This window comes from Acinetobacter chinensis, from assembly GCF_002165375.2.
GTDB classification, from domain to species: Bacteria; Pseudomonadota; Gammaproteobacteria; order Pseudomonadales; family Moraxellaceae; genus Acinetobacter; species Acinetobacter chinensis.
This window is the reverse complement of record NZ_CP032134.1, coordinates 346,030-403,700: the sequence shown is the minus strand read 5'-3', so window position 1 is coordinate 403,700 and position 57,671 is coordinate 346,030. Positions and strand designations below refer to the sequence as shown.

General features: G+C 45.4%; 45 protein-coding genes and 4 tRNA genes. 27 read left to right on the top strand and 22 right to left on the bottom strand.

Annotated elements, in window-relative coordinates:
* Nucleotides 1-130: 130 nt before the first annotated feature.
* The gene (gene rpsO, locus CDG60_RS02670; protein WP_010111798.1) at nucleotides 131-400 is read right to left on the bottom strand and encodes a 30S ribosomal protein S15; all 270 of its coding nucleotides are present in this window, start codon (nucleotides 398-400) and stop codon (nucleotides 131-133) included.
* A 237-nt stretch (nucleotides 401-637) separates the two neighbouring features.
* Here rpsO and CDG60_RS02665 point away from each other — a divergent pair, with 237 nt between their 5' ends.
* A complete protein-coding gene (locus CDG60_RS02665) occupies nucleotides 638-1,936 on the top strand; it encodes a serine hydrolase domain-containing protein (protein ID WP_087512727.1) in 1,299 nt (432 codons plus the stop codon).
* A 506-nt stretch (nucleotides 1,937-2,442) separates the two neighbouring features.
* Here the strand turns inward: CDG60_RS02665 and recD are convergent.
* Genes recD through CDG60_RS02650 form a run of 3 tightly spaced genes read right to left on the bottom strand, consistent with a single transcriptional unit; the run spans nucleotide 2,443 to nucleotide 11,664 of the window.
* Nucleotides 2,443-4,218 carry an exodeoxyribonuclease V subunit alpha gene (gene recD, locus CDG60_RS02660; protein WP_406565294.1) on the bottom strand — a complete coding sequence of 592 codons (1,776 nt, stop codon included), beginning with the start codon at nucleotides 4,216-4,218 and terminating at the stop codon, nucleotides 2,443-2,445.
* A 28-nt stretch (nucleotides 4,219-4,246) separates the two neighbouring features.
* Nucleotides 4,247-7,981, bottom strand: coding sequence for a UvrD-helicase domain-containing protein (locus CDG60_RS02655; protein WP_087512651.1), 3,735 nt, complete (start codon nucleotides 7,979-7,981; stop codon nucleotides 4,247-4,249).
* Nucleotides 7,982-7,983: 2 nt separating this feature from the next.
* Nucleotides 7,984-11,664 (bottom strand): exodeoxyribonuclease V subunit gamma, encoded by a 3,681-nt coding sequence (locus tag CDG60_RS02650; protein WP_087512650.1) that lies wholly within the window; start codon nucleotides 11,662-11,664, stop codon nucleotides 7,984-7,986.
* 179 nt (nucleotides 11,665-11,843) lie between these two features.
* On the opposite strand from CDG60_RS02650, the gene CDG60_RS02645 reads away from it, so the two are divergent.
* A complete protein-coding gene (locus tag CDG60_RS02645) occupies nucleotides 11,844-12,356 on the top strand; it encodes a hypothetical protein (RefSeq protein WP_087512649.1) in 513 nt (170 codons plus the stop codon).
* A gap of 279 nt (nucleotides 12,357-12,635) precedes the next feature.
* Here the strand turns inward: CDG60_RS02645 and pap are convergent, their stop codons facing one another.
* Entirely contained in the window at nucleotides 12,636-14,054 is a 1,419-nt protein-coding gene (gene pap, locus CDG60_RS02640; protein ID WP_087512726.1) for a polyphosphate:AMP phosphotransferase, read from the bottom strand.
* 199 nt (nucleotides 14,055-14,253) lie between these two features.
* Between pap and CDG60_RS02635 the strand changes: the two genes are divergently transcribed.
* The 17 genes from CDG60_RS02635 (at nucleotide 14,254) to CDG60_RS02555 (ending at nucleotide 34,881) form a co-directional block, all read left to right on the top strand.
* Entirely contained in the window at nucleotides 14,254-14,961 is a 708-nt protein-coding gene (locus CDG60_RS02635; protein ID WP_087512648.1) for a DUF8198 family protein, read from the top strand.
* A gap of 151 nt (nucleotides 14,962-15,112) precedes the next feature.
* Nucleotides 15,113-16,057, top strand: a complete 945-nt coding sequence (gene ubiE / locus CDG60_RS02630) for a bifunctional demethylmenaquinone methyltransferase/2-methoxy-6-polyprenyl-1,4-benzoquinol methylase UbiE (RefSeq protein ID WP_087512647.1) — start codon at nucleotides 15,113-15,115, stop codon at nucleotides 16,055-16,057.
* A 43-nt stretch (nucleotides 16,058-16,100) separates the two neighbouring features.
* Nucleotides 16,101-16,766, top strand: a complete 666-nt coding sequence (locus CDG60_RS02625) for a ubiquinone biosynthesis accessory factor UbiJ (RefSeq protein WP_087512646.1) — start codon at nucleotides 16,101-16,103, stop codon at nucleotides 16,764-16,766.
* Between the two features lie 8 nt (nucleotides 16,767-16,774).
* A complete protein-coding gene (locus CDG60_RS02620; protein ID WP_087512645.1) occupies nucleotides 16,775-18,394 on the top strand; it encodes an ABC1 kinase family protein in 1,620 nt (539 codons plus the stop codon).
* A gap of 561 nt (nucleotides 18,395-18,955) precedes the next feature.
* Entirely contained in the window at nucleotides 18,956-20,464 is a 1,509-nt protein-coding gene (locus CDG60_RS02615) for a hypothetical protein (protein ID WP_087512644.1), read from the top strand.
* Nucleotides 20,465-20,529: 65 nt separating this feature from the next.
* The gene (locus tag CDG60_RS02610; protein ID WP_087512643.1) at nucleotides 20,530-21,630 is read left to right on the top strand and encodes a hypothetical protein; all 1,101 of its coding nucleotides are present in this window, start codon (nucleotides 20,530-20,532) and stop codon (nucleotides 21,628-21,630) included.
* 114 nt (nucleotides 21,631-21,744) lie between these two features.
* Nucleotides 21,745-22,827 (top strand): patatin-like phospholipase domain-containing protein, encoded by a 1,083-nt coding sequence (locus tag CDG60_RS02605; protein WP_087512642.1) that lies wholly within the window; start codon nucleotides 21,745-21,747, stop codon nucleotides 22,825-22,827.
* Nucleotides 22,828-23,170: 343 nt separating this feature from the next.
* Nucleotides 23,171-24,490, top strand: a complete 1,320-nt coding sequence (locus CDG60_RS02600) for an FAD-dependent oxidoreductase (protein WP_087512641.1) — start codon at nucleotides 23,171-23,173, stop codon at nucleotides 24,488-24,490.
* Between the two features lie 93 nt (nucleotides 24,491-24,583).
* Nucleotides 24,584-25,378 (top strand): bifunctional phosphoribosyl-AMP cyclohydrolase/phosphoribosyl-ATP diphosphatase HisIE, encoded by a 795-nt coding sequence (hisIE, locus tag CDG60_RS02595; RefSeq protein ID WP_087512640.1) that lies wholly within the window; start codon nucleotides 24,584-24,586, stop codon nucleotides 25,376-25,378.
* 17 nt (nucleotides 25,379-25,395) lie between these two features.
* On the top strand, nucleotides 25,396-26,898 hold the full coding sequence (locus CDG60_RS02590; RefSeq protein ID WP_087512639.1) for a UvrD-helicase domain-containing protein: 1,503 nt from the start codon (nucleotides 25,396-25,398) through the stop codon (nucleotides 26,896-26,898).
* A 24-nt stretch (nucleotides 26,899-26,922) separates the two neighbouring features.
* Nucleotides 26,923-28,281, top strand: coding sequence for an ATP-binding protein (locus CDG60_RS02585; protein WP_087512638.1), 1,359 nt, complete (start codon nucleotides 26,923-26,925; stop codon nucleotides 28,279-28,281).
* Nucleotides 28,282-28,668: 387 nt separating this feature from the next.
* Complete coding sequence (locus CDG60_RS02580; protein ID WP_087512637.1) at nucleotides 28,669-31,509, top strand: monovalent cation/H+ antiporter subunit A; 2,841 nt, start codon at nucleotides 28,669-28,671, stop codon at nucleotides 31,507-31,509.
* Between the two features lies 1 nt (nucleotide 31,510).
* Nucleotides 31,511-31,876 (top strand): Na+/H+ antiporter subunit C, encoded by a 366-nt coding sequence (locus tag CDG60_RS02575; RefSeq protein WP_087512636.1) that lies wholly within the window; start codon nucleotides 31,511-31,513, stop codon nucleotides 31,874-31,876.
* Nucleotides 31,876-33,684, top strand: a complete 1,809-nt coding sequence (locus CDG60_RS02570) for a monovalent cation/H+ antiporter subunit D (protein WP_087512725.1) — start codon at nucleotides 31,876-31,878, stop codon at nucleotides 33,682-33,684. Before CDG60_RS02575 ends, CDG60_RS02570 begins: the two co-directional genes overlap by 1 nt.
* Nucleotides 33,685-33,686: 2 nt before the next feature.
* On the top strand, nucleotides 33,687-34,208 hold the full coding sequence (locus tag CDG60_RS02565; RefSeq protein ID WP_087512635.1) for a Na+/H+ antiporter subunit E: 522 nt from the start codon (nucleotides 33,687-33,689) through the stop codon (nucleotides 34,206-34,208).
* Entirely contained in the window at nucleotides 34,205-34,480 is a 276-nt protein-coding gene (locus CDG60_RS02560) for a monovalent cation/H+ antiporter subunit F (protein ID WP_087512634.1), read from the top strand. The genes CDG60_RS02565 and CDG60_RS02560 overlap by 4 nt, the downstream gene beginning before the upstream one ends.
* A gap of 11 nt (nucleotides 34,481-34,491) precedes the next feature.
* Nucleotides 34,492-34,881, top strand: a complete 390-nt coding sequence (locus CDG60_RS02555) for a Na+/H+ antiporter subunit G (protein WP_087512633.1) — start codon at nucleotides 34,492-34,494, stop codon at nucleotides 34,879-34,881.
* Between the two features lie 90 nt (nucleotides 34,882-34,971).
* On the opposite strand, the gene CDG60_RS02550 is transcribed toward CDG60_RS02555, so the two are convergent.
* The 10 genes from CDG60_RS02550 to tpiA all read right to left on the bottom strand — a co-directional run bounded on the left by CDG60_RS02550 (nucleotide 34,972) and on the right by tpiA (nucleotide 42,054).
* A complete protein-coding gene (locus CDG60_RS02550) occupies nucleotides 34,972-35,379 on the bottom strand; it encodes a ribosome-binding factor A (protein ID WP_087512632.1) in 408 nt (135 codons plus the stop codon).
* Entirely contained in the window at nucleotides 35,379-38,066 is a 2,688-nt protein-coding gene (gene infB / locus CDG60_RS02545) for a translation initiation factor IF-2 (RefSeq protein ID WP_087512631.1), read from the bottom strand. Before infB ends, CDG60_RS02550 begins: the two co-directional genes overlap by 1 nt.
* A gap of 10 nt (nucleotides 38,067-38,076) precedes the next feature.
* Nucleotides 38,077-39,561, bottom strand: coding sequence for a transcription termination factor NusA (gene nusA, locus CDG60_RS02540; protein ID WP_087512630.1), 1,485 nt, complete (start codon nucleotides 39,559-39,561; stop codon nucleotides 38,077-38,079).
* Between the two features lie 36 nt (nucleotides 39,562-39,597).
* Nucleotides 39,598-40,122 (bottom strand): ribosome maturation factor RimP, encoded by a 525-nt coding sequence (gene rimP, locus CDG60_RS02535; RefSeq protein WP_087512629.1) that lies wholly within the window; start codon nucleotides 40,120-40,122, stop codon nucleotides 39,598-39,600.
* A gap of 214 nt (nucleotides 40,123-40,336) precedes the next feature.
* Nucleotides 40,337-40,413: transfer RNA gene (locus CDG60_RS02530), tRNA-Met, on the bottom strand.
* Nucleotides 40,414-40,507: 94 nt separating this feature from the next.
* Nucleotides 40,508-40,584 (bottom strand) — tRNA-Met (locus CDG60_RS02525).
* 70 nt (nucleotides 40,585-40,654) lie between these two features.
* Nucleotides 40,655-40,731 (bottom strand) — tRNA-Met (locus CDG60_RS02520).
* A 47-nt stretch (nucleotides 40,732-40,778) separates the two neighbouring features.
* Nucleotides 40,779-40,863, bottom strand: a tRNA-Leu gene (locus CDG60_RS02515).
* Nucleotides 40,864-40,916: 53 nt separating this feature from the next.
* On the bottom strand, nucleotides 40,917-41,249 hold the full coding sequence (gene secG / locus CDG60_RS02510) for a preprotein translocase subunit SecG (RefSeq protein ID WP_087512628.1): 333 nt from the start codon (nucleotides 41,247-41,249) through the stop codon (nucleotides 40,917-40,919).
* A gap of 13 nt (nucleotides 41,250-41,262) precedes the next feature.
* Nucleotides 41,263-42,054 (bottom strand): triose-phosphate isomerase, encoded by a 792-nt coding sequence (gene tpiA / locus CDG60_RS02505; protein WP_087512627.1) that lies wholly within the window; start codon nucleotides 42,052-42,054, stop codon nucleotides 41,263-41,265.
* A gap of 285 nt (nucleotides 42,055-42,339) precedes the next feature.
* Between tpiA and pilB the strand changes: the two genes are divergently transcribed.
* From pilB to coaE, 4 genes are read left to right on the top strand one after another with little or no spacing between them, the layout of a single operon-like run.
* Entirely contained in the window at nucleotides 42,340-44,052 is a 1,713-nt protein-coding gene (gene pilB / locus CDG60_RS02500; RefSeq protein ID WP_087512626.1) for a type IV-A pilus assembly ATPase PilB, read from the top strand.
* A 28-nt stretch (nucleotides 44,053-44,080) separates the two neighbouring features.
* Nucleotides 44,081-45,307, top strand: a complete 1,227-nt coding sequence (locus CDG60_RS02495; protein WP_087512625.1) for a type II secretion system F family protein — start codon at nucleotides 44,081-44,083, stop codon at nucleotides 45,305-45,307.
* Complete coding sequence (locus CDG60_RS02490; protein WP_087512624.1) at nucleotides 45,307-46,167, top strand: prepilin peptidase; 861 nt, start codon at nucleotides 45,307-45,309, stop codon at nucleotides 46,165-46,167. The genes CDG60_RS02495 and CDG60_RS02490 overlap by 1 nt, the downstream gene beginning before the upstream one ends.
* A 14-nt stretch (nucleotides 46,168-46,181) precedes the next feature.
* Nucleotides 46,182-46,781 (top strand): dephospho-CoA kinase, encoded by a 600-nt coding sequence (gene coaE, locus CDG60_RS02485; protein WP_087512623.1) that lies wholly within the window; start codon nucleotides 46,182-46,184, stop codon nucleotides 46,779-46,781.
* Nucleotide 46,782: 1 nt separating this feature from the next.
* Here the strand turns inward: coaE and CDG60_RS02480 are convergent, their stop codons facing one another.
* The 4 genes from CDG60_RS02480 to CDG60_RS02465 all read right to left on the bottom strand — a co-directional run bounded on the left by CDG60_RS02480 (nucleotide 46,783) and on the right by CDG60_RS02465 (nucleotide 50,316).
* Nucleotides 46,783-47,697, bottom strand: coding sequence for a DMT family transporter (locus CDG60_RS02480; RefSeq protein WP_087512622.1), 915 nt, complete (start codon nucleotides 47,695-47,697; stop codon nucleotides 46,783-46,785).
* Between the two features lie 34 nt (nucleotides 47,698-47,731).
* The gene (gene rlmB / locus CDG60_RS02475) at nucleotides 47,732-48,481 is read right to left on the bottom strand and encodes a 23S rRNA (guanosine(2251)-2'-O)-methyltransferase RlmB (protein ID WP_087512621.1); all 750 of its coding nucleotides are present in this window, start codon (nucleotides 48,479-48,481) and stop codon (nucleotides 47,732-47,734) included.
* Nucleotides 48,482-48,612: 131 nt separating this feature from the next.
* On the bottom strand, nucleotides 48,613-48,936 hold the full coding sequence (gene ppnP, locus CDG60_RS02470; RefSeq protein ID WP_087512620.1) for a pyrimidine/purine nucleoside phosphorylase: 324 nt from the start codon (nucleotides 48,934-48,936) through the stop codon (nucleotides 48,613-48,615).
* A gap of 81 nt (nucleotides 48,937-49,017) precedes the next feature.
* Complete coding sequence (locus CDG60_RS02465; protein ID WP_087512619.1) at nucleotides 49,018-50,316, bottom strand: tetratricopeptide repeat protein; 1,299 nt, start codon at nucleotides 50,314-50,316, stop codon at nucleotides 49,018-49,020.
* Between the two features lie 115 nt (nucleotides 50,317-50,431).
* Here CDG60_RS02465 and recN point away from each other — a divergent pair, with 115 nt between their 5' ends.
* The 4 genes from recN (at nucleotide 50,432) to CDG60_RS02445 (ending at nucleotide 53,942) form a co-directional block, all read left to right on the top strand.
* A complete protein-coding gene (gene recN, locus CDG60_RS02460) occupies nucleotides 50,432-52,093 on the top strand; it encodes a DNA repair protein RecN (protein WP_087512618.1) in 1,662 nt (553 codons plus the stop codon).
* A gap of 129 nt (nucleotides 52,094-52,222) precedes the next feature.
* Nucleotides 52,223-52,777 carry a YqgE/AlgH family protein gene (locus CDG60_RS02455; protein WP_087512617.1) on the top strand — a complete coding sequence of 185 codons (555 nt, stop codon included), beginning with the start codon at nucleotides 52,223-52,225 and terminating at the stop codon, nucleotides 52,775-52,777.
* A complete protein-coding gene (gene ruvX, locus CDG60_RS02450) occupies nucleotides 52,770-53,213 on the top strand; it encodes a Holliday junction resolvase RuvX (protein ID WP_087512616.1) in 444 nt (147 codons plus the stop codon). Before CDG60_RS02455 ends, ruvX begins: the two co-directional genes overlap by 8 nt.
* A gap of 15 nt (nucleotides 53,214-53,228) precedes the next feature.
* Nucleotides 53,229-53,942: an SDR family NAD(P)-dependent oxidoreductase gene (locus tag CDG60_RS02445; protein ID WP_087512615.1), complete on the top strand. Its 714-nt coding sequence runs from the start codon at nucleotides 53,229-53,231 to the stop codon at nucleotides 53,940-53,942.
* 24 nt (nucleotides 53,943-53,966) lie between these two features.
* Here the strand turns inward: CDG60_RS02445 and CDG60_RS02440 are convergent, their stop codons facing one another.
* From CDG60_RS02440 to CDG60_RS02430, 3 genes are read right to left on the bottom strand one after another with little or no spacing between them, the layout of a single operon-like run.
* Nucleotides 53,967-54,977 (bottom strand): HlyD family secretion protein, encoded by a 1,011-nt coding sequence (locus CDG60_RS02440; protein ID WP_087512724.1) that lies wholly within the window; start codon nucleotides 54,975-54,977, stop codon nucleotides 53,967-53,969.
* A 40-nt stretch (nucleotides 54,978-55,017) separates the two neighbouring features.
* The gene (locus tag CDG60_RS02435) at nucleotides 55,018-55,221 is read right to left on the bottom strand and encodes a DUF1656 domain-containing protein (RefSeq protein WP_087512614.1); all 204 of its coding nucleotides are present in this window, start codon (nucleotides 55,219-55,221) and stop codon (nucleotides 55,018-55,020) included.
* 2 nt (nucleotides 55,222-55,223) lie between these two features.
* Nucleotides 55,224-57,305, bottom strand: a complete 2,082-nt coding sequence (locus CDG60_RS02430; RefSeq protein WP_087512613.1) for an FUSC family protein — start codon at nucleotides 57,303-57,305, stop codon at nucleotides 55,224-55,226.
* Between the last annotated feature and the right edge of the window lie 366 nt (nucleotides 57,306-57,671).

The following is a 57,671-nucleotide window of genomic DNA, read 5'->3' as shown; positions in this document are numbered from 1 at the left end:
CTTATTTAAGACACAAAGAAGGAGCGAACAATCGCCCCTTCCAGTTACCCGATTTTACTCAGGTGTACTTTAGTTTTCATCAGTACAGCATTAATCATGCAATCTTCCGAAAATAAAAGTTTAAATCGAATTAACGACGTAAACCTAAAGCAGCGATCAGATCGCTATAACGAGTCGCATCTTTACCTTTCAGGTAATCAAGAAGCTTACGACGCTGGTTAACCATACGGATCAGACCGCGACGGCTATGGTGGTCGTGTTTGTGCTCTTTGAAGTGACCCTGTAAGTCATTGATTTGAGCTGTTAAAAGTGCTACCTGAACTTCTGGTGAACCAGTGTCATTTTCAGCACGAGCGAATTTAGCAACGATCTCTGCGCGATCTGTGTTAGTTAAAGCCATTCGATTTCTCCGAGATGCTTATGTAAATATTTGATACAAATCAGCTTAACTCTTCAAAATTAAGCTGACTGCCGTGCATCACTACAGCAAGCCGCTATTTTAAGGGAAATTGCTGCTGAATGCAAAAGATCACTTGCATAATCGGCAACCATTTTCAGTCAGATGAGACACTGACAGCGCGTCATGAAACTGCAATATTTGTTCTTCTATAAAAAAAATGAATCATGGATGCCTGTTGTGAAACTTTTTTCCACCAATACCTGCTATGTACCCAAAGACCTGTCACAGGTGACCCGTAGCCTTGATGAGGTTGCACCCGAGCTTGGGGGTATGACTGATCAGCAGGTTTCAAAAATCTGGCAGAGCATTGAAAACCTGTACAAAACAGGAAATTATCCTCTGATCAGCTTCTGTCTGCGGCGTAAAGGACAGATTATGCTGAACCGCAGTATTGGCTATGCGCAGGGAAATTCAGCCTCCGGTCTGTCTGATCAGGCAATTGTTGCCACACCTGATACACCCGTCTGTCTGTTTTCTGCCTCCAAAATGATTACAGCGATGCTCATTCACATGCTGGATGAAACTGGTGAAATCAATCTGCTTGATCCTGTCAGTTATTACATTCCTGAATATGCTCAGAACGGGAAACGTCGGGCAACCATATTCCATCTGCTGTCACACCGTGGCGGTATTCCCCGTGTTGAAACCGAAGTCACACCTGAACTGTTATTTGATAAAGAACAGATTTTACAACAGTTATATGCCTCTAAACCGATCTCTCCTGCGGGTGCACACCTTGCCTATCATGCTGTCACCGCAGGGTATATTTTAGGAGAGCTGATTGAACGGGTCACAGGTCAGGATCTGCGTCAGTTTTTACATGAGCATATTGAGAAACCGATGGACATGCCCTTTTTCAATTATGGTCTGAAACCTGAATTCCGTGACCAGGTGGCATTGAACTATCCGACAGGAATGCACCCTAAACTGGGTACCGATCATTATCTGAATCATGTACTCGGGGGTGGATTACAGCTTGCTGTCGATGTCACCAATGATCACCGTTTTATGGATACCATCTGCCCGGCAGGTAATATTTATACCAGTGCAGAACAGTCCAACCGTTTTTTTGAAATGTTATTGAATGGCGGCAGTTACAACGGAAAACAGATCATGAGCCCTGAAACTGTCTTCCGCGCAACGCTGCCAACGTCCACGACAAGTATTGACCGGACTCTGCTTGCTCCGATGCGTTATGCACTGGGCCCAATGCTGGGCAGTAATCCTCTAGGGGTCTTTGGTCCAATGACAGGACAGGCATTTGGTCACTTAGGATTTTCCAATATTTTATGCTGGGCAGATCCTGAGCGGGATATCAGTGTCTCTTTCATCAATACCGGAAAATCTGTGCTTGGAACACATATTCCAGCACTGGCTGCCTCTCTTTACCAGATCTCTACTCAGTGCCCGAAGGTTCCCAAAGAACAGCGCCGCTCTCTGTTTGGAACAGACCGGACTGAAACCAACCTGGTCTGAAATGAAAAAGCCCCGGACCAAGTCTGGGGCTTTTTCTGCGCTGTAGTTTCTTTTATTTTAATTATCATTGTTTTATTTATTGTCATAGTATCCGCTTCACGCGGTTTTTATTAAACATTCCATGTTTAACTTTTACTTCCCTATGTGTAATATTTTGCCATATTCACTGAATGAAAAAAGTCCACTTTTACGTATCTGTTTGTAAGTATTTTCGTACAATAAGTAAACATTATATTATTGTGTAATTTCTGATGAAAAATAAAAAGCCCTGTAGTCTCTCCCAAAACTACAAGGCTTAGCGGCTGTAAGTTTCCTCTTTTCGCTTACGTCTCTGTAAGCTCGCTGTCTAAACGACTTTATTATTATAGTTTTGCGATTATTCTCAACATTCCTTGTTGAGCAATTTGTACGGTCATCTTCTCAAAAAGTCCCCGTAAGCTCTATGCGCAAATCTCTTGAATTAATGTAAGCCATTTCGTACAAAGCCCAGTATTGTTAATAATTCTTTAACAATTCAGTTTTTGATTAACTTTTGCTAATAATCCACTATTCCTGCAAGTCTGAACACTCAATGCCTGTACAAATGAATCTGCATTCACCAATAGTGTGACTGTATTTTTTGCCCGTGTAATCGCGGTATACAACAACTCTCTGCTCAGCAGTTTTGTTGCATTTCCATCCAGTACCACCGCGGTGTGCCTGAATTCAGAACCCTGTGACTTATGAATTGTCAGTGCAAATGCCGTTTCAATATTTTTAGGTAACCGCGTAACTGCAACCCATTTATCCAGACTTGGGAAATACACCTCAAACTGTGCACTGCCATTTCTGATTCTGTTCAGACAGATACCAATATCACCATTGGACAGCCCCAGCTGATAATCATTGTAGGTCATCATGACCGGACGTCCGGTAAACCAGTCACCTTGCACTGATGCCGCGATGACCGGTCTCTCCAGCAGTCTTTTTGTTATCTGTAGATTCAGCTGATGTACGCCCGACTCACCATGGCGGATGGCTGTCAGAATCCGGTAGTCATCAAAAACGGTCACTATCTGCTGTAACATGCTTTCATCATGATCCGCTTTCACATAGCTGCTGAGTATGTCTGCATAAGTACTGTAACCATACATCAGACGATCATAGCATTCAGACCACTCTGCGGGTGTCTGTCTGTGCGAAGGAAGATATTCAAGCTGTACAACATCCTGCATATCCTTCGACAATGCGACGGGCTGTATGATGCCTGGCTGGGCGATCTGCTCAGAAAATGCTTTCAGTACATCTGCATCCGGCTGTTCTGCCTGCTGCTGAATAAAGGCAGCCATTTTTCCAATCAAGGCATCCTGCCCAAACCGACGGCTGTTGACCAGATGCACTCTGTTCTCAGCCAGTGCCGTCACCTGCTGCAAATCTGCCAGTACAGATCCAACATCAACAGATGCCAGCTGATTGGCATCACCCAACAGAATTAGCCGTGCCTGACTGGAGACAGCGGCCAGCAGCATCTGCGCCAGACTCAGATCCAGCATGGAGGCTTCATCAACCACAATAACATCATAAGGCAGAGGTTGTCGGGCGTGATATCTCGGCTTCTGTCCTGTTCCCAGTCCAAGCAACCGGTGAATCGTGACTGGTGTCAGCTGTTTCAGTTCATCTGATGCCAGTTCTGTCAGCTTCGGATCATTCAATGAGTTCTGCAGTGCTTCTTTCATACGCTGAGCGGCTTTACCTGTCGGTGCTGCCAGCGCAATTCTCAGTCCAGGTTGTGTCTGATTAAGCACGGCAATAATACGGGCAAGTGTATAGGTTTTACCTGTACCTGGTCCTCCCGTAATGATATTCAGTGACTGCGTTACACTCATCTGCAAAGCCTGTCGCTGAAATGGATCTGTCAGCAGTTCCTGATAGGCTTCAATATTCACCGCTTCAAGTGTCTGTTGTTTTAAGCGTAAAACCTGATCTGAAAGCTGCTGCTCCAGAGACCAGTAACGGTATAGATACAGTCGCTCACCGTCATGCACAAACGGAATCACACTGTTTTCTGCATAAGCACTGTTCTGCACCATCTGTCCCAGTGTCATGACCTGGTGTTGATTGACCAGAAGACAGCTGTCCCCCTGCTGTGCAGCCAGCAACAGCTGCTGAACCAGCTGTTTTGCACTGTCTGAAACGGGTTCAGTATTATAGGGTGCGCCCAGAATATAACTGCTCCATTGCTGAATCCATTCATCCACCTGGTTTTCTGTATCGGGCTGTGAAGTTATGCTCAAAGTTTCCACATGGTTATCCTCAAAGTTATCCACAGTTTTATACGGTTTCGTGCAGCAGAACTGTGTCCGCCTGAACCGTCAGGTGCCCCAGCATTGCATCCAGTCTTAAAATAAACTCAGAAGATGGACGCCAGTAAACATATCCCTGCTGAGCCTGCCCGTTCATCCCCCTGAGATACAGATAGCTGGCTCCGCCCAGGTCACGGTCAATCTCATAATCATCCAGCTGAACCTTCAGATAACGATGCAGTGCAACCAGATAAACCGCTGCCTGCAGCCAGTAACTGGCAAAACTCATACTTTCCTGAATCGCTTCTGTCCGGTACTGCTGCTGATCTTTTCCTAAAAAATTACTTTTATAATCGGCAATGTGATACTGCTGTCCATCATGAAAAACAAGGTCAATTGAACCCTGTAAATAACGTGCAGCATTTGCAGCATTAAATTCAGGCATCACAATACCTTCATCTGCAAATAACTGGTGAATCCGTTTCACAGCTGGGACACGGTCTGCCAGTGCCATCTGAAATGGAAATTCTGACAGATATTGATCCGGCTTCAACTGCCCCAGATGAAAACTGCCCTGTAAAGGTGTATCCAGCACCTGCTGTAACCATTCAGCAATCCAGCTCAACAGAATATTTTCTGACTGTTCCTGCTCTGGAAAATCAGTCTGATAACGCGCAGTCACTTCTTTCAGTAAAATGGAATAATCATTTTTAAAGCGCCTGTGAATTTCAAGCAGCCACTCGCTGCTGTCTGCAAATTGAATATGTTCAAAAATTTCATGCAGAAAGTTTCCTGCAACCGTACCCATTGGAAAATTTGCCTTGATCCATGAAACAGGTTGATCCTGTTCCAGAACAGTATCTTCCGTTTCAGGCACATAAACCGGCTCGTCTTCAGCCCCACCGATGGATAACTCTGCAACTGCCAGTGCATCCTGAATCTGCTGTCGGGTCAGGTGCTGTGCCAGAGCACTGAAGCTGGTTTTCGCTTTGGTATAAAAACGCTGGTCAGGAAAGACCTGTGCCTGAAGATCACGCTGAACCGGACTTTCCTGCGCCATTTTACGGACTGGACGCTCCATCATCAGAGGCTCCATCACACTGCCCTGATGCTGAAAAATCTGTTCGCCCTGTCCCCGCCAGTAGGCCAGTCCACCTGTCGATTTTCCTTTGTCATCGCTCAGCATGGCATAAACCCGATAACTGGCTCGGGTCAGTGCGACATACCAGATCCGATGATGTTCTGCCAGTGCCCGTTCTTCATGCTGAGTCACTGCTGCCTGTTCAACCAGATGTTTGTCATTGACAGCCACAACCCGCTGCTGTTCCATCTTTCCAGTCCGCTCATTGAACTGTTCAACGGTAGAAAAATTCAAGGGTTTATCACGCTCTCTGAACGCTTTGTCTGCCTCAAGCAGAAAGACAATTCTGAACTCAAGCCCTTTGGACTGATGAATCGTCATCAGCTGAACTCCGGCTTCACTGGACAGACGACGCTCCATTTCCCATTCACGTTCCATCGGAGAAGTCAGCTGTTTTAAATACCAATGATAAAGATTCTGTGCCCCCTGATACTGTTCGCTGTGCTGACTGAGCACTTCATTCAGATGTCTTAAATTGACCACCGCACGTTCATTATCCCGACTGAAACTGCTGACGAGGTTCTGCCAGACACTGAACTGATCCAGACAGTAGTGCCATGCGGTCAGAAAACCCTGGTTCAGCCACATTTCCCTGATCAGATCAAACTGTTCCATATAACGGCTCAGTCCGTCCGGAAGTGCTTCAAGTTCCATTAAAGTCTGAAGATTAAATCCACACAAACGGCTTAATAACGCCCGTTTCACCTTTGGCTCATCATAAGGGAACATAATGGCAGTCAGCACAGCACCTGTATCTTTTGCCACCATACTGCTGAACACACTTTTCCTGGATGGTCGGGAGGTACGTATACCCATATATTCCAGTGCAGACTGCGCATGATCCAACCCTCGATGTCCTTTACACAGGACAGCAATATCATTTTCACAGACAGGTCGCTGGATGCCATTCTCTGAAAAAAACAGACTGCCACCCACACCCTGATTCAACAGCTGACAGACTTTCCACGCCACCTGTTCGGCTTCTTTGCTTTTATCTTCCAGCTGTATCCAGCGAAGCGGCGATGGGTTGATCTGCTGTTCATCGACCAGATCTGGATGTGGTCTGCTGCCCGCCTGCACAGGGCTGTAGATCACCTGCTCACCAAAGTCCGGTTGCTGCTGGAACAGTGCATCGACCACTTCAACCAGCGGTTTGACTGAACGATGGTTATAGATCAGGTTATACGTCCGACCACTCTGCCCTGATACGTCCATCTGGGCTTTCAGAAAGGTCAGCATGTCTCCACCACGGAAACCATAAATAGCCTGTTTACGGTCTCCAACCATGATCATGCAGCCCAGCTTAACCCTTGCAGGATTCCGCCAGACCTGTGCCAGTAAGTTATCCTGATCCTGATTGGTGTCCTGAAATTCATCGACCAAAATCAGGGGATATCGAGCATGGATATGTGCTGCAAAACGTTGACCACCTTCCTCCTGCAAAGCATCTGCCAGTGTCCTGATCTGCTGAGCAAAAGTGGTTTCACCTTTCTGCTGAAGTACCTGTGGCAAACGCTTTCTGACCTCAGTCGCCAGATGAAACTTCAGATAGCTGTCCAGCAGTTCAAGGTCAATCGTCAGTCTGTTCAGTTCCTCTATAAACACTCGCACAGCCTGAATCACAGGATGCTGTTCAAAGTCTGCCAGAACATTTTCAGGACATTTGTTCAGTGGTTTTTTCAGCAGATCAGCCAGCTGCTTCAGCGTTTCTGCATATTCGGACGCATACAGTGCATAAGCTCCCTGCTGTTGAATACCTGAGATAAAGGCAGGGAGTTTTTCAGTCAGTAAACGCTGCAGTTTTGCATGATCACGCCATTTTTTTGCCACAATGGCATGATATTCACCTTCTGCCAGATAATATGCTGACAGTGAAGTAAGCTGTGCCAGGTCAAGCTGGCTGAATGCCGTCATCTGTGCTGAAAATGCTTCCAGCTGAATATCAGGCTGCGCCACTTCCTGAAATTTTGCTGAGGAAAAATTCAGGCTGCTTTCCACAACAGAGACATAAGCCTCCTGAGATTTCAGCTTTTTATTCAACAGCAGATAATCAATAACAGGCTGTGGCTGCTGCTGTATCCATTCACGTAAGACATCATGAATCAGCAGAAAGCTGCAACGACGGGCATCATCCGTTATTTCTGCACGTTCAATTTTCCCGCTTTCAAAAGCAAATTCCCGCAGCAGTTTCTGACTGAAGCTGTCCAGTGTTCCTACAAACAGTTCATCCAGCTGATCAATCACCAGTTTCAGACGTTCACAGGCATAGGCAATACGACCTGAAAAGCCTTTTAAAACTGTTGCAAATAACGGATCTTTTTCATTTTCCGCTTTGCGCTGAATGTCCTGTTCAGTCAACTCCCTGCACTGATTCAGATACGCCAGTGTGTCCACTGCCCTGGCACGGATACGGCTTTTCAACTCTGCTGCCGCTTTACGTGTAAATGTCGTTGCAATGACCTGAGCAGGCAGATATTTTTCCAGTAAAATACGCACCATCAGGCTTGAAAGCGTATACGTCTTTCCAGAGCCTGCCGATGCTTCAATCCAGTGCAGTCCGGTAAAGTACATATCTTCAATAGGCTGTGTGGAAACCTGCGATGAGGAAAGTTTCTGAGTCATGCTTATGCTTCCTCTACAGACTGATACTGGTAAATCGGTTGATACAGCTCATGAGCAAACAGATCACAGCAATGTTCCAGCAAAGCTGTTGTATCCTGTTCCTGTAAAATAAACTGCCAGTCACGATGAAATTTTGTCGCTTCGTTGTCTTCAATTGAAAATGCACTGCTGAAACGGGCAGCATCTCCATTCCACTCTTTCAGCAGATCCCCCTGAAGCTCAGGAACTGCGTGTCCGAATTCATCCACCAGCCATTCCAGTTCTTTTGCTTTTTCTGCAGGTTTCATTAATAAAGCAGCAGGCAGAACCAGGGGCTGAGTCTGTCCATACACAAAGGCTTTGAACCAGCCCTGCAGACAGTCGCGTGCCTGAGCTGAACTCAGTCCTGTATTGATCAGAGTGACATCACTGAATACCGCGATCCGCTTCAGGTGGACAGATTCCTCATCATTTAGACCTGCATAAGCCAGCCAGAGCAGATATTCAAGCCAGACTTTTGCCCGCCGTTTCGCCCGACCACTGGAAGCATCCAGACTGACCCACTGCTCTGTTTTCTGTTCAGGGACGGTCAGGCTGATGATCAGATCAGATTGAATCCGCCACTGTTTCTGCGTGACAGGCGTCTCTTCTTCTGCATATCGGGACAGTCTTTTTTTCAGACTGTCCTGTTCCGCCAGACTGATCTGCCAGGCACTGTGCTGAACTTTTCCAACAGGTAAACGATCCATCAGCAGATCAGGATGCACTGGCTGTTCACCCTGCTTTTTTAAATAATCCCGAATGATATAACGCCCCAGTCCATCCAGCACCAGTGGTTCATTATCTTCAGGAATATCTTCAGGCTGCAGATTGGCAACGCCGAGGGTCTTTAAGTACAGGCGAGCAGGGAAAATCATATCCTTAATCCACTGACCGGCATCCAGTACAACGATCGAATCCTGTTCCAGCGGATATGAACTGTTTACCCATCCCTGACGGCTGTTCTGTACATTCTGCTGATGCAGGCGTGTTGCCACCTGAAACCACTGATCCTGATAACGAGTGTTTTCAGATAACTCATAACCGACAGGATCGAAAGGCTGCAAGGTATGCACATGGTACAGAGACTTTAACTGAGCAGGGATTTCTATCTCATGCAGCCTGATCATTGCGGCAGTTTCTGCAACTTCAGCTGAGCTGTCACAGGTGCTGGAAATCAGTGCCATGTGAGTGATCAGTTCCTGCACCACACTTGAAGGTTCTCTGACTTCGCCATCACTGACATCAAAACCATTATAGAACATCCAGAAACTCTGCTTTGCCAGCAGGAGTGCATCCAGAAATGCGCCCTGATCATCTTCAAGACGGGAGCGGTCACCCAGCTGTGGTTTCAGCAGTGCCATCAGATCAAAAGGCAGATTCTGATTGCGGTCAGGAAACTTACCGCTGTCCATATTCAACAGCACCACCAGTGAATAAGGAACCGGACGGATCTGACCAATCTGACTGAAAGTGATCTGTCCGGTAGGCACCGCCTGATCAAACTGATTGTCCAGGGTATTCTGAATTTCTGTGAGCAGATATGGCAATGGTAAATTGAGCCGTCTCAGCTCACTGGATCTGTCTGCATCCTGTTCATTCCGATAAGCCAGTGACAGCATGGTGTCATGCTTTTTCAGAATCTTTTTCACCACAGTCAGTGATTCGACTCCATACTGTTCAAATTCTTCAATTTCACGGGTCAGAATCACCAGCCACTTTTCCACACCGATCTCTGAGCCTGCAGATTTTTTCTCATGTGCAGTCATCCAGTGGCGACGCAAAGCAAAATCCTGATAAATCTGAATCAGTTTACTGACCAGCTCAAAGTCCCCAGGCAGTACCTGCGAAAAACTTAAGGTGGTTCCAAACATGGCATGTTCAGGCACGGCGACACCCAGCACCAGCCGATCCAGTGCAAATTTCAGACTGAAACGATAGTCCCTGTCATTTTCACTGAGCTGCTCTGCCAGATGCCGTTCATCCAGTCCGCGTTTAAATCCTGCCTGAATCAGCAGTTCCATTATTCTGGCGGTACTGTTCAGATCGAGTTCATAACGCAATAAAACTGCATTCAGATTCAGCCAGTCGGCAAAATCCTCAGTACTGAATCGTCCCTGCACCAGCTGAATTCTGCCGAGTACCGCACGCCAGGCATTACTGGCATCCAGCTGCGTCACGCCCGCTATTTTAATTGGCAGATAAATGCTGTTCTGTTTCGGCACATGTGGAAAGACACTGCGGATTAAGGATTCAACCTGCTTGATATCCGGTACCAGCACCAGTACATCTGACGGGCGGCGGGGCTGTTCTGCGGTACTTTGGGACAACCACTGAATCAGCTGATCACGCAGTACTTCCAGCTGCCTTAGTGCCGAATGACAGACATGAATCTGCACCGAATCATCATCCTGTTCGAGCAGATACGCATGCGGTTCAGGTTCAGCCAGATACAGAATATCGGACTGAATTTTTGTCAGTAAGCTCTTTGGTTCTTCATCCACAAAGGCATCAACCCACTGCCCCTCATCCCCCGATGACAGGCTGGACAGCAAGGAAAAGTGATCCCGTGCCTGCTTGCCGAAACGGGTCAGTAAAGGGTGTCTGGACTCACGGATTTCTGCATTAAAATTTAAGGTAAATTCATCAAAGAATTTCTGGATATCTTCATCTGTGGCTTTTGGATGCTTAGCAATAAACCGCTCTTTGACTCTCAGATCGTACTGCTTCTTCCAGTTGGGATCGACACTGTCTGCCCAGTACTCCTGTGAAGGGTTATAGTGCAGAATCACAATATCAATATGCTGTCCCAGTCTACGCAGAAAATTCAGCTGTGCAGGAGGCAGATCAAGCAGTGTAAATACGGTTACCTGTGCAGGCAGTTTTGACAATGCTTCTTCCCGAAGAACAGCATTGTCCATGATCTGCCAGAAATCTGCATCAATACTCTGCATTTCCACAAAGTCTTCATGAAAGGTATGCTGCCACAGCCAGCGTTGCCATTCTTCCAGCTGTTGTGCCTGACTGAACGTAAAAGCAGAGACTTCATCCCGGGTTTTAAAAAACTGCTGTTCCAGATTCAGCGCTTTTCCCTGTCCCCACTGCACCAGCCAGTTACCACTGCATTTACAGCCCTGCTGGCAGTTCTGCTGACATTCTCCCCGATACAGCATGTAATTACTGAAAAGAACCGAAACCCGTTCAGCCACCCAGTACAGCATGCTCTGTTTTTTCAGTTGCTTCTGCACGGGATCTGTCAGCTCAGCAGCGGCATCATAAATCCGTTGCACGATAGAAAATAAGGGATGATTTTCTGCCAGCAGATTATGTTCAGTTTCAATAAATGCTTTCAGTGTCTGATAAATCCGCCACTTCATCACCAGACGGGGAATATTGGCTTTACGGACTTTGTCTTTATTACTTAATACCTGCTGATAGGCATACCACTGAAAACCACGGATGCGCTGATGAAACAGTGTATTGGCACTGACCCCCTGCTGCTCTGAAATCTTCAGCGTCAGCCACTCCTGCACCGCAGGACCGGGCACAATAAAATGCTGTGCCTTTAATACAGAAAATGCATGTCTGGATGGTTTAATACGACTCTTAAACACACCCTCCAGCAACACATCTAGTCGCTGACTCTGAATGACATGAATTCCCATTCTTCTGTTCCTACCTTTTTATTTCATCAACCGTGCACAAAACATAAACTTTGGCTACTGTACATCTTAATGGGACTGTGGCATTTTTACAGCAACATTTCGAACAACTTACCAGGTCTGGGCATAAAAAATAATTTCAGCAATTTCCTGCCCAGAACCTGAAATCAGGTAGCGCTTCTATGAAAATTGATAAGATTCCAGACAACATTGACCCAAATTTAAACCTGGAACAGATCCGTCAGGAATGTCTGGCACTGGTAAAAAAACGCTCCTATGTCTCTGCGGGTGCTGCAGTGATTCCTGTACCGTTTTTTGATGTTGTGATTGATGTCGGAATGCTGTCTTTCTTAATTCCAGAAATTAATGCCCGCTTTGGTCTGGCACCGGATCAGATCAGTGTGTATGACCCTGCAACCAAAAAAATCCACTGGAATGAACTGCGCAAACGTGGCTTTGAATTCTCAGGTCTGGTGGTGGCACGTACTGCGGTGAAATCATCTTTAAATAATGTTGCTGCTAAAGTCATTACCAAACAGGTAACCAAATTCATTCCACTCGGTGGTTCAATCATTGCAGCCAGTCTGGGCTATATTGTGATGAAAAAAGTCGCTGAAGCGCATGTGGAAGAATGCTATAAACTGGCGAAAAACATTCAGCAGAAGCAGAATGCGAGTGTAGTGAAGTATTCCTGATCTGTTGATTCAAAAAAATGCGACTAACTCCCGTTCACACAAGGTGATGTACTGTGCCTGGCGGTATGAATGTCGCCTTTGGATGTGAGGAATAACACTCCACAAGAAAATGTGCCTCTCATCCAGCAAAGGGGTTTGTTAATTTTTCCCGGTCAAAATAAGGCATCGCCTTCACAGATCAAGTTCAACTTAGAACAATATTTTGTGGCAATATGACAGATAGAATCCCTCCCCACCTCCCTTTTCAAAGGGAGGGGTATTACTCGGACTCAAATACCATCAATCCGCATTCAACTGCTTCAATATCGCCTTAAGCACCTGAATACGCGCCGAGTATTTGTCATTGGTTGCAATCACATGCCACGGTGCATACTCAGTACTGGTCCGTTCAAACATATCTGCAGCTGCATTTAAATAATCATCCCAGCGCCCACGGTTACGCCAGTCATCAGGGGTGATTTTAAAACGCTTATGTGGCGTTTCTTCACGGGCTTTAAAACGCGCTTCCTGCTCATCCTTACTGATCGCAAGCCATAATTTGATCACCACCGTCTGATTATCCGTCAGGTGTTTTTCAAAACGGTTAATTTCATCATAAGCCCTTTGCCATTCAGCAGGTTTCGCAAAACCCTCAATCCGCTCAACCAGAACACGACCATACCAGCTGCGGTCAAAGATCGTAATTTCATTAGTTTCAGTCAGTTTCGTCCAGAAACGCCACAGATACGGACGACGTAACTCATACTGCTCAGGCGCAGCAATGGTATGGATTTCGTATTCACGGGGATCCAGTTTTTTCACAATCCGTTTGATTGCACCCCCCTTTCCTGCGGCATCCATACCCTCAAAAGCAACCACTACATTGCGTGAATCATTACGCAGTGCATCCGATACCTTACGGGTCAGTTTTTTCAGTTCTGCCTTATAATCATCCTCTGCCAGAACTTCGGTAGATGGATGAAGTAAAGTTTCAGGAACAGTCGCCTGTTTCCATCGGGTTCTTACACTCGCTTTATGTTTTGGCAACTGTTTCAAGGCTTGCAGAATATACTGTGCAAACTGCTGATCACGTACAGTTTCATCCTCACAGTCAATCACAAACCAGTCTTCGGTAAAACGCTGTCTGAGTTTCTGCACGGTGTCGTACTGTTTTTTAGTGCGCCAGTCCAGTCCAAAAAGTTTATGCCATTTCTGTTCTGAGCCATCCATATCATCCAGACGCTTCTGCAGGCTCTTCCACGGCAGATCAAACCAGATTTTTATTACATCAACATGGTTATTTTTTAGATCCTGTTCAAAAGCTCTCATATTTTCAATATAGGCATCAAACATACTGTCATCCAGCGGTCTGGACACATGCATCGCGGTTGCCATCAGATCACTGTACCAGTTGCCAAAAAATACCTGTATCTGACCTTCAGCGGGTATAAAACGCGTATAAGGCTGCCAGAATGTCTGTTTGTTTGTAAATAAATGAGCAGGGTCTGCTTTCACTCTTAAATAACGCGGGTCAACCCATTCCCTTAACTGCTTGACAGCTTCTCCCTTACCGGCAAGCTCAATGCCACTGACCAGTATGACCAGGCTTTTTGCATTATTCTTATCCCGGGTATTTTTAAGTGCATACTGTGCTTCTATCAGATCAACCGAAAGTTCATCTTCTTCACGGACTGAAAACTGTAATTGTTGTTCGAGCATGCCCATCACTTCTCTTATGTTATCTGATCAGTTCAGTATAGTGATTTCCGCCGTACCCGCCATATCAATTATGTACATCATTCTGTAATAATCCTCCCCCAGGACTGACCATATTTCAGTATGGTTTCAGTTCTACTGTCATAGCAGTGCCGTTAAACTGCCATTATGCTTTTCAAAAGATGAATCATCGGGTTTAAATATGTCCAAACTTGCAGCACTGGATCAACTGCTGGAACAATACCAGCAACTCAGCTATCACTCAGATCCTGTCCTGGAAAAACGTCTGCATGAAGCCCAGGACTGGCTGAAACAGCGCATTCAGAAAACCCATCAGGAAATGTTCAGTAAACCTGAATACCAGCTGATGGCAAAATACTTTATTAACCGCCTGTACGGTGGTCCCGAGTTCGATGAGCTTTCCCTTCAGATTGAGCGCTTACTGAAATATGCCCACAAAGCTGAAAAAATCATTCCTGAAAATGCCATTAAAACCGGACTGAAATCGGTCGGACTGGCTGTACTTGCCATGCGGTTGGATGAACAGGTTGCTGCCCAGCTGTTAAAAAACTATCCGACAGATCAACCCATTGACGATGAAATGATGCTCCAGACCCTGATTCAGCTGGATCAGAAAGATGCCCGCCTGGAACAGCTGAATCTGCTAGATGACCTCGGCACAGCGTTAGATAAATACATGCGCTCATTCATCATGCACACTGCATTTAAAATGTGTAAAGGGACTGCAGCAAAATATAAGTTTGAGCTGATGTATGACTTTATTGGTGAAGGCTTTGTGGCAATGAAACCGATGAAATCGGCAGCAAAGTTTATTCAGGAATTTACAGCCAAAGAACGTACAATTGTAGAAAATGTACATGCAGGAAAAACAAATCCTTTTGAAATATGATAAGGTCGGTGGCAGATCCGCATGATGTCCCAGCATATTTTCGGTATATTTTTCATCACAACTGCATGATGATGACTGTAAAAATCCGTAGAATCTGTCATCATGCAAAACACTGCAAGATTGACTATTTTTGTGTTCAGGAGTGACTCGAATGTCGAATGAAAACCAGCAGCCAGATGCAACAGCAGCAACGGCAGAAAAAACAGACAAAGTGAGTCCATTTCTGACTGAGCCATTACCGCAGGGTGTTGCTCAGGGTCAACAGCAGACATTACAGCAGCAGCTGACAGATACACCAATATCAGGCACTGTTCCGAAATATAACCTTCCTCGTGGTGCAAATACCGGTAATGTCGGCGCAACTACACATTTCGGTTATCAGACAGTCAGCAGTGAGGATAAAGCCCAGAAAGTGGCAGAAGTTTTCCACTCTGTTGCAGCCAAATACGACATCATGAATGACCTGATGTCTTTCGGTATTCACCGTTTATGGAAGCGTTTTGCGATCAATATGTCCGGTGTACGCCGTGGTCAGCGTGTCCTCGATATTGCAGGCGGTACGGGCGACTTAGCCAAAGTATTCAGCCGTGAAGTCGGTCCTACTGGTCATGTGGTTCTGTCTGATATTAATGAATCCATGCTCAATGTCGGTCGTGACCGTCTGATTGATGCAGGCTGTACCAATGTCGATTTTGTACTGGCAAATGCTGAAACTTTAGAACCATTTGAAGACAACAGCTTTGATCTTCTGACCATCAGTTTTGGTCTGCGTAACGTGACTGACAAAGATGCAGCACTGGCTGCCATGTACCGTGTCCTTAAGCCAGGTGGTCGCTTACTGGTTCTTGAGTTTTCAAAACCGGTCTTCGAGCCATTCTCCAAACTGTACGATCTGTACTCATTCACAGCATTACCAATCATGGGTAAAATTATTGCCAATGACGCTGAAAGTTATAAATACTTAGCAGAATCTATCCGTATGCACCCGGATCAGCGCACCTTAAAAGGCATGATGGAAAATGCAGGTTTTAAAAACTGCGATTACCACAACCTCACCGGTGGCATCGTAGCAGTACACCGCGGTTTTAAACTGTAATTGCTACAGTCCACTGAACAATATGAACAGTAAAGGTTGAATTATGTGGTCCATTCTGGCACTTGGTGCAGTTGAACGACTCATCAATCAATTTATCAATCTGGATGCGATCACCCGTATCCAGTTCAATCAGTTACAGGGCAAACTGCTGCGTGTGGTGATTGACTCACCACAATTGTCTGTTGATGTGTTTTTTGATGAACATAAAGTTCGTCTTGAACCGACTGTGACAGGCAAAAGTAATACACCATCTGTTTTTGAACAGCGCCCTTTTGATCAGACCACTGCAGTTTCGGAAGCAACTGCGACTTTACATGTCAAAAGTGTGGTTGAACTTGCCAAACTGTTTGTTGCCGATGATATTGGCAATATTCCCCTGCAAGGTGATTATCATCTGTTACAGGATATCCAGCGGATTATCCAGCAGGCTGAACCTGATTTAGCCTCGCATTTAAGTCCATGGATCGGCCCAGCGCTTGCACATGAAATCGGTAAAATTCAGCTTGCACCTAAACTGATCAAACGCTCATTACAAAGTCATTTATTTTTTGCCGAAGATTTTCTAAAAGAAGATACAGGTTTATTTGCACCGCGCTGGCAAATGGATGATTTACAGCACGATACACGTTCTCTTAACCAGAATATTGATCGGCTTGAAGCAAAAATTCTACAGCTTCAAAGTCAACTCAGTTCTGAACAACCCAGGTAAGACCATTTATGATTCCGCATATTTCCCGATTACTCGAACTGTGGCGCATTGCTGCTCACTATAGACTCGATACATTGGTTCCTGCGGAAGAATTACCTGAAAAAGCCCGCCATGCTTTATCTATTATCCGTATGCACCCTGCGGCATGGTCAAGCAAAGAGCGTAAAAACCCACTGAAGCTGAAAGAAGCTTTAGAAGAAATGGGACCTTTGGCAATCAAACTGGGGCAATTGCTTTCAACACGCCGTGATCTGATTCCACCTGAAATGTTACAGCAACTGGTTCTACTTCAGGATCGTGTTAAACCTTTCGGTTCAGATGTTGCCAAAACCCGTATTGAAGAATCGCTTAAAGCCAGCATCAACACATTATTCACACGTTTTGATGATGCACCTCTGGCTGCAGCTTCAATTGCTCAGGTTCATACAGCAGCCTTGCATGATGGTCGTGAAGTGGTGGTGAAAGTCACCCGACCTGATATCCGCAATCAGATTCTGCAGGATTTTGAAATTCTAAGATGGCTGGGCGCAAGTTTAGAGAAGCGTCTTGAAGCGGCACGTGCTGTGCATATTTCCGAAATCATTGAGAACTATCGCCAGGTCATTTTAAATGAACTGGATCTGACCTTAGAAGCGGATAATACCCGTCGTATGCGCCATTACTTCACAGGCTCAAGCATGATGTATGTGCCTGAAGTGTATATGGACAGCAAAGATGTGATGGTGGCTGAACGCATCACAGGTGTGCCGATTTCAGACATTGAAACCTTTGAAAAACTGGGCATGGATCGCAAAGATCTGGCTGAAAAAGGTTTAACGATTTTCTTTACCCAGGTGTTTCGTGACAACTTTTTCCATGCAGACATGCATCCAGGAAATGTCTTTGTTGAAACGCTGAATCCAAGCAAACCTCGTTATATTGCCCTTGACTGTGCAATTATGGGTGAGTTGTCCAAGTCAGATCAGATGACCGTTGCCCGTATGTTGCTTGCGGTAATGAACAGCGACTTTATGCAGCTGATTCAGATTGTGCATCAGGCAGGTTGGATTCCACCAGGCACAGATCAGGATGCCCTCGCCCGTGAAATGCGTCGTACGGTTGGACCGATGGTGTCTAAACCGATGCACGAACTGGATTTCGCAGGCATCCTAATTCAAGTTATGGATATTGCCCGTCGTTTCCATCTGGAAATTCCGCCACAGCTGATGTTATTACTCAAAACACTGGTACATGTGGAAGGTTTAGGCACAGACCTTTATCCTGATCTGGATATCTGGAGCCTGGCAAAGCCGATTCTGACCGAATGGGTCAAAGCACAGATGAATCCGCAGAAGAACTTAAAAGAATTAGGACAAAAAATTCCTGACCTGCTTTTAGGTGCTCAGGATTTACCAATGTTAATGATTGACAGTTTAAATGGTCTGAAAAATCAGTCTGCATGGCATTCAAAGCAACTGCATGAATTACAGATGATGCGCCTGGAGGTTGAACATCAGCAGAAACGCAGCTGGATGTTCGGTTCTATCATGGCGATTTTATTATCCATTGCCATTATTGCGCCGTGGTATATCTCAATTGTGCTGATTGTACTGGCAAGTGTTTTAGCCGTCTGGCGGGTTGCAAAGTAAAGCCACATATTCAAATTAAAAAGAGAGCTCAGGCTCTCTTTTTTTAACTCACAGTAAAATAAATGATACTGAAATCACTTTAGCCAGATATTTTGTTATCCTCATAAAAATAAAATTCACATAAATATTAAAAAAATTATTATTCAACTCAAATAAAAACCTTTAACACAATAAATAAAAAATACATATCCCTGGTTCTGGTTATATTTCAGTTAAATATAAGACAAGCAACACAAAGATAAATAAAAACCATTATTTATTTTAAAATTTAAATACCTGGTTTTTGGTATTTATTGTTTAATTTCAACAACTAACAACCCACTATTTACTATAATATTCATGTTTATTGATATTTTTAAAAAATCAAATCGAACAATAAATCCTTTTTAAAAACAATATAATAATTATAACAAAAATTTAAAATAAAAAAATTAATCAAATGCAATAAAACAAAAAATTCATTTTTTTAAAATAAAAATAAACCTTACTTTAATAATAATTTTTTTTTGATATAAGTGATTAAAATTATTTAATTACTTTTTTATTGGGGAATAAATCAATATGTCTCGCTATCAAACAATCAAACATTCTGTATTAGCAATCGCTATAGGCTCATTAATCACTGCTTGTGGTGGCGGCGGTGGTGGTGGCAGCTCAAATCCATCAACACCGTTTACACCTAAAACAGTATCCGGGGTCGCTGTTGACTTTTATCTGAATGGTTCAACCGTTACCTTTGATGACTGTAATGGCGTAAGTACTACTACAGGCGCTCAAGGTACTTTCTCTTTCACAACTCTTGCAAACTGTACCAGTTCAGCACTGACAATACGTGGCGGCACAGATATTGTTACTGGTCAGGCTTTTACTGGAACGCTGAAAGTTAAAAAAACAGATCTTCAGAATTTCGCATCAGGCAAACTTGTTGCAAGTCCTCTGACTTCACTTGAATACTACCTGGGCTCAGCAGATTTACAGACGATACTGAACAACCTTGGCATCACCTCTGTCACAGCAGCAAATATCAGCACATTTGATCCAGTAACAGCGGGTACTGCAAAAGAAATGGCTGCCGTTTTTGTATTACAGCAGCTGGCAACCCAGATTGAAGACAGTTTACAGGCTGTCAGCAAAGGTGATGGCTCTACAGCACTGACACAGGATGCCGCAACTAAAATTGCATTTGAATCCATTGTCAGTATTCTGAAAAACCAGAATACAGCTCTGTTTAATGCCAACGGTGATCTTCAGACGACTGTCCTTGCAAATATTGTCGACAGTGCAGTCAGCACTGCTGAAACCGTGATTGCAGATCCATCTACAGCAATTGATACCTCTGTAACAGATCAGATTCAGACAAATATCACCACTGTCTCCGATATTGTACAAAGTGTTACTGCCAATGGTACAGGTGCAGACCTTCAGTCCGCTTTAGTTGCTGATCAGGCCAAACTCAATGAAATTAAAGAAAACCTGAAAACCCCTGTTTACAGTGATTTTTCCTTAGGTCATTACTCTTTGGCTGACATTAAGGCTTCAACTGCTGCGGCACCACTCAACATTGATCTTGGTGGTCTGCAGGCTGCTCTGTCTGCTAAATTCAAACTGGACAACACCAAGTCAGAATTAACCGACACCATTAAACTTGGCTTTAAAGTTGTTGCAACACGTGGCTCCCTGACTGAAAACATCGATATCAGTATCAGTAATCTACGTATCACCTTCAATACTGCTGGTGACATTATCAGTGCAACAGTACCTAAGGATGCGGTCATCACACTTCAGTCCAGCCTTAAAGGTATACAGCAAACTGAATTTGTCATGCTGAACGATAAGCCTCTTGAAATTCAGGCAGGTGCAGTTTCCCTGTACAGCATCATCAGCAATACCCCAACACTGCAAGGTTATTACAACCAGTACTTTAACCAGCTGGCTGTTGGCGATGTGATTGCAACAACAGCTTATGTACTTCCTATCACCTATGTAATTGATCCGTCACTGGGGCTTGGCACTGGAACATTTGGTGGCTTTACAGGTGCAAGTGTAACGGGTTACTTAAAACTGAACTGATTGTTCTCCAGAGTCAGCCTTCGGGCTGACTTTCCCTCTCCCTCTCCAATTCCCACGCCTTTCTTATGAAACGTTTTGTATTGACTCTGCTGGCAGGTTATACCTGCATGTCTGTATTACAGGCAGCTCCTTCTGATCCATTTCTTTCATCCAGCTTCACTACCGACCAGCAACCCAGACTGCATCTGACAGCCAGTTTTGATGCTGTGAACGACACGATTGATTTTGCGGACTTCAGGCAAAGTGAGGGACTGAGTGACAGCAGTACTGGTGACTATCAGGGCTTCCACCTTGCGGCAAATTATCAGTTCCATCCACAATGGTCTGTAGATGCTGAATACTGGAAAAGAAAAATAGATTTTGCTTCTGACACCAACAATATTGACAGTATGCTGCTCGCTGTTCGCTATAAACCTGAACTGAATCTGAGTAAAAAAAGCAGTCTTTCTTTACGTGCAGGTATATGGGGAAATCAGGCAAATGAGCTGAACAAATCAACGCCAACCCGTATCAATCAGCGTAATTATGAACAGGTTCAGGTCAGTCAGCCTGAAGATATTCAGTTCCAGCTGGATGGTATATTTTCACACAAAATTGATCACATGAACCAACTGAATCTGTTTACCGGAAGTGGTTACAGTAAAGTAAAAGTGAACCGTCTCGATATACAGACTCAGTCCCGTGGCTGCCTGATGAATATCGCCATTCACTCAGATAACCGCTATTACGGACAGCTTGCCCGCCCCTGCCAGATCGATAACATGCTGATGACCAAAATGAATATTTCTGGTAATGCCGCTGAATATGGTATTGATATCCAGAAAGACCTCAACTATGAAGCCTGGTTTGCTCATTTTGGAGGATCATGGAGCTGGCGCTACAGAGCATTTGAATCTCAGCTAGCTTATCAGTATCAGCACCTGTGGCGCAAAGATATAGATGATCGGGTCAGTTCTTTCGGCAGCAGCCCAATCAGCAACAATCATACTTTTGCAGCAAAAATGAGTTATGACTTCAGCCCACAGCTGACCGGATTTTTCCAGGGTGAACTGTACCAACATAATTTCACAGGGAATATTCCATTTCTATATAATGGCGTCACAGCTTCACGTCTGGACCGCAGATATGGACTGGCATCCCTGGGGATCACTTTCCACGGTTTCTAAACATCTCCTGCTCAGCATCCAGGGTGACTCTCAAGTCACCCACTGACACCTCTCGCCATTGTTCATCACTCCCTCACCACTAAAATAGCCCTATCCGTTTGAGTGAGTGAACCCATGACCCAGATTCTACAAAAACGCCCGGCTGCATTAAATATCCAGACAGGCACACTTGCCAGACAACTCATTCAGAACGAAGGACTGCAAGCACATCATGTTGACATCATTCCTGGTGCGGCAGGTGGTCCAAAAGGCATTGGTTTAATGGGTCTTGACCAAGCCATTTTCGGTGACTTTCTGCAACGTGAAAAACAGCGCCGTTACCTGATCGGTTCATCAGTAGGCGCATGGCGTTTTGCAAGTCTCATTGCACAAGGTGAAAAAAAAGGCGCGGAACAACTGGCAGAACTGTATATTAATCTACCCTTTCATAAAGGCATGAAAATCGCTGATATTGAGAAAATATCACGTGATATGTTGCATGGGATATTAGGCGATCAATCTGAAAAACTGGTCACTCACCCTGATTATCACCTTGCGATTATCGCTGCTAAGGCAGAGCATATTTTCCAGAGTGATCAGAAGCTTGCCTTATACAGCTCACTTTTGGGCATCATTGGCAGTAATGCTGTTTCACGTAATCACCTCAATAAATTTATGCAACGGGTGATCTGTCAGCCTGGACATTTCCCACAGTTTAAAATTCAGGACGATGCCTTTAAAACCCATTATGTCAATTTTAATACCAACAATGTTGCCGACTGGCTCATGGCTTCAGGTTCAATTCCAGGTGTCACCCCGGCAGTGAAAAATATTGCCGATGCACCACAAGGCGCATACCGTGATGGCGGTCTGATTGACTATCACATCGACTTGCCTTTCGACAGTAAAGGGATTGTGCTGTACCCACATTTCACCGACAGCATCACCCCTGGCTGGTTCGATAAAATGTTCAAATCCCGCAAAGCCAATCCTGAAAATCAAGCACGGACTTTACTCGTTTCACCGTCTGCGGAATATCTGGAATCATTGCCTTTAGGACGTCTCCCTGACCGTAAAGACTTTGTCATGAAAGGTTTGTCGGACAGTGAGCGTAAGAAATTATGGCGACAGTCTGTAGCTGAAAGTCAGCGTATGGGTGATGAGTTTCTGGAACTGGTAGAAAAACAGAGTTTTGCAGATGTGATGGTGGATTTATAAATCGCTGAAAAGTTCCCTGTGAAGAAGAGATCCATCAGTTAAGCAAAATGACTGGAAAATCCCTAAAACCTCTCCCAACTCTGAGCCATGTATAGTGCAAGGAGAAAGAGAGGAACCTCCTGTAAGAAAATGATTTTTATTAATCTTGCGTAGCTGAGTTACTCATCCCTCCTTTAAAAAGGTGAGAAACAGTTCCACAGGGAAGATTCAAAAAATATTAACTGATCAGCATGACTCTGTAACATTGGGCTGAGCGAGAATTAAAATTTTTCCATACATTTATAACTTGCTTAAGCTGTTTAATTTGCTAAATTTAAAACAATTAAAAATACACATCTGAATAATGATTCAAACAGGAAATCTAAATTGTGCCATCATCGGAGCAGGAACTGCAGGGCTTGCCACGGCAATCCTGTTTGCTCAACAAGACATTCACATCACCTTATTTGAAAAAGCTGAAAAACTCGAACCTGTCGGTGCAGGCTTACTGCTACAGCCTTCAGGACTTGCGGTATTTGAACACTTAGGTGTATTGGACGATGCTGTAAAATTGGGTGCAATCGTGACAGGTTTAGAAGGACAACTACCCAATGGATCTAAACTGGTGGATAGCCATTATGCTCAGGCACATCCTGATTTTTATGGTCTGGGTATTCACCGAGCGACCCTCTGTCATGTCCTTGAAAATAAATGCCGTGAATACCCTGAACTCATCACATGGCACATGAATGCTGATATTCAAAGACTTAAAGAGTCTACAGATGAAATTCGTGTGTATGGCACTATCAATGGTGAAAAATTCGATCAGGCTTTTGACTGTGTGATTATTGCCAATGGCGCAAGAAGTGAACTCAGACCCAAATCGTGGGTCAAAGTCGATCAAGCTTATCCATGGGGTGCAAAATGGACGATTGTTCCTGAATGTTTAGACTTCAACCCCCAGATCCTGCATCAGTTTTATGATAAATCCAAAATCATGATGGGAATACTGCCAACAGGTGCTGTACCGACTGCCCCAGAGCAACGGCTTTCAAGCATATTCTGGAGTTTACCGACAGATCAACTGGGTCATTTTTTACAGACCAATCAAGCACGTTCAGAATGGTTAAAGGAAGTCTCAAAACGTTGGTCACCCGTTGCAGACTGGTTGGAACAGGTCATTGCCAATCCAGAAGAAAAGCAACAATGGCTTTCGGCAAATTACCGTGATGTGGTGATGTCTAAATTTGGCGAGGGACGCATTGGTGTGATTGGCGATGCTGCACATGCGATGAGTCCGCAACTTGGACAAGGTGCAAATATGGCACTTTTGGATGCATGGGCACTGGGGCAAGCGGTACAGCATGCGAGGCAGAATGAATCAGTAGATTATCCACAACTTTGGAAAACTTATCACCAGCATCGTCAAAGTTCGACGGCGTTCTATCAGTTTTTAAGTCGTTTACTCACACCACTCTATCAATCGGAACATTGGTGGGCGGGTGGGTTCCGTGATCTGACCTTTTCATGGATGTACCGAATCCCCTACTTCCGTAAAGAAATGGCGATTACCGTTTCAGGACTAAAATCGGGGATGTTCAGTCAGATGAAGCATGAGGATATTGCTGAATCATCGCGTCAAAATAAAAACAGTGAATTATTCTCAAAACAAAAAGTTGGATAAACATTTCCCTAATTCAGATTCAAATCACGTAGACTATAGAGCGCTACGATGTCAACGTAGCGCTCTTAAAACTTATTAACCTGGTGAAATCCTATGAACAATCTGCAATGGCTCGATGAAGTAAAATTTAACGAACAAGGACTTATTCCTGCTATTGCACAGCATCATCAGACTGGACGCATTCTGATGGTGGCATGGATGAACCGTGAAGCCTTACAGCTGACTGCTGAGAAAATGCGTGGCGTGTACTTTTCACGTTCTCGCAATAAGCTGTGGTTCAAAGGCGAAGAGTCCGGACATTTCCAGACCGTTTATGAAATCCGTTTAGACTGCGATGCAGATGTAATCGTACTGCAGATTGAACAGGAAGGTGGCATCGCCTGCCATACAGGTCGTGAATCCTGTTTCTACCGTAAACTCACTGCAAATGGCTGGGAAACTGTCGATGCGCAACTGAAAGACCCAGATTCCATTTATGGCGCAAAAGGCGAGCAGTCCACAAACCCACATACACTGGCAATGAATGCTTCAAATGCCCAGTCTGAACAGGTTGAAGTGCTGGATTACTTAGGCAAAATGATGGCTGAGCGCAAAAAAGCTGATCCTGAATCGTCTTATGTTGCCAAGCTATATCACAAAGGCTTAAACAAAATTTTAGAAAAAATCGGCGAAGAAAGCTTTGAAACCGTGATTGCAGCGAAAGAATACCAGGCACATGCCAGTGAAGACAATAAAAACGACTTAATCTATGAAGTGGCTGATGTATGGTTCCATACTGTTGTCATGCTGGGTTATTTTGATCTGGATGTTCAGCTTGTACTGAATGAACTGGCACGTCGTCAGGGTCTTTCTGGTCTGGTTGAAAAAGCCAGCCGCAGCCATTCATAAACAGACTGATCAGTTCCATGTCCGGGCAGAATAAACCTAAAGCAACGTATGAGCAGGCAACCGCCATAGACAACGCTCGGCTTGGGAAATCATTCAAAGTCATTGCGTATGCAGGTACCGGTAAAACCACGACTTTACAGATGATCAGTGATGCCATGCCTGAGCGGCGTGGCATGTATCTGGCATTCAACAAAGCCATTGCATCTGAAGCTCAGAATAAATTTCATCGGGGTGTGGACTGCCGTACATTTCACTCCCTGGCATTCCGCAGTGTTCCCCGTGGCGTCACAGATAAACTGCGTTTACCCCGTTTAAGCCCTGGCTTTATGGCAAAGGAATACCGGCTTGAACCTGTAACTTTGCGTCGTATGATGGGCGGACGCTATGAAAAATATGTGCTGATGCCCTCGCGTCTTGCCAGTCTGGTCTCCAATGCTGTCAGTTATTTCTGCTCAACCAGTTCACAGTATCCTGCGCCACGGCATTTACAGACACCGAGTTGGTTACATCCCGATGATGTCGAAGCCTTACAGAAACATTTATATCCTGCGATAGAACGTCGCTGGCTTGAATCCATTGACCCAGCTCATCAGGCAGGTATCGGTCATGATATCTATCTGAAATTATGGGCACTGTCGAGTCCGAACATTCCAGCAGACTATGTTCTGTTTGATGAAGCCCAGGATGCTGATCCGCTGATGCTGGGAATTTTATTAAGACAGAAAAATACGCAGGTCATTTATGTCGGAGACGCACATCAGCAGATCTATGCCTGGCGTGGTGCTGTCAATGCCATGCAGCAGATGCCCCTGCCTGAGTCCCGTCTGACCACATCATTCCGTTTTGGTGAAGAAATTGCACACAATGCCAATGCCATTCTGGGAGCACTCAACGAAACTGTTCCTCTGATGGGAAATTCCCTGCTGAATTCAAAGGTCGTGAACAAACCACATACCCGCCTGCATGATGCGATTTTATGCAGAACCAATGCCCGCGCTATGGAGCTGTTGCTGGCGGGACTGGTGCATGGAGATAAAGTCAGCCTTCAGGCAGATCATGCCCGTCTGAACCGTTTTGTTGATGCTGCAAGTATGCTGAAACAGGGACGCAGAGTGACTGATGTACCTGAACTGGCCTGGTTCAATTCCTGGCATGATGTTCATGAATACTGCGAAACCAATGACGGCAGTGACATTAAGCCATTGGTCAAACTGGTGGATGACCATGGAACTGACCCGCTGAAACGGGCACTTGCCAAAATCACTCCGATTGATCAGGCAGATTATATTATTTCCACAGCACATAAAGCGAAAGGACTGGAATGGAACCGTGTCCATATCGAGGACGATTACCAGTTCAAGGTCAATGAACATGACCATAAAATTACAGATGAAGAATTACGGTTACTGTACGTCGCCTGTACTCGTGCTAAAGTAAGCTTAAATATTCACCATATCTACGATCTGATTCAACAATTAAAAAAACAGATGCCTGTTTCCCTGCGGACTAAAGCAGGATAACGGTCACTCATCCGCAGGTGCACCATGAAAGTCAAATCCATACAGCTTAAACATATTGGTCACTTTACAGATATACAGATTACTTTCCGTCTACAGGATACTGCCATTACGGTCATCAGTGGACCGCAAGGCAGTGGGAAATCACTGATCCTGAAACATCTGTATCAGTCACTGACCTGGTTTTCTGCCCGTTACAGAGATCCACGTAATGCAGGTGTTGTGATTTCAGATCAGGATATTCTGCTGAACCGTCTACAGGCAAAAGTGGATATCCAGGTGAAGATTCCTGCCGAAGTTGGACAGCTTCCCGAATCATCAGATAAAACTTCCGTACTGACTGCCGAATGTCAGTGGCAACTGTATAAAACACTGAACAGTAACGGAACTGGTATCAGCAAAGTTGAAACTCAGCAGCTCGAAGCACTGACTGTGCTGTACCAGCATGCCGTAAAACAGGATCCCTTACAGGGACTCCCCTTGATTGCCTACTATCCTGCGGACAGGTTCATACACGAAATCAATCTGCTCAGTAAAAACAATCCCGCGGTTTTTCAGCTCAGTCATGCCTACGACAATGCCATCATCCCATTCACCACCTTTTCCCGCTTTTTTGAATGGCTACGTGAAGTCAGTGACTGTGAAAATGCACAGACTGCACAGTTACTGCAACAATGGCTCGATGAACAGTCTCAGGCACCGTCCAGTCATTCACAGACCCTGTGGCAGACTCATGCACAGTTACACGCGCCTGGACTTAAAGCACTGCGCGATGCTTTACAGACTGTATTGCCTGAAATAGAGCAGCTTTATATCCAGTATCATCCAGCTTTACAACTGATGGTCCGCTATCAGGGAAAAACCATGCTGTATCAGCAACTGCCAGGCAGTCTGAAAAACTGGATTGCACTGACAGGAGATATCGTCCGTCGGATGTGCCTACTCAATCCGCTCAGCCTGTATCCGTGTCTGGAGGGTGAAGGTGTGCTGATGATTGATGCTGTAGATAATGGACTGGATGAAACCCACAGCATGGAAATACTGGACAGACTGCATCGGGCATTTCCGCAGTTACAGATTATTGTTTCCTGTTGCCGTCATGAAGTGATCGAGTCTGCCGAGCAGTATCAGTGTTTCCGTATCGAACAGCAGCAGTTACATGAAGTAAACTTCCATCAGTTTTCCACTGAATTTCAGCATCTTTATCAGGAAATCATGCAGTCAGCAGAAGTCCCTCTGAGTCTGAATGATCCATCATCCACAGAATCTGACCGGATACAGCAGATTCTTGAACAGATTCAGACTCTGAATCCAGCAGAACAGAAACAGCTGCTGATGCTGATTCAGTCTGACGATGACACATCTTCCCATGAGCATCTGCAATAATTCTGCTGACGGATAAATGCTGGAAATACCTATTCTGTAAATCCAGCATTTTCAGAGATAAAATGTATGATTGCTTTTTAATCACACTATGCGTTGATCAGTCAATCCATGCCCAGTCAGACACATGAACCACTGAACAGTGGCGTAGAATAGAACAATGCGCAAAAAAGATTGATGTTGTTTTATTCATGTAATAATATCGAATTAGATTAGCTTTTTCATAGTAAAATCCGATTTACTATGACCTTTTTCAGGTTGCGCAACACAATCTGTATATTTTTAACAAACTCAATGCGGCTTTCAGGATTGAGAAATTTGGATCGTTCCTTGCGGCCCTGTAATCCCTGAAAGATAAGATTCATCCAGGTTTCTGACCTGCTCAAGACAATGGATACGAGCGTGCTGCCAATTATTGTATTGTTACCCTTAGTACTCGGCACAACCCTTGTCTCGTGGCTGAAGCAATTCTCTCGCGGGGTAACGGCTTTCGGAGCGATCGGAGTCAGTCTGACAGTCTTTGCACTGTTACTGACTCAAGCCAACAGTGTTTTCAATGGTGCTGTCATCAGCCAGAGCTGGGAATGGCTCCCTCAGGCAGGTATAAATCTCAGCTTTCGCCTGGATGCCCTTGGACTGCTGTTCGCCCTACTGATCAGCGGCATAGGGACGCTGATCTATATTTATGCTTACTATTACCTTAGCCCTAAAAACTCACTCAGCAAATTATACTTTCTGCTCATGCTGTTCATGTCAGCCATGCTGGGAATTTCGCTGTCCAATAATTTAATTATTTTACTTGTGTTCTGGGAGCTGACCAGTATTTCTTCTTTTCTGCTGGTCGGATACTGGAGCAATTATGAAGCAGCTCAGCGTGGTTCACGTATAGCGCTGACCATTACAGGTATGGGTGGTCTGGCCATGCTGGGGGGCTTTGTTCTGCTGGGGCAGATCACGGGAACCTATGAAATTGATCAGCTGTTCAGCATGAGCTCGCAGATTCAGCAGCATGCACTGTTTGTGCCTGCACTGTTGCTGATTTTACTGGGTGCTTTTACCAAAAGTGCGCAGTTCCCGTTCCATTTCTGGTTACCCAATGCAATGGCAGCACCAACACCGGTTTCTGCCTATCTGCATTCTGCCACCATGGTCAAAGCAGGGATTTTCCTGCTGGCACGCTTACTGCCTATCTTTGCCGGTGCTGCGCTCTATCATAACATTGTGACTTTTACAGGTTTATTTACCCTGTGTATGGCTGCATTTTTTGCCATTTTCAAAGAAGATCTGAAGGGTCTGCTTGCCTATTCCACCATCAGTCATCTGGGGCTGATTGTCTGTCTGCTTGGAATCGGCTCACCGCTGGCCGTTGCAGCCGCTGTTTTCCATATTATCAATCACGCGACATTTAAAGCCGCCCTGTTCATGATTGCAGGTATTGTAGACCATGAATCAGGTACACGGGATCTGCGTAAACTCAGCGGTTTATGGCAGTTACTGCCGTTCACAGCAACACTGACCATGATCACTGCGGCATCCATGGCAGGTGTTCCACTGACCAATGGCTTCCTGTCCAAAGAAATGTTCTTTACTGAACTGCTGGCAAATCTGAGCGGTCCGGTCATGGTGGTTTCTGCCATTACAGCAACCCTGGCAGGTGTTTTTGCGGTCGCCTATTCTGTCCGACTGGTTCACGGTGTGTTTTTTGATGGTCCTGTCGGCAAAGATGTTCCAAATAAAAATGCACATGAACCTGCTTTCGGCATGCGCGCACCTGCAACTCTGCTGGCTGTTCTGTGTATCCTGGTCGGTATACTGCCTGCCCTGCTGGTGGAAAAAATTGTCAACAGCACCACGCAGGCAAGTACTCAGTCTGCTGTGTTTGAGGGAACTCACCTTGCCATCTGGCACGGTTTTAATCTGCCTTTGCTCATGAGCCTGATTGCACTGTTGGGTGGTCTGATTTTCTATTTTTCATTAGCCAAAGGTGGAAAAATCAGAGAGATAGATCTTGATCCTGCTTTAGGTAAATTACAGGGCAAAATCCTTTTTGAACTGTTCCTGAAACATCTGCTTCTGACGTCCAGAAAAATCAAACGTGCAACCGAAAATGGTTCTCTGCAAAGCTATCTGGTATGGATTGTTGCTTTCAGCATTGTGATTGTAGCCATGCCGCTGTTATCACAGGGACTGACAACAGGAACCCGTGAGCTGACGCATGCCTCAGCCATTGCAATTGTTTTATGGCTGCTGCTGTTCTCTGCCTGCTGGATGATGCTGTGGTTCCACCATGAACGTATTAAAGCAGTACTGATCAGTGGTGCAGTCGGACTGGTGGTTACGATGATTTTCGTGACCATGTCAGCACCGGATCTGGCACTGACTCAGATCACAGTTGATGTGGTTACAACGGTTCTTCTGCTGATGAGCCTGTCATTGCTGCCACAGTTAACCCCCTATGAATCCAGCCGTTCAAGACGCTGGCGCGATGCCATCATTGCCATCTCAGCTGGACTCGGTATTGGCTGGATTTCATGGCTGATTATGACCCGTGATCACAGCTCCATTTCATGGTTCTTCATGCAGCAGTCCATTCCTTTGGGCGGTGGTACAAATGTCGTAAACGTGATTCTGGTCGATTTCCGTGGATTCGATACCTTTGGTGAAATTACAGTCCTGGGTATTGCCGCTGTGGGCATACTGTGCCTGATGGATGGTATGCGTTCACATGGTACGGTCATGACTCAGGGACTGACGTTCCGTTTCAATCCATCTCCACTGATGTTCCGCATGACAGCTTCTTGGGTTCTGCCGCTGGCACTGGTGGTCAGTCTGTATATTTTCCTGCGTGGACACAACCTGCCAGGCGGTGGATTTATTGCAGGGCTGATTACTGCACTGGCATTGATCATTCAGTATATTGCGCTGGGTCAGGATAAAGCAGAACAGTTACTCAAAGCAAAATCCGGACGGCTCTATGAAACCTGGATTGGAACGGGTCTGGTGATTGCAGGTCTGACAGGTCTGGGTTCCTGGTTCTGGGGACGGCCGTTCCTGACCAGTGCTCATGTGTACGTCTCACCTCCTGTGATTGGTGAAATGCATCTTGCTTCAGCCGCACTGTTTGACCTGGGGGTCTACATTACTGTGGTCGGTGCAACCATGCTGATGATTTCAATACTGGGCGACTCCCGTCACTCCAGCATGTCTGGCCCATTGCCGAAGGGAGAATAAGATGATCAGTCTTGAATTTTTAGTCGCCTCTGCGATTGGCTTACTGGTGGCTACAGGGATTTACCTTGTCTTGAGGGCACGTACTTTCCCTGTGGTACTGGGGCTTGCCATGATTGGTTATGCCGTCAATATTTTCCTGTTCAGCATGGGACGTTTACAGATCAATGCGCCTGCTGTACTGACTTCTGCCACCAAAGCAACAGATCCTTTGCCACAGGCACTGGTACTGACTGCAATTGTGATTGGCTTTGCCACGACTGCGTTTATTGTTCAGCTGGCATTGCGAAGCCGTTATGAGTCAGGTACAGATCATGTGGACTCCAAAGAAGAGCCCGTTATTACCGATTTACGTGAGGATGAGCCATGATGAATGATCTCCTCAGTTTCCTGAATCAGCACACCCCGGTTTTCAGTATTCTGATTCCTGCATTTACAGCATTCATTCTGTTATTACTGGGCAATCCAGGTTCTGGCTCACTCGCTCATGACTGGCGTCAACCCTGGAGGCGCAGCATCAGCTGTATTTCCTCCCTGCTCGGACTCAGCACAGCTGTTTTTTATCTGGTTCAGGCGAGTCACGGTCAGATCATTATTTATAATCTGAGTGAATGGGCAGCTCCTTTTGGCATTATTTTAGTGCTCGATCAGCTGTCTGCATTGATGTTGGTTCTGACCTATGCCCTGTCCGTACCGATCTTATGGTTTGCCAGTAAGCAGTGGGATACCCGTGGACGTTATTTCCATGCCATGTTCCATTTCCTGCTGATGGGGCTGAGTGGTGCATTCCTGACAGGCGATCTGTTCAACCTGTTCGTATTCTTTGAAATCCTGCTGATGGCGTCCTACGTCCTGTTACTGCATGGTCAGGGGAAAGCCCGTTTTCATCTCGGCATTCATTATGTCACCATTAACCTGCTTGCTTCTGCTCTGTTCCTGATTGGACTGGGAATAATCTACGGCAGTGTCGGCAGTTTAAATATGACCGATGTTGCCCGACTGATGCCATTGCTTGAAGCAGATCAGCACCGTCTGGCTGTTGCAGGTGGTTTGCTGCTGTTCGTTGTTTTTGGTATCAAGGCAGCAATGCTCCCTGTCGGTTTCTGGTTACCTAAAACCTATGCTGTTGCCGCTACACCCGTGGCTGCCATATTTACCATTATGACCAAAGTCGGTGTTTATGCGATTTTACGGGTCAACGGTACGGTCTTTGATGATCCAGTCAGTCAGAAGATTCTGAGCAGCTGGCTGTTGCCTATCGGACTGATCACTTCCCTTTATGGCGTGATCGGAGCTATTGGTGCTGAACGTCTGCGCCGTTTTGTCGGCTTCATGATTCTGTCTTCAATCGGTACCATTCTGGTGGCACTGTCTCTGTTCAATACTCAGGCCTGGTCAGCAGCACTTTATTATCTGGTACACAGTACCATTATTGCAGCAGCTTTTTATCTGCTCAGTGGATGGATCACGTCTCAGCGTGGTGAATTCAAAGATCATTTCAGAATTGCACCGCAGATGAAACAGCAGAAAGCTGTCTCTATCAGCTTCTTTATTATTGCCATGATGATGGCAGGACTGCCGCCTTTCAGCGGTTTTCTCGGTAAAGTTTTTATCCTGCAGGCAACCGCAGGTCATGCATGGCAAGGCATTATTATTGCCGTTGTACTGATTGTCAGTCTACTCAGTATTATTGCATTTACCCGTGTCGGCTTCATTCTGTTCTGGCGGGCAAGCCGTCCTGAAGAAAACACCGAACAGGCTGCGTTCAGGGAATACCAGGCTTTACCGGATAAAGCACCTTTGCGGAATGATGTCACGATCTATGCCCTGCTGACCGGACTGATTTTATACGTTGTCTTTGCCTCACCTGTTCAGCAGTATACTTTCAAGGCAGCTGCTCAGATTCAGAACAATGCGCTGTATGAAGCAACCATCCTGAAACAGGATCATAACCGAGAGACTATCAGTGTTCAGCCATTTGATCCTGAAAACCTGCCTGAGACCAAATATAACGGTGAATCAGTCGATCCAAATGCTCATCTGATTCCTTATACCATCAGTGAAGATACACTGGAAGGCGAGCATATTTCAGAATTCAAGCGACGTCAGATTCTGAATCAGGACTCACAGATCAGCCCTGATAATGAACATGATCAGCTCAAACCTATGGAGCCATGAGTATGCAAGAAAAAACTTTCTGGAATCGCTGGCTGCCACATCCATTTGTTTCTGTGATTGTCGCACTCAGCTGGATTATGCTGGCTCACAGCCTTGAAGCAGGCACCATTCTGATGGCGCTGATTCTTGCTGTTGCCGTGCCCCGTATGGTCAGCCCGTTTATTGAAAGCACGCCCAACATCAACTGGATTGAGGCTCTGAAACTGTGCTTTGTTGTTTTATGGGACATTATCATTTCCAATATCCGGGTCGCAAAACAGGTCCTGGGTCCTATGGATAGTCTGCATCCCAAATGGTTCAGGGTTCCTCTTGAAACACAGCATGATGAAGTGAACACGCTGCTCGCGATGATCATTACCACAACTCCTGGAACCGTTACAGCAGGGATTGACCAGGACAAAGGTGACATTCTGGTACATGCGCTGAGCAGTGATGATCCTGAGCAGGAAATCAGAGATATTAAAACGCGCTATGAACAGCCTTTAATGAAAATTTTCAATGTGCAACCAGGAGAATCATCATGAGCATTCTGCCTTATGCGCTCAGCTTCTGTATGTTCTGCATCACCATCTCCATGCTACTTTGCCTTTACCGCATTGTGATTGGTCCATCCATTGTAGACCGCTTACTTGCACTGGATACCTTATTTTTAAATGCCACCTGCCTGATTGTTATTCTTGGCATTTACTGGGTCAGCACTTCCATGTTTGAGGGGGCATTACTGGTTGCCATGCTCGGCTTTGTTTCCACAGCAGCGCTGGCACGTTATTTCACGTCCGGTCATGTCATAGATTAAGGAGAAAAGATATGCAGCTTCTGATGGAAATACTCGTCTCCTTCTTCCTGATCATTGGTGCTTTTTTTATGCTGGTCGGCGGTATTGGAATGGTTCGCCTGCCCGATCTGTTTATGCGGCTTCACGCTCCGACCAAGTCCAGTACTTTAGGACTGGGCAGCTTCCTGATAGCCGCCATGATCCATGCAGCATTTAATGGCCGTTTTGGGTTTGCCGAACTGCTTCTGACTTTACTGGCGTTTATTACCGCGCCCGTATCTGCAAACCTGATTGCACAGGCAGCCTTACATTTACGTTTACGCTCCATGAGTGGCAATGTACCTGAATCACTTGAACGCCCTCTGCCCTGGCAACGGAAACGCAAAAAAATATTCCGAAAATACCGCAACAATCAACAGTGACCGACTTTCAGAACAATCAATCTGAAAGTCGTATCCAATAAAAAAGCCACCCGAAGGTGGCTTTTTTATGGCTGTGTTTATTAAAACAGCTTATTCATCATCTTTTTTTGCTTCTTCAGCAGGAGGTAAATCCTTCACTGCTTCAGCAATCAGACCAAACATATAGTTGCCATATGCATTAGTTTTGTCATAGTGGAAACGCAGACGTGGCGTAATACGTGTCTTAATACGATGTCCAAGTTCATGACGCAGGAACCCTGATGCCTTATTCAGGACATCCAGTGTTTCTTTATTTGCCACTTCACTCTGCTCATCGCCAAGCTCACGTCCCATTACAGTAACATAAACTTCTGCATAGCCTAAATCAGGGCTAACTTTCACCGCTGAGATGGTCACCAGACCACCCAGACGTGGATCTTTGAGCTCCTGACGGATCAGTTCAGAGAGCTCTCTCTGAACTGTGTCTGCCATACGCTTAAGACGCTGACTACCCGCCATTAAAGACTCCGTTTAATCAGTTGAACATCATACACTTCGATCTTGTCCTGTGCTTTGATGTCTTTATAACCTTTCACCGCAAGACCACATTCCATACCGGCACGAACTTCTTCAACCACTTCTTTATAACGGCGAAGAGATTCAAGTTCACCCTGGAACACAACCACGTCATCACGTAATACGCGAATCGGTTTGTTACGGTGTAATGTACCCTCAAGTACCATACAACCCGCAGCAGCGCCAAATTTGCTTGAGTGGAACACTTCACGCACTTCAGCAACACCCAGAATTGTTTCACGGTGTTCAGGTGCAAGTTTACCGCTCATTGCAGCTTTCACATCATCAATTAACTGATAGATGATTGAGTAGTAACGGATATCAATGCCATCAGCATCAGCTTTCTGACGTGCAGTATTATCAGCACGGACGTTAAAGCCAAGAAGTACCGCTTCAGATGATTCAGCAAGTGTTACGTCAGACTCAGTAATTGCACCTACGCCTGAACCGATAATACGTACTTTCACTTCATCAGTCGCAAGCTCAGCAAGTGCTACATGAAGCGCTTCCAGTGTACCACGTACGTCTGTTTTCAGTACAACGTTCACGATAGGCACATCTTTCTTGCCCATAGACGCCATAATGTTTTCAAGACGCATTGCAGATTGACGCTCAAGTCGTTTCTGACGTTCACGATCCATACGGGCATCCGCAACTTCACGCGCTTTTTTCTCGTCAGTCACAACAAGAACTTCATCACCCGCCATTGGCGCTTCTGGAAGACCTAAGATTTCGACTGGAATCGAAGGACCTGCAGATTTGATACGCTGACCGTTTTCATCTGTCATAGCACGAACGCGACCGTAAGATGAACCTGCAAGGACAAGATCACCCACTTTCAGCGTACCGTTCTGAACAAGAATAGATGTTACTGCACCACGGCTGTTGTCAACACGTGCTTCAATTACAACACCTTGCGCAGCACCTTCTTCAGATGCTTTCAGTTCAAGCAGTTCAGCCTGAATTGAAATCAGATCAAGTAACTCATCAATACCCTGACCAGAATGTGCTGAAACCATGGCAACCGGTACATCACCGCCCCATTGTTCAGGTACGATTTCTTTTACAGTCAGTTCGTTCAATACGCGATCTGGATCAGCAGATTCTTTATCCATTTTGTTGATGGCAACAATAATTGGAGTACCTGCAGCACGGGCATGGTCAATTGCTTCCGCAGTCTGTGGCATTACACCATCATCTGCCGCTACAACCAGCACCACGATATCAGTCGCTTTCGCACCACGTGAACGCATTGCAGTAAATGCCGCGTGTCCAGGAGTATCAAGGAAAGTAATAATTCCTTTCTCTGTTTTCACATGGTATGCACCGATATGCTGTGTGATACCGCCCGCTTCGCCCTGCGCAACTTTTGCACGACGGATACGGTCAAGAAGCGATGTCTTACCATGGTCAACGTGACCCATGATCGTAACCACCGGTGCACGTGTAGACTGAGCACCACGCGCACCTTCAGCTGCTTCAAGTAAGTTATCTTCAGCCTGAGTATCAGAAACAAGAACTGGGTTGTGACCCATTTCTTCAACGATCAGTGCAGCAATTTCCTGGTCAATCGCCTGGTTCTGAGTAACCAGCTCACCCATTTTCATGAGTGATTTGATCACTTCACGAACTTTAATCGCCATTTTCGCAGCTAAGTCAGCAACAACAATGGTTTCACCAATTTCAACATCATAAACCTGTTTCTTAACAGGTTTTTCAAAACCGTGTTTACCCGTCTGACTTGTTTTCAGACCACGTTTAGGCTGCTTGCTGAAACTTTGCTCTTCCTGACCACGACGGCCACCTTTTTTCGGAGCACGGGCACCTGGAGTATTGGTACCACGTTTGATGTCACGGTCTTCTTTCGCAAATGAATCTTCATATGCCTGACCAACCAGACCTGCTGCCAGTGGAGAATCATCAACAACACGGATCGTCGCAGTTGCATCTTCAGAAGAATACTTGGAAGCCATCTGACGCATCTGCTCAAGTGTACGCTGTTGCGCTTCCTCAGCAGACTTGCGACGTGCTGCTTCTTCAGCTGCTTTTAATTTCGCAGCATCAGCTTCACGAGCTCTCTTCTGTTCAGGTGTTTCAATCACTTTAACAGTTGCTTTCGTAATCGGTTTGTTTGTTGATTTACGTTTAACAACAACAGCTGCTTTAGGTGTTTCTTTTGCTGCTGTCTGCTGTTTTGCAGCTGCACGCATTTTTTCAAGATTTGCTTTCGCAGAACTTTCAGTTTTCTCAGCTTCTTTTGGAGCAGGTGCTTCCTGATTTTTCTGCTGAGCTTCAGCCTTAGCTAAAGCTTCTGCTTTAATCTGCTCAGGATCAGGCTTCACAAACGTATGCTTTTTACGCACTTCAACGTTAATGGTTTTTGCCTTACCTGATGTACTTGCCACTTTAGCAGTACTGGTTGTTTTACGTTTCAACGTGATTTGTCCTGCCTGACCGCCGTCCTGACCATGAACCTTCTTCAAATGGTTAACGAGGGTATTCTGTTGTTCAGTGGAAATAATATCGTCAGCCTTACTTTGAGGTAAGCCTGCCTCACGAACCTGTTCCAGGAGCTTTTCAACGGGACGACCCACGCTGAGCGCCAACTCTTTTATCGACTTGTCCGTCATATATTACCTCCTAGTTAAACCATGATTCACGCGCTTTCATAATGAGCTGACCTGCTTTTTCAGCACCCAGACCTTCGATATCTGCAATATCATCTGTTGCCTGATCTGCAAGATCATCAACGGTAATGACGCCACGGGAAGCAAGCGCGTATGCTGTTTCCTGTGTCATTCCTTCCATAGCCAGAAGGTCTGCTGCAGGTTCCTGAACATTTTCCTGCTGCTGAAGCGCATCTGCAAGAGCAATCTCTTTGGCACGGCTTTGCAGCATTTCAACTGTTTCAGCATCCAGTTCAATTTCATCGAATGTTTCAGGCGGAACATAAGCAATTTCTTCAAGTGAAGTGAAGCCCATTTCCACCAGTGCCATTGCAAGATCTTCTTCAATATCAAGACGGGTTACAAACATGTCCAGATACTGCTGTGCTTCATCCTGCTGACGGGCACGATAGTCTTCTTCAAGCATCATATTCAGTTTGAAACCGGTCAGTTCAGATGCAAGACGTACATTCTGCCCCTGTGAACCGATCGCACGAGCCAGCTGATCACTGGTTGTAAAAATGATGTCTGCTGTACGTGCATCTTCATCGATGACAATACCTGATACATCAGCGGGTTCCAGTGCACTTGCGATGTACTGAGCAGGATCATCAGACCATACCACCACATCAATACGCTCACCGTTCAGTTCTGACTGAACAGCCTGAATACGTGTGCCTCGCATACCGATACATGCACCAACCGGATCAATACGGTGGTCATTGGTTTTTACTGCAATTTTGGCACGCACACCCGGCTGACGTGCAGCGGCTTTAATTTCAATGATTTCTTCAGAAATTTCAGGAATTTCTTTTTTCATCAATGCAATCAGCATTTCCGGTTTTGAACGGGACAACAACAGTTGTGCACCACGTCCTTCACGGTTAACGCTGTACAGGATTGCATTCATACGCTGTTTTGGACGCAGAATTTCACGGGCAATCATTTCTTCACGGGCAAGATAAGCTTCTGCATTATCACCCAGATCAATAATGAAACCGTCTTTGGTCTGCTTTTTCACTTCACCGTAAATCAGCTCACCGACTTTAGACTCATAAGCATCAGCGATCAGAGCGCGTTCAGCTTCACGAATCTTCTGTACAATCACCTGTTTGGCAATCTGTGCAGCGATACGACCGAAGTCAATGGATTCAACTTCCAGTTCACGGATATCACCAATAGACCACTGCGCTGGATCAAGATCAGAAATTGCATCCTGACAAGCCGGCATTTCGTGATCTTCGTCAGCAACCACTTCCCATTGACGGAAAGTACTGTATTCACCTGTTTTACGGTCAATTTCAACACGTAAACGAGCTTCTTCAGAGTGTGTGCCTTCGTAGAATTTCTTTTTAGTCGCGGCAACGAGAGCCTGTTCAAGCGCTTCAAAAATTGCTTCGCGACTTACACCTTTTTCGTTACTGACCGTTTCTACCACGGTAAGAATTTCGCGCGCCATAAGTCACCTATATCGTTCAGATTCTTATTTCCGGGATTAATCCTGGTAAATCAAATTTGCTTTATCAATATTATTACTGTCGATTTCAAGTACTTGCCGGTTGTCAACTTCTACCTGAATCAGCTCATTTTCCACGTCAACAGCGACGAGTTTTGCCTGAAATTTACGACGGTTTTCTACAGCACTGATCAGGCGTAAAGCCACCTGCTGACCAATGTATCCTGTCATCTGTTCCAGCTGAAAAAATGGACGATCCCAGCCCGGTGAAGATACTTCAAGTGAAAACTCACCTGAAATAGGATCATGAACGTCAAGAAGAGCTCCAGCCTGCTGAGTCACACGGACACAGTCCTGTACACCGACACCGCGACCCTGTTCAAGCTCACCATCTTCATTCAGAACAGGTTCTGCATTGTCATCAACGGCTTTGTCGATATATATACGTAACAGGGAACGTTTACCCTGAGGGATAAATTCAATCCCCCAGAGATCCACACCACAAGCCTGCACTGCGGGTGCAATTAAATCCTGAAGTGTCTGAGTTTTATTTGATAGCTTCATTTACTCTCGTCAAAGTTGTGCAATTCAATGGTCAGGATGACCACTACATACCGATCTTAACTATAGTAGTAGTGAATCATGACGATTTGACCAATTTGATGTCGGCACTACACGATAGCCAATAAAAAAGGGCGAAATCGCCCCTATTATCGCACAGAAAACCAATGTCCACTGTGCAAAAAGGCCCACTTTGTTGTGAGCCTCTTTAGAAACTTGGTAGCGGGAGCTGGATTTGAACCAACGACCTTCGGGTTATGAGCCCGACGAGCTACCAGACTGCTCCATCCCGCATCAACGTGCAAAATCATACCCAGATATTAAACATTTTTCAATCAGAATTACATTTAAGATCTGACTGTTCAGCTTTGCCTGCTGATCAGTAAAATGGTAGCGGGAGCTGGATTTGAACCAACGACCTTCGGGTTATGAGCCCGACGAGCTACCAGACTGCTCCATCCCGCAACAACATGCAAATAAATATCTCAGTTTTTTCAAACTGTCTCTTTAAGTCTGCATCTTAAAAAGAGTTGATTGGTAGCGGGAGCTGGATTTGAACCAACGACCTTCGGGTTATGAGCCCGACGAGCTACCAGACTGCTCCATCCCGCATCAACAGATTCGCCGCTAACACCAACTTATATTCTGGATTCATAAGTTGGTGCGGAAGGGGGGACTTGAACCCCCACGCCCGAAAGCACTACCACCTCAAGGTAGCGTGTCTACCAATTCCACCACCACCGCAGCTGTGACGCATTCTAGTCGCATCACTGCAAAAAAGAAAGGCTTAAATAAACTTATTCGCCAGTTTTCGTTCCAGTTGGCGAAGTTCCAGGCAACCCACCCTGTGCAGGTGCAGTTGTTGTTGGAACTGATTTCAGACTGTAAGCATCAGTGGTCTGTTTTTTTGCATAAACCGCCAGTGTCAGACTGGTCACAAAAAACAGTGCAGTCAGAATTGCGGTCAGGCGTGTCATAAAGCTGCCTGAACCTGATGCACCAAAAACAGTTGCGGCACCGCCGCCACCGAAAGATGCACCTGCATCAGCACCTTTACCATGCTGCACCAGAATCAGTGCAACCATCAATACGGCTAAAATAATATGTACCACCAGCACAAAGGTATGCATGCTGAACTCCTGATTATTCTGTTTCTGCAAATGCCTGGGCTATTTTATAAAAAGACCCCGCATTCAGGGATGCTCCACCAACCAGAGCACCATTAATATCTGGACAGGCAGCCAGCTCAACCGCATTTTCCGGTTTGACACTGCCACCATATAAAATTGCCATCTGCTGACCATAAGGCGTCAGTTGCTTCAGCCCCTCACGGATCGCTGCATGCATAGACTGAGCATCTTCCGGTGAAGCAGTTTTCCCAGTCCCGATTGCCCATATAGGCTCATACGCAACAATGATCTGCTTCCACTGTTCAGCTTCAACCACTGGTGCAATATCGCAGATCTGCTGCAATACCACCTGTTCCGCCTGCCCAGCGTCACGCTGTTCAAGGCTTTCACCAATACAATATACGACAGTCAGACCTGCATTCAGTGCATTTTTCACTTTTTCGCACAGAATCTGAGGACTGTCTGCAAAAAATTCACGTCGTTCAGAATGCCCAACCAGTACCAGCTGAATCTGACTGTCTTTAAGCAGTTCAGCACTCACTTCACCGGTATAAGCACCCGTACCTGCAATCCTGGACACATCCTGTGCTACAGTATGAACAGGAGATGCAGCATCTTCAAAAGCAGCTTTTACATTCATTAAAGCAATGGAAACAGGCGCAACACCTATACGGCAAGCCTGTTCCGAAATATCATTATTCTGCAGTAATTCTTTAAATTCCTGAATCAGTTGCTGGGCATCAGCCTGCACTGGATTCATTTTCCAGTTCCCAATAACCCAAGGCGTAACAGTCGATCCCGACATAAAGTAACCCGTAAAGAAAATTCATCAAAACGCGCACATTCTACACGCAAATCATAATTATGAAGACATTTTTATTGAAGCTTTTGCAAGACTGTCTGAATTAAGATACCTTTGAAATGAAACAATGAATAAAAACATATGCCTTGAATTACGACTGGTTCATGCTTTTCAGACAGATTAAGGTGGTAGCATCACTTTTAGATATGGTATTTTTGTGCAACAAAAGTATAATTTTGCCATACCAATTATAAACAGTATTTTTTATTTAAGTAGGGATACCGGGGAATGTCAGTATTACAGGGTTCACCTAAATTCACAGGATTTATTCGTCGCCTCGTCGATGAAGGAACAGTTTCTGCCGAAAAAATGCAGCAGGCTGTTGCAGGAGCAAAAAAAGCCAAACAGGATATTGTTCCCTATCTGATTGAACAGCTCAGCCTTTCTCCCAAAACTGTTGCTGAAAAAATTTCAGAAGAGTTCGCAGAACCCATTTTTGATCTTGCTGCCTATGATACAGCTCAGATTATCCGTGAAGGCATAGACGATAAGCTGATCACACGCCACCGTATTCTGCCTGTTTTTAAACGCGGTCACATCCTGTACGTTGCAACCAGCAATCCAACCAACATGGATGCCATGGATGCGATCCGCTTCAACAGTAAAATGAATATCGAAGCGATTATTGTTGAACACGATAAACTCGAAAAAATTATTGAACAGAATTTCGCTGAAGAAAGTACTTTTGATTTTTCAGATGATGATATTGACCTGGATCTTGATGAGGGCACCTCCCCTCAGACTACAGATACCGATGATGAACCACAGGCAGATGAAGCCCCAATCGTCAAATATATCAATAAATTACTGATTGACGCCATACGTATGGGGGCTTCGGATTTACATTTTGAACCCTATGAAAAAACCTATCGTGTCCGCTACCGGGTAGATGGTGTACTGCGCCAGATTGCGACCCCCCCCTTACAGTTGTCAAACCGTCTTGCCTCCCGACTGAAAGTCATGTCACAGATGGATATTTCTGAAAAACGGATTCCTCAGGATGGCCGTATCAAACTGAAACTGTCCAAAACCAAAGCCATCGACTTCCGTGTCAACTCATTACCGACACTGTTTGGTGAGAAACTAGTTCTGCGTATCCTGGACCCATCCAGTGCCATGCTGGGCATTGATGCTTTAGGTTATGAACCTGAACAGAAAGCCCTGTTCATGGAAGCTTTGGAAAAACCTCAGGGAATGTTACTGATCACAGGTCCAACCGGTTCAGGTAAAACGGTTTCTCTTTATACCGGTCTGAATATTCTGAACCAGGAAGACACCAATATCTCCACAGCCGAAGACCCTGTCGAAATTAACCTTGAAGGGGTTAACCAGGTGAACGTCAACCCTAAAGTTGGTCTGACCTTCGCCGTCGCACTTAAATCATTCCTACGTCAGGATCCTGACATTGTTATGGTCGGTGAGATCCGGGATCTTGAAACAGCTGAAATTGCAGTCAAAGCCGCACAGACAGGACACATGGTTCTTTCCACGCTGCACACCAACAGCGCACCTGAAACATTGACCCGTTTGCGGAATATGGGGGTTCCATCCTTCAACATTGCAACCTCTGTCAACCTGGTGATTGCTCAGCGTCTGGCCCGCCGGTTATGTTCACACTGTAAAGAGCCTGTTGATGTTCCACGTAACAGCTTACTGGAACTGGGTTTCACAGAAGAAGACCTCAACAATCCAGAGTTCCAGGTTTTTCAGCCAGTCGGCTGTTCAGAATGCCGTGAAGGTTATAAGGGTCGTGTCGGTATTTATGAAGTTATGAAAGTTACACCAGAAATTTCAAAGATTATTATGGAAGATGGTAATGCGATTAAAATTGCAGAAGCATCTGAAAAATCGGGGTTTAATAATCTTCGCCGCTCTGGATTAGTGAAAGTCATGCAGGGGGTTACTTCGCTTCAGGAAGTAAATCGTGTGACGAGTGAATAGATTGAAAATTTAAAATAAGGATAATTGCATGGCTGTCAAAAAAGCACAGATGATGCCAAACTTCATCTACGAAGGGGTTGATCGTAAAGGGGCTAAGATTAAAGGGGAAATGCCGGCACGAAACATGGCTTTAGCCAAAGTGACGCTGCGCAAACAAGGGATCACCATCAAAACCATTCGGGAAAAGAAAAAGAATATTCTCGAAGGGCTGATGAAGAAGAAAGTATCCACGCTTGATATCACGATCTTCACCCGTCAGCTTGCAACCATGATGAAAGCCGGTGTACCTTTGGTACAAAGTTTTGAAATTGTTGCAGAAGGTCTTGAAAACCCTGCCATGCGTGAAGTTGTTCTTGGCATTAAAGGTGAAGTCGAAGGCGGTAATACTTTTGCAGGTGCCCTGAAAAAATATCCACAGTATTTTGACAACCTGTTCTGTTCACTGGTCGAGTCAGGAGAACAGTCCGGTGCCCTTGAAACCATGCTGGATCGTGTAGCAATCTATAAAGAAAAAAGTGAACTGCTTAAACAGAAAATTAAAAAGGCCATGAAGTATCCAGCCAGTGTAGTTGTGGTCGCTATTATTGTGACAATTATTCTGATGGTTAAAGTCGTGCCTGTTTTCCAGGAACTGTTCACTTCATTTGGTGCAGACCTACCGGCATTTACCAAAATGGTGGTGAACATGTCTGAATGGATGCAGAAATACTGGTTCATTCTGATTATTGCCATTGGTGCCGCCATCGCAGCGTTCATGGAAGCCAAAAAGCGCAGTAAAAAATTCCGTGATTTCCTGGATAAAGCAGCACTGAAAGCACCTATTTTTGGTGATCTGGTATATAAAGCCATTATTGCCCGTTACAGTCGTACTCTTGCGACCACTTTCGCGGCTGGTGTACCGTTAATTGAAGCACTTGAATCTACAGCAGGTGCAACCAATAACGTGGTTTATGAACAGGCCGTCATGAAAATCAGGGATGATGTCGCAACAGGACAACAGCTCCAGTTTGCCATGCGGGTTACGGATAAATTCCCATCCATGGCAGTACAGATGGTTGCAATTGGCGAAGAATCCGGTGCACTGGATGCCATGCTGGATAAAGTGGCTACACACTATGAAAATGAAGTGGACAATGCCGTGGATGGATTGACCTCTATGATGGAACCTTTGATCATGGCTGTACTGGGGGTACTGGTCGGTGGTCTGGTTATCGCAATGTATCTACCAATCTTCCAGATGGGCTCCGTGGTTTAATGCAGGAAATTATCTCTTATTTAAGTACAACCCCAACTGCACTTTATCTGGCAGTTGGGATTTTCAGTTTATGTATCGGCAGTTTTCTGAATGTCGTTATTTATCGCACCCCGAAAATGATGGAACAGGAATGGCGACAGGAATGTCAGCTGTACCTGCATCCAGATCACCCACCAGAACATGAAACTCCAATAACGCTGAGTAAACCCGCATCGACCTGCCCAAAGTGTCAGTCAGAAATCCGCTGGTATCAGAATATTCCTGTTGTCAGCTGGCTGGCATTACGTGGCAAGTGTGGTAACTGCTCCAATCCAATCAGTATCCGCTATCCTTTTATTGAACTGCTGACTACTGCCTGTTCACTGACTGTCGTTGCAGTATTTGGTCCATCCATTCAGATGCTTGCAGGGCTGCTACTGACCTGGGTATTAATTGCATTAACTTTCATAGATTTTGACACACAGTTACTGCCTGACCGTTATACCCTGCCACTTGCAGCGATTGGCCTTGCAGTAAACAGCTATTCAGTATTCACATCCCCTGCTTCATCCATATGGGGATATGTGATTGGCTTCCTTTGCCTCTGGGTCGTCTATTATCTGTTTAAAGTCGTGACCGGCAAAGAAGGCATGGGGTATGGTGACTTTAAACTGCTGGCTGCATTGGGTGCATGGATGGGTCCTTTGCTCCTGCCTTTGATTGTGTTACTTTCATCCATGGTCGGCGCGGTAATTGGTATTATTTTACTGAAAATCCGCAAAGAAAATCAGCCCTTTGCTTTTGGTCCTTATATTGCCATTGCTGGCTGGATTGCCTTTTTATGGGGTGAACAGATCATGAAAATTTATCTTGGGCAGTAATAACGGACAACTGAATGACTTTTATTCTGGGTTTAACAGGCGGTATAGGCAGTGGAAAATCAGCTGCCAGTCAATGGTTTGAATCACAGGGCATTCAGGTCGTGGATGCTGATATTGTCGCAAGAGAAGTTGTTGAAAAAGGACAACCAGCTTTGGAACAGATTCAGCAGATATTTGGCAACTGGGTCATACAGGAAGATGGTGAGCTGAACCGCAGAGCCTTAAGAGAATATATTTTCAAAGAACCTTCAGCCCGCAAACAGCTTGAAGCCATTACTCATCCTGCCATCCGTACTGCAATCATTCAACAGCTGGCGTCTGCAACCAGTCCATATGCTGTCCTGGTGTCGCCCCTGCTGTTTGAAACCAGTCAGCACGAACTCACCCATCACAATCTACTGATTGATGCAACAGAAGAGCTTCAGATTGAACGCGCTTCGTCACGTGACAGACAGAATGCTGAACAGATCAAAAAAATCATTGCTGCGCAGATGCCACGCTTACAGAAGCAGGCTCTGGCTCAGGATATTATTCTCAACGATGGTCATATCGATCATCTGCACAACCAGCTTAAAAAACTGCATCTTCAGTATCTTGCAAGAAGTGAAGTCTGAATCAGTTTTTTTTCTGCTGATCCAGTCTCACCTGAAGACTGTCTTTACGTCCAAACCATCGCCACGGCTGCAATGCACCAACCCCCATACCCAGCAAGCCACAGATAATCGCTATACTCAAAGGCTCATTCAATAATGGAACAGCCAGTACTGCGGCAATAAAAGGCGCCAGGGTCACGATACTCCCTGTTTTAAACGCCCCCAACCGTTTAATAGCTTCCACATAAGTCAGTGTGGCGATAATCACCACAAAAATGCCATGAAAAATCCCCTGAACAAGCAAATGCATGGGTTCTGGCTGCATCAGATTTTTAGGTAAAAATAAAAGATAAACTGGAATATAAACAAGCGCTGACCAGATCGCTACACCCGCCATGGAATGCCATGCGGAAAGCTTCCACTGCCTGAGTAACACAGTAAATACACCCCACCAGATCGCACTGATAAAAAACAGCAGATCACCAAAACCAAAGGCCACACCTGTTTCCTCATACATCAGAAAACACATGGCTGAAATGGCGGACAGCATAATGACCAGGCTCACCCAGGTATGCTTATCAAAAGGCTCCCTGAACAGAAAAAAACCCGCCAGTGCTGTACACAGAGGGATACAGCCGTTCAGGAAAATCGCGGCATGTGCAGCAGGGACAAAATGAAAAGCACTGTAGGAAGTCAGGCAATACCCCACTCCTCCGACCATTGCCAGAATAAATGGCTCTTTTTTCCAAAGAAAGGCGGTATCTTTTTTCCATATCAAAACCGGCATCAGAATACAGAATGCCAGTGCAAATCGGAGTGCGGTAATATCCCATGCGCTGATGTGCCACTGAGCATTCAGACGGGAGGTAATCGTAAACCCTCCCCAGATGCACATCGTAACTACAACGAGGGCATAACCTTGTGTTCTGGGAGACATGTTCCTGCTACTTTAATTTAAATAATAAACTGACTCAGTGATTACGCTGACGGCAGGCTTCATACAGCGCCATACCCGTTGCCACACTGACATTCAGACTCTGTAAATTCCCTGCCATTGGAATATAAACGGTCTGATCACACTGAGACTGAGTAATCGGACGCAAACCTGTATCTTCAGCACCCATCACTACACACACCGCTGTCCCTGTAAAGTCGAACTGCTGAACAGGCAACGCATTTTCATCCAGCATGGTGCCAACAACACGCACATTGAATTCGTCTTTAATATTTCCCAGGGTTCTCGCCAAATTGGTCACCTGAATAAATTTAACCTTTTCAGCACCACCAGCTGCAACTTTACGCGCTGTCGGCGTCAGGCTGGCAGAACGGTCACGAGGTACGATCACGGCTTCCACACCCATTGCTGCTGCTGTTCGGATACATGCTCCCAGGTTATGCGGGTCAGTCACATGATCCAGCGCAAGTAAAAGCGCCTGCGGATTATTTTCAAGCAGCTGATCAAGATCTTTTTCATTCAGCACTGGATGTGGACGCACCGCAGCAACAACACCCTGATGAAATGGCTGACCTGCCAGTTTTTCCAGGCTGTCACGACTGGCTTTCTGAACACTGATACCAAACGGTTCAGCAAGCTCCAGAATTTTCTGTAAGCGCTGATCATCCCGCCCTTTCAGAGCAAATAAAGTCAGAACCCGCTCAGGCTCAAGCTCAAGTAATGACTCCACTGAATGAACGCCATAATAATATTCAGGTTTAGCCATGAACAACCTCTAATTCAACTTTTATTCAGAATTCAAAAGAAAAATCCTGCAAAGCTGACTTTACAGGATTTCTGTGAATGAACAGTTTAACCGATTCAGGTTAAAAATTCCCTGTTCAATAAAATGAAAGATCAGCCTTCCAGATGGCAGACATAATCCAGCACTTCATCCGTCTCAATTTTAAAACGGCTGTTACCAGGAACATAGAACGACTGTCCGGCACGGAACAGTTCGCTTTCTTCGCTGTCAGCAATTTTAACCCGGCATTCACCAGAAATAATTTCCATACGTTCAGGAACATGCGTTTCAAACGTCAATGCCTGCTCGGTTGGAAGAATAACCCCCAGGGTTTTTTTAGTACCGTCTTCAAACTGAACCGTATGGCTGATACACAAGCCACCAAAGTAGACGTTTGATTTTTTCACAACAGAAACATGATCAAACTGAGCTGACATGCATATTCTCCAGGTAACGCGTTTTTATATCTTTTGACTGCCTGTAGTTTAATTGGGCAAGTACAACTAATCAATCCAGATTTATACAGAATAGAGTTCTATTCTCCATATTTTCTTCTGAATATTGTCCGTATAAATCCGAGGCAGGTTCACCATAATTTCACGAGAGTCCTGTACTGCAGCTTCATAACTGCAGACTTCCTGATTTTCCTGATCCAGCAGCACCCAGCGAACGGTCTCTGCTGCTGCATCTTCAACTTTAACAATCATGACGGGTGCCCCCATATTACTGCCCACATGAAACGTCTCTGCCTGCTCATAATCAGTCTGCTGAACAGCTTCAGGAAAAGGAACTGCATCAGGGTCAAAGCCCTGACTGTCGTGACTGATCAGGCTCTGTTTCAGTGCAGGCCAGATCATATAGCGCAGAAAATGCTGATCCACCACCCTGCTGGTCAGATAATTACCCGTCTGCATATACTGCTGAATCATGGTTTCAATTCCGTGAAAAACACCATGACAGCCGCCCCACATCCCCGCAAGAACCAACTCGGTATGTGAATAAAAGTCCCGCATGCTATGAAACCATCTGCTGCTGTCCAACCATGCCTGAACCGCTGCTTTTTCTCTACAGGAAATCAGTGAGTCTGCATCACGGATCATAAAAAACCGGACATCAGGATCATCCATGACCAGGAATCTCCAGAACAGCCCGGACAGCTGTTTTTGCTGCTCATTCACCATAACAGTCTGCGCACCTGCATTTTTCAGTCTGTGCTGAACAGCATCAGGCACACTGTCATCCAGATAAATCCTGCATGTCCATTCAGGGTAAATCTCTCTGGCATGAATCACGTTCAGCCATGCTGTTTCACAGTATCTTGGATCACTGCCAAACAGTGAAAAGGCTATAATATTTTCCTGCGGACGGGCAGGATTAAACACAGGTCTTTCAGCAGGAATATTCAGCGTGGACTGTTCATTGACCTGGTTTTTTTTGCTCTGTAATGCAAGCGCACCATACTTCTGAACTTCATCCGGTTTATCCAGCTGATAACAGACTTCGGTCAATCCATCGTAAATATTGGTATCCACCCTGGCTTTACTCAGACTGATCGCCTTCAGATAATGTCGGTAAGCATCTTCATAGCGTTCAAGACGCAGTTCGGTAAATGCCAGATCCATCATTGCAACGACATGGTCAGGTACATATTTCAGTACTTCAGCCACGTGTTTCCGTGCGGCTTCATAGTCTTTCTGCGCTGTTGCCTGACGGAACAGAGCGGATAACTGTGCAAGTTTTTTATTCAACTGTTCAATATTCTGTTTTTTTATCGGTTGCCTGACCGGTGGTTTAGGCAAAGGCAGTTTCATTTTCATAATAAATATGGGATAAAATAGTTATGTTTCAGGTCATCTTAGAATAAAAGTCGTCTTGTGACAAAAATAAAACCTGATATCTTTAACTTAAACTTACCGCAGTCCGGATGCGTATATGCTGACACATTTAACTCTGATCAATTTTGCATTAGCTGACAATTTAGCCATTGATATTGAACAAGGTTTTAATGTTCTCACCGGAGAAACCGGTGCAGGTAAATCCCTGCTCCTGGATGCGCTTTCTGCCTGTCTTGGTGAAAGAACAGATACCAATTATGTACGGTTCGGCACAGATAAAGCCGATGTCACAGCTGTTTTCAGCTATCAGGACGGCAGTCCAGAGGCTGAATGGCTCAAAGCACATGAGCTAGATGATGAATCTGGTGAGATCCATTTACGTCGTGTTATTTTTTCTACAGGGCGCAGTAAGGCATGGATTAATGGTCGTCCAGGCAGTCTGTCTGAACTCAAGGAAATCGGACGCTTACTGGTACAGCTGTACAGCCAGCACAGCCAGCAGCAGTTACTGGAACCGCCTTATCCGAAGCACTGGATTGACCGCTACAGTAACTTTTACACTCCTGCCCAGCAGGTGCGTGATGCCTACAGCAAATGGCAGAAAGACATCCGTCAGCATCAGGCTGCCATAGATGCACAGGCAAACCGTCTACAGCGTATCGACACTTTACAGCTACAGCTTGAAGAACTTGAAGAACTGATTCAGGTCGATTACAAAGAAATTGAGCAGGAATTTGACCGTCTCAGCCACCATGAGCACATCATGCAGGATTGCAGTTACAGCCTGAATGCACTGGATGAATCTGAACAGAATATTGCTCAGGAAATGTCTTCCATTCTGCGCAGACTCGAATCACATGCGGGTCGCAGTGATCAGCTCTCTGAAATTTATAATTCCCTGATCAATGCGCAGAGTGAAATTGATGATGCAACTGCAAATCTGAGACAGTTTATTGACCGTCAGAGTTTTGATCCTGAACGGATGGAAGAACTGAACTCACAGCTTGAAGTCTTCCATCGGTTGGCCCGTAAATACCGCACCCAGCCCGATGAACTGAAAAATCAGTACACCGAATGGCAACAGGAACTTGAACAGCTGCATCAGCTGGAAGATCCCGAAGCCCTGGCTGAACAGGTTGAGGCATCCTATCAGGACTATCTGAACAAGGCACAGCATCTGGATGATATCCGTCGTGAAGCTGCTGCACCGCTGGCAAAACAACTGACCGAACAGGTCAAACAGCTGGCACTGCCTGAAGCCCATTTTGAATTTAAATTTGAACCACTGGAACAACCATCCGCAGAAGGTTTCAGTTTTATTCAGCTGTTATTTACTGCCAACAAAGGTATTCCAGCACAACCCTTGGCCAAAGTCGCATCTGGGGGCGAGCTTTCCCGTATTGCCCTCGTCATGCAAGTCATGAATGCAGAAAAAACAGATGCCGAAGTGCTCGTATTTGATGAAATTGATGTCGGTATCAGCGGTGGTACAGCAGAAATAGTCGGTCGTCTGCTGGCAGGACTGGGCAAGCATGTACAGATTTTATGTATTACTCACCAGGCACAGGTTGCAGCACAGTCTGATCAACATCTGCTGGCGAAGAAACGGCAGTCAGATCCAGCCAGCAGCAGTATTCTGGAACTTGAAGAAGATGAGCGGATTCAGGAACTGGCACGTATGACCGGTGGTATTGAAATCAATGAAACTACATTGCAGCATGCCCGACAGCTGAGACAGCTGAAATTTCAGATTGCCTGACCCGTGATATCTCTTTGGGTCCTGTCAAATACACAAAATAGTATTTGGATAAGTGATGGAAGTCCTGTAACTTATTAATAAACGTAATATTTAATATAATAATTCAGAGAATTGAGGAGAAATTCCCAGGTGTCAAAACAATTTCTGACGCACCGCTGTCTGATTGCACCGCCTGAAATGGCAGATGATTTCTTTGCCAATACAGTAATTTACCTTGCCCGACATGATGATGAAGGCGCACAGGGGATTATTATCAATCGTCCTTCGGGAATTTCTGTACGTGAATTACTCAATGATCTGGAAATCAGTGCCGATCATGTCCTGCCGCACGATGTGCTTCAGGGAGGACCTTTGCGTCCCGAAGCCGGTTTTGTTCTGCATACCGGTCAACCGACCTGGCATTCGTCCATTGCAGTCGGTGAAAACGTCTGTATCACCACCAGTAAGGATATCCTCGATGCGATTGCACATAACGAGGGTGTGGGGCGTTACCAGATTGCACTGGGCTATGCCAGCTGGGGTAAAAATCAGCTGGAAGATGAAATTGCCAAAGGTGACTGGCTGATCTGTGATTCAGATATGGATCTGATTTTTAATTTACCCTACGATGACCGCTGGGACGCAGCTTATCGTAAAATAGGCATTGACCGCACCTGGTTATCATCTGAGATTGGACATGCCTGATTTAACACAACCGCAACTCATTCTTGCCTTTGACTTCGGCACACAGAAAATGGGGATGGCGGTTGGTTCTTCCCTGATTGAAAGTGCAAACCCACTTGCCCTGTTTCCCATGAAAGATGGTATTCCGAACTGGGACGAACTGCTGAAAATTGTAAAACAGCATCAACCCAGTTTGTTTCTGGTGGGATTACCTTTAAATATGGATGACACAGAGTCAGAGCTTTCCACCCGTGCGCGCAAATTTGCACGGCGTTTGCGTCATCAGACCAATATTGAAACCCTGATGGTGGATGAACGCCTGACCACCCGTGAAGCCCGCGATGAACTTGAGCATTATCAGGCTCAGGGACGTGCAAAAAAACTCGCCGCAGACAGCATCGCGGCCGCTTTATTTATTGAAAGCTGGTATCGCAATCCAGAAGGATTAACACCTTAAACAGCAGGTTCAGTCATGTCCAGGACATATGTCATCTATGGGGTAAGTAAAGGGCTTGGGCAGGCAATCCTGCAGGCTGTTCCTCAGCAAGAAGACCGTATATTCGGTATTTCACGCTCTGAACCCAGTTATCTTCATCCCGGTTTTCAGTGGATTTCTGCCGATCTTTCTCAGCCTGAACTGGCTCGGGATATAGTGAAAAAACAGATTCAGAACCAGCAGGTGGATTATCTGATTTATAACGTGGGTATCTGGGAAGAAAAAGCATTTGAGCCTGATTATGACTTTGAAAACTGCTCTGATACCGAAATTTCGCGTTTACTTCACACCAATGTACATGCCTGCATACTTGCGATTCAGTCTCTGCTGGAAAATTTACGTCTGTCCAGCAATGCCAAAATTATTCTGATCGGTTCAACCTGGGGACTGGATAATCATAATGGTGCAGAAGTTTCTTTTTCAGCGAGTAAATTTGCACTGCGTGGAATGGTTCATGCTCTGCGACAGAGTCTGAAAAAAGATCAGATTGGTATCAGTGTACTGAACCTGGGTTATCTCGCCACAGAGTTTGACATCAACACACCATTGGATACTGTACTGGCAGAAACCGAGGCTCAACTGATTCCGCTTCAGGATGTACTGGCAGCTATCCGCTTTATTCTGGCGACCAGTCGGGCATCCTGTGTCAAAGAAATCAACATGCCTGCCATGGCAGATCTGCACATATAAAAAACCTGATGAATGGCTGACAGCTTATTTTTTATGTCTTTCCAGAATATGTACGGTCACGGTACGACCTGCAATAAAAGCCAGTTCATTGTGCGGTACTTCATCCAGTACAATTTTTACAGGGACACGCTGCGCCAGCCGTACCCAGCTGAAAGTTGGATTTACATTGGCCAGCAGACCTGAAGATGTGGTCCGCTCACGGTCTTCAATCCCTGATGCAATTCCCTGTACATGACCTTTAATTTTCTCTGAATCACCCATCAGCTGAATGGTTGCCTGATCGCCCAGCTGGATTTTATTCAGTTTGGTTTCTTCAAAGTACCCGACCACATACAGTTGCTTACGGTCAAGCAATGCCGCAACCGCCTGCCCCACTTTGACATAATTACCAGGACGCATATCAAAATTGGATAAAGTTCCGTCAGCAGGTGCAATAACTTCAGCACGGTTCATGTTCAGTTCAGCCAGATGCAGACTGCTGGTGGCAGCTTCAATGAGGGCTTTCTGCTGAGTAATACTGGCTTGTGCCTGCTCAACTGCTGCCTGCAGCTGCTCATGCTCTGCATGGGACTGATCACGTGTGGCAAACACCTGATCCTGTTCCTGTTTAGAAATCGCACCATCCATCAAAGATGCATAACGTCCTGCTGTTTTATCAGCAAGCTGAATATTGGCAGCCGATCTCACTACATTCGCTTTAGCCTGTGCCAGTCCTGCTTCAGCTTCTGCAAGTCCTGATTTTGCTTTTGCCAGATCTGACTTTGCCTGCTCAACATCGAGTGCCTGACGGGCAAGATCTATTTTAAACAGCACCTGACCTTTTTTGACCTGCTGATTGTCCTGAACCAGAACTTCAGTGACCAGACCTGCAACATCTGAAGATACCTGAATCACGTCTCCACGCACCCGCCCGTCACGGGTCCAGGGTTCGGCATTGTAGTAGTTCCACAGATGTACCACGCACAGGACAGCAAGTATCACCACAACAGTCAGCACTGTCGGTCGGATGACTTTTCGAGCATCAAAACTTTTCATATTCCACTTATCCATTCATCAATTCAGGAAGTTTTATTCATTACTGCACCAGACTGAAAATCCAGTGCATCAGCCCCAGTAAAATGGCATAAAGACATAAATTGAAAATCCCCGGCAACGCAATCCACCCTCTTTCAATCAGGGTATCTGTCCATAGCGCAATTATTCTGAGCAGGATATACGCCAGTATCGCCTGGACCAGAAAGACCGGAATATAAACCCCGTACAGATTCAGCTCACCCATCTTTATGCTCCCGCCATTTCACGCTGTAGTTTCAGTTCCGTTTCAACCTGACATAAGCCATTACGGATGTTGTTCACCGAGATTCTGATTCTTTTCTGAATATCCTCATCACCTATCTCCAATGCCGCATTTTCGGTCCGTTCTAACAGCTCAAAAATCTGTGCAGAATCGACCAGGTGCTGCTGCTGTTTTTCCCTGGCCTTAAACCATGTTTCCAGACTGTGCTGTAAAGCCACAATCCATTTCACAGCGACAGCGTCAGAAGACAGTTTCTCTTTCAGCTCATTTAATCGGGTCAGATCAATGGTGGCACTGGACTCAATCAGCACGGCATTCATTTCTGCTTTCAGAGAGGCTGACTGCACCATTTTTGTATTGAGTACGCCAATCCGGTCAAGCATGCCTCTTAGATGTGTTTTGAACTGCACACCATAATGCATACGGATGGCATGTCGCATATCCCGATAATGCAGCGCGAGCATCCGCTGTGCAGTGATGTCAGGTGACATCGAGCGCACCATCTGTACCACACAGACGGAAATAATCGGACCAATCGCTGTACCAATAGAAAAATCAAAAAAGGTTATCTGATCCAGTGCATAACGGTTCTGAATATTCAGTCCCATCACCACGCCCATCAGCAAAGGCAGAGCCAGCCCCGTCAAAGGCGGATGTGGAAACAGCATCAGACAGTAAATAATGAACGGTGCCAGCACCACAGCCATTTCCCAGAAGGTTGTGACATGGGGGAAAATTCCATAGGCATAAATAAATACAATTACCACAGCATAAAGGTTGGCACGGATAAACATTTTCAGTGCAGGGACTGGGTCATCCATTGCGGTCAGAATACAGGCACTGATCGCTGCCATTTCCGCCATCATGAAACCAGGCTTCCAGCCACTTAATATCCACAGAGCAGCAGCAATAAAAATGGTAATACTCGCCGATACTCCGCCCCGTACAGCGACACCATGATCCCGATGCAGACTCGGATAGCTTGTGGTTAAAGGCGTAATGGTTCCAGGCAGTGAATTATCACCCTGCAGAATCCGCCGCCAGATCAGTTTTACTGCCCGAACATTCTGAATAAAATGTCGGATATCCATTTTCAGTCCACCCAGCATCACCTGCTGTTCGGAACGGGCATGACTGAACATCCGCTCAAAATCAGCATTGAATGTTGCAGGCAAATGTCTCAGTTCATTTTCATGAATCTCGTGTTTATCATCCAGAAAGGCAGCCACATGCCCATGCAGCAGCCTTAAATGTTCCCGATAACTCATATCAATCTGATCAAGCTGTTTAATCCGTTCAGACATTGCCACCAGGTTTGCCACCAGCATGGTGACCTGATGCAGCAGCTCCTGAATGGGCTTGGTCATCAGCTTATTGCCCGATGTTTCATAGCTCAGATGTACCGCCATGACATGAATGTCTGAGGTATCCCGCGTGATACTGGCGAGCAAGGTGGTGTAACTGGGCTGATGATATTCATCAAGCAGAATCTGGTCATACAGTGATCGGGTGTCCTGCATGGTTTTTGCCACACGTGTCTGTAAAACAGGTGCCAGTGGCTGAGGGAAAATTGTGGCAGTGACCACAGCACTACAGACCACCCCCAGCGAAATCTCAAGAAACCGTCCGAGCGCCATATCAAAGATGGAAATCGTATCAATATAATAAATCGCATTAAAGCAGATAATCACGGCGGTATAGCCTGCCAGCATGAACACATAACTGCGGGGTGTCCGATCCAGCAGAGACACATACAGACAGAATCCGACCCAGATCGCCAGAATCAGAATCAACAGCATGGGCATATTGATAAACAGCGGTGTAACCGCTACGGCAAAAACAGCCCCGAATAATGTTCCCAGCAAACGGTAAATACTCTTGGATGCCGTCATTCCTGAATAAGGACTGGCAATCACGAAGACCGTACCAATCGCCCAGATGGGATAACTCAGGTTCAGAATAAAGGCAAAATACAGAGACAGCATGCCCGCAATAAACGTTTTGGTCGCAAAAATCCAGTCCATTTTATTGGGACGGAATGCAAGAATCTGTTTATATAAAAGCATAAATACGCTCTGCTCACAGGGTTTGACAACAGATCCAGTGATTCATATTTTCTTTTAGCGCCGACGACAAAGAGACATCATCTGCATTTGCACATGATGTCAGTAGAAATTTCGACATTCACACTGGAGGGAAAAAAATCAGTCAGAAAATGCCTGCCAGGCACTTCCCAGGACTTAATTCAATTTAAATTGAATTAAAATTCATCATTGGATATTTGATTTATTTATTTTTTCAAAAAACAGATAAAAAGTCAATACAAGTATCTCTATGTGATATTAATATCAATATTTAATGAAAACTTCGACAGTTTTCAAAGCTCAGTTCTTATTACACTATGGATTCAGCCACTTAAATGCCGACAAATA

Excerpts from the sequence above, each read along its gene's own strand:
- CDG60_RS02575 (WP_087512636.1), top strand. The coding sequence starts at position 31,511 with ATGATCAGTCTTGAATTTTTAGTCGCCTCTGCGATTGGCTTACTGGTG.
- infB (WP_087512631.1), bottom strand. The coding sequence starts at position 38,066 with ATGACGGACAAGTCGATAAAAGAGTTGGCGCTCAGCGTGGGTCGTCCC.
- ppnP (WP_087512620.1), bottom strand. The coding sequence starts at position 48,936 with ATGTCAGCTCAGTTTGATCATGTTTCTGTTGTGAAAAAATCAAACGTC.
- CDG60_RS02645 (WP_087512649.1), top strand. The coding sequence starts at position 11,844 with ATGAAAATTGATAAGATTCCAGACAACATTGACCCAAATTTAAACCTG.
- CDG60_RS02655 (WP_087512651.1), bottom strand. The coding sequence starts at position 7,981 with ATGACTCAGAAACTTTCCTCATCGCAGGTTTCCACACAGCCTATTGAA.
- CDG60_RS02550 (WP_087512632.1), bottom strand. The coding sequence starts at position 35,379 with ATGGCGGGTAGTCAGCGTCTTAAGCGTATGGCAGACACAGTTCAGAGA.
- CDG60_RS02580 (WP_087512637.1), top strand. The coding sequence starts at position 28,669 with ATGGATACGAGCGTGCTGCCAATTATTGTATTGTTACCCTTAGTACTC.
- CDG60_RS02570 (WP_087512725.1), top strand. The coding sequence starts at position 31,876 with ATGAATGATCTCCTCAGTTTCCTGAATCAGCACACCCCGGTTTTCAGT.
- hisIE (WP_087512640.1), top strand. The coding sequence starts at position 24,584 with ATGAACAATCTGCAATGGCTCGATGAAGTAAAATTTAACGAACAAGGA.
- CDG60_RS02435 (WP_087512614.1), bottom strand. The coding sequence starts at position 55,221 with ATGGGTGAGCTGAATCTGTACGGGGTTTATATTCCGGTCTTTCTGGTC.
- CDG60_RS02565 (WP_087512635.1), top strand. The coding sequence starts at position 33,687 with ATGCAAGAAAAAACTTTCTGGAATCGCTGGCTGCCACATCCATTTGTT.
- rpsO (WP_010111798.1), bottom strand. The coding sequence starts at position 400 with ATGGCTTTAACTAACACAGATCGCGCAGAGATCGTTGCTAAATTCGCT.
- CDG60_RS02635 (WP_087512648.1), top strand. The coding sequence starts at position 14,254 with ATGTCCAAACTTGCAGCACTGGATCAACTGCTGGAACAATACCAGCAA.
- CDG60_RS02430 (WP_087512613.1), bottom strand. The coding sequence starts at position 57,305 with ATGCTTTTATATAAACAGATTCTTGCATTCCGTCCCAATAAAATGGAC.
- CDG60_RS02585 (WP_087512638.1), top strand. The coding sequence starts at position 26,923 with ATGAAAGTCAAATCCATACAGCTTAAACATATTGGTCACTTTACAGAT.
- CDG60_RS02600 (WP_087512641.1), top strand. The coding sequence starts at position 23,171 with ATGATTCAAACAGGAAATCTAAATTGTGCCATCATCGGAGCAGGAACT.
- CDG60_RS02465 (WP_087512619.1), bottom strand. The coding sequence starts at position 50,316 with ATGAAAATGAAACTGCCTTTGCCTAAACCACCGGTCAGGCAACCGATA.
- rlmB (WP_087512621.1), bottom strand. The coding sequence starts at position 48,481 with ATGGCTAAACCTGAATATTATTATGGCGTTCATTCAGTGGAGTCATTA.
- pilB (WP_087512626.1), top strand. The coding sequence starts at position 42,340 with ATGTCAGTATTACAGGGTTCACCTAAATTCACAGGATTTATTCGTCGC.
- CDG60_RS02555 (WP_087512633.1), top strand. The coding sequence starts at position 34,492 with ATGCAGCTTCTGATGGAAATACTCGTCTCCTTCTTCCTGATCATTGGT.
- secG (WP_087512628.1), bottom strand. The coding sequence starts at position 41,249 with ATGCATACCTTTGTGCTGGTGGTACATATTATTTTAGCCGTATTGATG.
- tpiA (WP_087512627.1), bottom strand. The coding sequence starts at position 42,054 with ATGTCGGGATCGACTGTTACGCCTTGGGTTATTGGGAACTGGAAAATG.
- CDG60_RS02495 (WP_087512625.1), top strand. The coding sequence starts at position 44,081 with ATGGCTGTCAAAAAAGCACAGATGATGCCAAACTTCATCTACGAAGGG.
- CDG60_RS02650 (WP_087512650.1), bottom strand. The coding sequence starts at position 11,664 with ATGGGAATTCATGTCATTCAGAGTCAGCGACTAGATGTGTTGCTGGAG.
- CDG60_RS02605 (WP_087512642.1), top strand. The coding sequence starts at position 21,745 with ATGACCCAGATTCTACAAAAACGCCCGGCTGCATTAAATATCCAGACA.
- CDG60_RS02590 (WP_087512639.1), top strand. The coding sequence starts at position 25,396 with ATGTCCGGGCAGAATAAACCTAAAGCAACGTATGAGCAGGCAACCGCC.
- CDG60_RS02625 (WP_087512646.1), top strand. The coding sequence starts at position 16,101 with ATGTGGTCCATTCTGGCACTTGGTGCAGTTGAACGACTCATCAATCAA.
- CDG60_RS02490 (WP_087512624.1), top strand. The coding sequence starts at position 45,307 with ATGCAGGAAATTATCTCTTATTTAAGTACAACCCCAACTGCACTTTAT.
- coaE (WP_087512623.1), top strand. The coding sequence starts at position 46,182 with ATGACTTTTATTCTGGGTTTAACAGGCGGTATAGGCAGTGGAAAATCA.
- rimP (WP_087512629.1), bottom strand. The coding sequence starts at position 40,122 with ATGAAGCTATCAAATAAAACTCAGACACTTCAGGATTTAATTGCACCC.
- pap (WP_087512726.1), bottom strand. The coding sequence starts at position 14,054 with ATGCTCGAACAACAATTACAGTTTTCAGTCCGTGAAGAAGATGAACTT.
- CDG60_RS02440 (WP_087512724.1), bottom strand. The coding sequence starts at position 54,977 with ATGAAAAGTTTTGATGCTCGAAAAGTCATCCGACCGACAGTGCTGACT.
- CDG60_RS02620 (WP_087512645.1), top strand. The coding sequence starts at position 16,775 with ATGATTCCGCATATTTCCCGATTACTCGAACTGTGGCGCATTGCTGCT.
- CDG60_RS02560 (WP_087512634.1), top strand. The coding sequence starts at position 34,205 with ATGAGCATTCTGCCTTATGCGCTCAGCTTCTGTATGTTCTGCATCACC.
- ruvX (WP_087512616.1), top strand. The coding sequence starts at position 52,770 with ATGCCTGATTTAACACAACCGCAACTCATTCTTGCCTTTGACTTCGGC.
- CDG60_RS02480 (WP_087512622.1), bottom strand. The coding sequence starts at position 47,697 with ATGTCTCCCAGAACACAAGGTTATGCCCTCGTTGTAGTTACGATGTGC.
- ubiE (WP_087512647.1), top strand. The coding sequence starts at position 15,113 with ATGTCGAATGAAAACCAGCAGCCAGATGCAACAGCAGCAACGGCAGAA.
- CDG60_RS02615 (WP_087512644.1), top strand. The coding sequence starts at position 18,956 with ATGTCTCGCTATCAAACAATCAAACATTCTGTATTAGCAATCGCTATA.
- recN (WP_087512618.1), top strand. The coding sequence starts at position 50,432 with ATGCTGACACATTTAACTCTGATCAATTTTGCATTAGCTGACAATTTA.
- CDG60_RS02610 (WP_087512643.1), top strand. The coding sequence starts at position 20,530 with ATGAAACGTTTTGTATTGACTCTGCTGGCAGGTTATACCTGCATGTCT.
- nusA (WP_087512630.1), bottom strand. The coding sequence starts at position 39,561 with ATGGCGCGCGAAATTCTTACCGTGGTAGAAACGGTCAGTAACGAAAAA.
- CDG60_RS02445 (WP_087512615.1), top strand. The coding sequence starts at position 53,229 with ATGTCCAGGACATATGTCATCTATGGGGTAAGTAAAGGGCTTGGGCAG.